The organism is Flavobacterium sp. K77, from assembly GCF_021608205.1.
Lineage (GTDB): Bacteria > Bacteroidota > Bacteroidia > Flavobacteriales > Flavobacteriaceae > Flavobacterium > Flavobacterium turcicum.
Genome location: NZ_JAKIHO010000005.1, coordinates 230,687 through 284,801, shown reverse-complemented (window position 1 = coordinate 284,801; position 54,115 = coordinate 230,687). Strand labels below are relative to the sequence as shown.

At 36.0% G+C, this 54,115-nt stretch carries 43 protein-coding genes and 1 tRNA gene (1 of these 44 only partly in view); 28 read left to right on the top strand and 16 right to left on the bottom strand.

The features are described from left to right. The 3 genes from L1S34_RS11295 to L1S34_RS11285 form a co-directional block, all read left to right on the top strand. A partial coding sequence (locus L1S34_RS11295) for a gliding motility-associated C-terminal domain-containing protein (protein ID WP_236364097.1) occupies window positions 1–1,427 on the top strand: 1,427 nt, incomplete at its 5' end. A gap of 35 nt (window positions 1,428–1,462) precedes the next feature. Next, window positions 1,463–2,380 carry a PorP/SprF family type IX secretion system membrane protein gene (locus L1S34_RS11290; RefSeq protein ID WP_166135558.1) on the top strand — a complete coding sequence of 306 codons (918 nt, stop codon included), beginning with the start codon at window positions 1,463–1,465 and terminating at the stop codon, window positions 2,378–2,380. A 12-nt stretch (window positions 2,381–2,392) separates the two neighbouring features. Beyond that, a complete protein-coding gene (locus L1S34_RS11285; RefSeq protein ID WP_236364096.1) occupies window positions 2,393–4,351 on the top strand; it encodes an OmpA family protein in 1,959 nt (652 codons plus the stop codon). Between the two features lie 93 nt (window positions 4,352–4,444). Here the strand turns inward: L1S34_RS11285 and L1S34_RS11280 are convergent, their stop codons facing one another. The 6 genes from L1S34_RS11280 to L1S34_RS11255 all read right to left on the bottom strand — a co-directional run bounded on the left by L1S34_RS11280 (window position 4,445) and on the right by L1S34_RS11255 (window position 12,320). Next, window positions 4,445–5,092 (bottom strand): hypothetical protein, encoded by a 648-nt coding sequence (locus tag L1S34_RS11280; RefSeq protein ID WP_236364095.1) that lies wholly within the window; start codon window positions 5,090–5,092, stop codon window positions 4,445–4,447. Between the two features lie 343 nt (window positions 5,093–5,435). Continuing rightward, the gene (locus tag L1S34_RS11275; RefSeq protein WP_236364094.1) at window positions 5,436–8,588 is read right to left on the bottom strand and encodes an efflux RND transporter permease subunit; all 3,153 of its coding nucleotides are present in this window, start codon (window positions 8,586–8,588) and stop codon (window positions 5,436–5,438) included. Between the two features lie 43 nt (window positions 8,589–8,631). Beyond that, window positions 8,632–9,699 (bottom strand): efflux RND transporter periplasmic adaptor subunit, encoded by a 1,068-nt coding sequence (locus tag L1S34_RS11270; RefSeq protein WP_166135567.1) that lies wholly within the window; start codon window positions 9,697–9,699, stop codon window positions 8,632–8,634. Between the two features lie 4 nt (window positions 9,700–9,703). Then, window positions 9,704–11,044 (bottom strand): TolC family protein, encoded by a 1,341-nt coding sequence (locus tag L1S34_RS11265; protein WP_236364093.1) that lies wholly within the window; start codon window positions 11,042–11,044, stop codon window positions 9,704–9,706. A gap of 2 nt (window positions 11,045–11,046) precedes the next feature. Next, window positions 11,047–11,643 (bottom strand): TetR/AcrR family transcriptional regulator, encoded by a 597-nt coding sequence (locus L1S34_RS11260; protein WP_236364092.1) that lies wholly within the window; start codon window positions 11,641–11,643, stop codon window positions 11,047–11,049. A 155-nt stretch (window positions 11,644–11,798) separates the two neighbouring features. Further along, a complete protein-coding gene (locus tag L1S34_RS11255; protein ID WP_236364091.1) occupies window positions 11,799–12,320 on the bottom strand; it encodes a YceI family protein in 522 nt (173 codons plus the stop codon). A gap of 260 nt (window positions 12,321–12,580) precedes the next feature. Between L1S34_RS11255 and L1S34_RS11250 the strand changes: the two genes are divergently transcribed. Together L1S34_RS11250 and L1S34_RS11245 are read left to right on the top strand one after the other, a co-directional pair. After that, window positions 12,581–13,555 carry a polyprenyl synthetase family protein gene (locus L1S34_RS11250; protein ID WP_236364090.1) on the top strand — a complete coding sequence of 325 codons (975 nt, stop codon included), beginning with the start codon at window positions 12,581–12,583 and terminating at the stop codon, window positions 13,553–13,555. Between the two features lie 121 nt (window positions 13,556–13,676). Then, a complete protein-coding gene (locus L1S34_RS11245) occupies window positions 13,677–14,030 on the top strand; it encodes a hypothetical protein (RefSeq protein WP_166135583.1) in 354 nt (117 codons plus the stop codon). Window positions 14,031–14,042: 12 nt separating this feature from the next. Here the strand turns inward: L1S34_RS11245 and L1S34_RS11240 are convergent, their stop codons facing one another. Then, on the bottom strand, window positions 14,043–14,585 hold the full coding sequence (locus L1S34_RS11240) for a hypothetical protein (protein ID WP_166135586.1): 543 nt from the start codon (window positions 14,583–14,585) through the stop codon (window positions 14,043–14,045). A gap of 120 nt (window positions 14,586–14,705) precedes the next feature. Here L1S34_RS11240 and L1S34_RS11235 point away from each other — a divergent pair, with 120 nt between their 5' ends. The 3 genes from L1S34_RS11235 to L1S34_RS11225 all read left to right on the top strand — a co-directional run bounded on the left by L1S34_RS11235 (window position 14,706) and on the right by L1S34_RS11225 (window position 20,222). Then, window positions 14,706–17,477: a 2-oxoglutarate dehydrogenase E1 component gene (locus L1S34_RS11235; protein WP_236364089.1), complete on the top strand. Its 2,772-nt coding sequence runs from the start codon at window positions 14,706–14,708 to the stop codon at window positions 17,475–17,477. A 158-nt stretch (window positions 17,478–17,635) separates the two neighbouring features. Next, window positions 17,636–18,886: a 2-oxoglutarate dehydrogenase complex dihydrolipoyllysine-residue succinyltransferase gene (gene odhB / locus L1S34_RS11230; protein ID WP_236364088.1), complete on the top strand. Its 1,251-nt coding sequence runs from the start codon at window positions 17,636–17,638 to the stop codon at window positions 18,884–18,886. Between the two features lie 88 nt (window positions 18,887–18,974). Then, window positions 18,975–20,222 (top strand): TCR/Tet family MFS transporter, encoded by a 1,248-nt coding sequence (locus L1S34_RS11225; protein ID WP_236364087.1) that lies wholly within the window; start codon window positions 18,975–18,977, stop codon window positions 20,220–20,222. On the opposite strand, the gene L1S34_RS11220 is transcribed toward L1S34_RS11225, so the two are convergent. Beyond that, window positions 20,119–20,622: a retropepsin-like aspartic protease gene (locus L1S34_RS11220; RefSeq protein WP_166135599.1), complete on the bottom strand. Its 504-nt coding sequence runs from the start codon at window positions 20,620–20,622 to the stop codon at window positions 20,119–20,121. The two genes, L1S34_RS11225 and L1S34_RS11220, sit on opposite strands and share 104 nt — an antisense overlap. 166 nt (window positions 20,623–20,788) lie before the next feature. Between L1S34_RS11220 and L1S34_RS11215 the strand changes: the two genes are divergently transcribed. The 4 genes from L1S34_RS11215 to L1S34_RS11200 all read left to right on the top strand — a co-directional run bounded on the left by L1S34_RS11215 (window position 20,789) and on the right by L1S34_RS11200 (window position 24,102). After that, window positions 20,789–21,556, top strand: a complete 768-nt coding sequence (locus tag L1S34_RS11215; RefSeq protein WP_236364102.1) for a TatD family hydrolase — start codon at window positions 20,789–20,791, stop codon at window positions 21,554–21,556. A gap of 245 nt (window positions 21,557–21,801) precedes the next feature. Next, a complete protein-coding gene (locus tag L1S34_RS11210; protein WP_236364086.1) occupies window positions 21,802–22,938 on the top strand; it encodes a 1-acyl-sn-glycerol-3-phosphate acyltransferase in 1,137 nt (378 codons plus the stop codon). Beyond that, entirely contained in the window at window positions 22,928–23,959 is a 1,032-nt protein-coding gene (locus tag L1S34_RS11205) for an asparaginase (RefSeq protein ID WP_236364085.1), read from the top strand. Before L1S34_RS11210 ends, L1S34_RS11205 begins: the two co-directional genes overlap by 11 nt. Window positions 23,960–24,015: 56 nt before the next feature. Next, window positions 24,016–24,102: transfer RNA gene (locus L1S34_RS11200), tRNA-Ser, on the top strand. Window positions 24,103–24,431: 329 nt separating this feature from the next. On the opposite strand, the gene L1S34_RS11195 is transcribed toward L1S34_RS11200, so the two are convergent. The 6 genes from L1S34_RS11195 to L1S34_RS11170 form a co-directional block, all read right to left on the bottom strand. Next, the gene (locus L1S34_RS11195) at window positions 24,432–25,019 is read right to left on the bottom strand and encodes a hypothetical protein (RefSeq protein ID WP_210790419.1); all 588 of its coding nucleotides are present in this window, start codon (window positions 25,017–25,019) and stop codon (window positions 24,432–24,434) included. A 7-nt stretch (window positions 25,020–25,026) separates the two neighbouring features. Then, window positions 25,027–25,614 carry a hypothetical protein gene (locus L1S34_RS11190; protein ID WP_210790422.1) on the bottom strand — a complete coding sequence of 196 codons (588 nt, stop codon included), beginning with the start codon at window positions 25,612–25,614 and terminating at the stop codon, window positions 25,027–25,029. A gap of 2 nt (window positions 25,615–25,616) precedes the next feature. Then, window positions 25,617–29,618, bottom strand: a complete 4,002-nt coding sequence (locus L1S34_RS11185; RefSeq protein WP_236364084.1) for a hypothetical protein — start codon at window positions 29,616–29,618, stop codon at window positions 25,617–25,619. Between the two features lie 38 nt (window positions 29,619–29,656). Then, window positions 29,657–30,439 carry a hypothetical protein gene (locus L1S34_RS11180; protein WP_236364083.1) on the bottom strand — a complete coding sequence of 261 codons (783 nt, stop codon included), beginning with the start codon at window positions 30,437–30,439 and terminating at the stop codon, window positions 29,657–29,659. Window positions 30,440–30,753: 314 nt separating this feature from the next. Next, window positions 30,754–31,398, bottom strand: coding sequence for a hypothetical protein (locus tag L1S34_RS11175; RefSeq protein WP_236364082.1), 645 nt, complete (start codon window positions 31,396–31,398; stop codon window positions 30,754–30,756). A gap of 274 nt (window positions 31,399–31,672) precedes the next feature. Next, complete coding sequence (locus L1S34_RS11170; RefSeq protein WP_236364081.1) at window positions 31,673–32,317, bottom strand: hypothetical protein; 645 nt, start codon at window positions 32,315–32,317, stop codon at window positions 31,673–31,675. Window positions 32,318–32,615: 298 nt separating this feature from the next. Here L1S34_RS11170 and L1S34_RS11165 point away from each other — a divergent pair, with 298 nt between their 5' ends. Then, the gene (locus L1S34_RS11165) at window positions 32,616–33,317 is read left to right on the top strand and encodes a porin family protein (protein ID WP_236364080.1); all 702 of its coding nucleotides are present in this window, start codon (window positions 32,616–32,618) and stop codon (window positions 33,315–33,317) included. Here L1S34_RS11165 and L1S34_RS11160 read toward each other — a convergent pair. Continuing rightward, window positions 33,312–33,923: a hypothetical protein gene (locus L1S34_RS11160; protein ID WP_236364079.1), complete on the bottom strand. Its 612-nt coding sequence runs from the start codon at window positions 33,921–33,923 to the stop codon at window positions 33,312–33,314. The genes L1S34_RS11165 and L1S34_RS11160 overlap by 6 nt on opposite strands. A 187-nt stretch (window positions 33,924–34,110) precedes the next feature. On the opposite strand from L1S34_RS11160, the gene L1S34_RS11155 reads away from it, so the two are divergent. The 8 genes from L1S34_RS11155 to L1S34_RS11120 all read left to right on the top strand — a co-directional run bounded on the left by L1S34_RS11155 (window position 34,111) and on the right by L1S34_RS11120 (window position 45,723). Continuing rightward, entirely contained in the window at window positions 34,111–36,555 is a 2,445-nt protein-coding gene (locus L1S34_RS11155) for a bifunctional UDP-N-acetylmuramoyl-tripeptide:D-alanyl-D-alanine ligase/alanine racemase (RefSeq protein WP_236364078.1), read from the top strand. An 86-nt stretch (window positions 36,556–36,641) separates the two neighbouring features. After that, window positions 36,642–37,019, top strand: a complete 378-nt coding sequence (mscL, locus tag L1S34_RS11150; RefSeq protein ID WP_166135638.1) for a large conductance mechanosensitive channel protein MscL — start codon at window positions 36,642–36,644, stop codon at window positions 37,017–37,019. A gap of 1,392 nt (window positions 37,020–38,411) precedes the next feature. Then, a complete protein-coding gene (locus L1S34_RS11145; RefSeq protein WP_166135641.1) occupies window positions 38,412–39,407 on the top strand; it encodes an aspartate-semialdehyde dehydrogenase in 996 nt (331 codons plus the stop codon). A gap of 143 nt (window positions 39,408–39,550) precedes the next feature. After that, the gene (locus L1S34_RS11140) at window positions 39,551–39,895 is read left to right on the top strand and encodes a hypothetical protein (protein ID WP_166135644.1); all 345 of its coding nucleotides are present in this window, start codon (window positions 39,551–39,553) and stop codon (window positions 39,893–39,895) included. Between the two features lie 73 nt (window positions 39,896–39,968). Continuing rightward, complete coding sequence (locus L1S34_RS11135; protein ID WP_236364077.1) at window positions 39,969–42,353, top strand: TonB-dependent receptor; 2,385 nt, start codon at window positions 39,969–39,971, stop codon at window positions 42,351–42,353. Window positions 42,354–42,370: 17 nt separating this feature from the next. Further along, entirely contained in the window at window positions 42,371–42,928 is a 558-nt protein-coding gene (locus tag L1S34_RS11130) for a type 1 periplasmic binding fold superfamily protein (RefSeq protein ID WP_236364076.1), read from the top strand. A 171-nt stretch (window positions 42,929–43,099) separates the two neighbouring features. Beyond that, window positions 43,100–45,202 (top strand): prolyl oligopeptidase family serine peptidase, encoded by a 2,103-nt coding sequence (locus L1S34_RS11125; RefSeq protein ID WP_236364101.1) that lies wholly within the window; start codon window positions 43,100–43,102, stop codon window positions 45,200–45,202. Window positions 45,203–45,408: 206 nt separating this feature from the next. Then, complete coding sequence (locus L1S34_RS11120) at window positions 45,409–45,723, top strand: HPF/RaiA family ribosome-associated protein (RefSeq protein ID WP_166135656.1); 315 nt, start codon at window positions 45,409–45,411, stop codon at window positions 45,721–45,723. 101 nt (window positions 45,724–45,824) lie between these two features. Here L1S34_RS11120 and L1S34_RS11115 read toward each other — a convergent pair whose 3' ends face one another. After that, complete coding sequence (locus L1S34_RS11115) at window positions 45,825–47,396, bottom strand: L,D-transpeptidase family protein (protein WP_236364075.1); 1,572 nt, start codon at window positions 47,394–47,396, stop codon at window positions 45,825–45,827. Between the two features lie 425 nt (window positions 47,397–47,821). On the opposite strand from L1S34_RS11115, the gene L1S34_RS11110 reads away from it, so the two are divergent. The 7 genes from L1S34_RS11110 to L1S34_RS11080 form a co-directional block, all read left to right on the top strand. Further along, window positions 47,822–50,278 carry an AsmA family protein gene (locus L1S34_RS11110; protein ID WP_236364074.1) on the top strand — a complete coding sequence of 819 codons (2,457 nt, stop codon included), beginning with the start codon at window positions 47,822–47,824 and terminating at the stop codon, window positions 50,276–50,278. 12 nt (window positions 50,279–50,290) lie between these two features. After that, window positions 50,291–50,809 carry a nuclear transport factor 2 family protein gene (locus L1S34_RS11105; protein WP_236364073.1) on the top strand — a complete coding sequence of 173 codons (519 nt, stop codon included), beginning with the start codon at window positions 50,291–50,293 and terminating at the stop codon, window positions 50,807–50,809. A gap of 76 nt (window positions 50,810–50,885) precedes the next feature. Beyond that, window positions 50,886–51,563, top strand: a complete 678-nt coding sequence (trmB, locus tag L1S34_RS11100) for a tRNA (guanosine(46)-N7)-methyltransferase TrmB (RefSeq protein ID WP_236364072.1) — start codon at window positions 50,886–50,888, stop codon at window positions 51,561–51,563. Between the two features lie 40 nt (window positions 51,564–51,603). Then, window positions 51,604–52,239, top strand: a complete 636-nt coding sequence (locus tag L1S34_RS11095; RefSeq protein WP_236364071.1) for a LysE family transporter — start codon at window positions 51,604–51,606, stop codon at window positions 52,237–52,239. Between the two features lie 24 nt (window positions 52,240–52,263). Next, entirely contained in the window at window positions 52,264–52,596 is a 333-nt protein-coding gene (locus L1S34_RS11090; protein ID WP_210790458.1) for an MGMT family protein, read from the top strand. Window positions 52,597–52,761: 165 nt separating this feature from the next. Continuing rightward, the gene (locus tag L1S34_RS11085; protein WP_236364070.1) at window positions 52,762–53,889 is read left to right on the top strand and encodes an Mrp/NBP35 family ATP-binding protein; all 1,128 of its coding nucleotides are present in this window, start codon (window positions 52,762–52,764) and stop codon (window positions 53,887–53,889) included. Between the two features lie 69 nt (window positions 53,890–53,958). Next, window positions 53,959–54,115, top strand: partial view of a NifU family protein gene (locus L1S34_RS11080; protein ID WP_166135681.1) — the 5' portion only. Its footprint extends 83 nt past the window's final position; 157 of the gene's 240 nt are visible here — the first part of the coding sequence; it begins with the start codon at window positions 53,959–53,961; its stop codon lies beyond the right edge, outside the window.

Here is a 54,115-nt window from a genome sequence, read left to right as displayed (position 1 = left end):
GTAATGATACAGTAAACGGACAAGTTGCAACGATAGCCAACACCAATGTAACACCGGCAACGAACGGACCATTGAGTATTGATGTAGACGGAAACGTAACAGTAGCTCCAAACACAGCAAGCGGAACATATACTTTAACGTATGAGATCTGTGAGGCAGGTGCTACCCCAGCGAATTGTACAACAGCTACTGTAACTGTTGTGATTAATAACCCAACAATTGTAGCAGGTAACGATACTCTTCCAAGAACAGGAGGTAATGTTTTAGGCAACGATACATTAAATGGTCAGCCAGTTCCTGCAGGAATGATAGCAGTTACACCGGCAACAAATGGTCCATTAAGTATCGATGCAGCAGGTAATGTTACTGTTGCTCCAAATACGCCAAGTGGTACTTATACAATTGTTTATCAAATTTGTGAAGTTGGCGCTGTTCCAGCAAATTGTACTACAGCAATGGTAACCATCGTGATTTTTAATCCAATAGTTGCAGATAACAATGTATTCCCAGCTACTGGAGGTAATGTTACTGATAATGATACTTTAAACGGTCAACGTGTAACAGCAGCTACCACTGATGTGACTCCTGTAACTGACGGTCCGTTGAGTATTGATGCTGAAGGTAATTTAACAGTTGCTCCAAATACAACTGCAGGTACATATACCATTAGATATCAAATTTGTGAGACTGGTGCTGTACCAGCAAACTGTACCACTGCAACGGCAACAGTTGTGGTTCCAGAATCTCCTAAAATATCAATCATTAAAACAGCAGTGTTTAATGATGAAAATGGAGATGGTTTTGCTCAAGCAGGAGAAACTATTACTTACAGATTTGAAGTGACAAATTCAGGAAATGTTGTGTTGAATAACGTGGTTGTAACAGATAATCTACCAGGATTAATATTGACTGGTGCTCCAATTGCTGTTCTAAACATTAATGAAACCAATACTACTGCATACCAAGGAGTATACGCTTTAAAACAAAGTGATATTAATCTTGGTAGTGTCTCTAATCAAGCTCAAGTACGTGGAACTACTCCATTGGGAGTTGTTGTAACGGATCTTTCTGATGATTCAAGTACGGTTGATGATCGTCCTACCGTATTAGGAGTTAATGGCTGTCAAATTGAAGTGTTCAATGCCGTTATTCCAAATGGCGCAGGTGATAACAAAATATTTAGAATCAGAGGATTAGAATGTTATCAAGACAATAGAGTAGAAATATACAACCGTTGGGGTGTACTAGTATTTGAAAGAAACAGTTACAATAATGATGATAGAGCCTTTAGAGGTGTTTCAGAAGGAAGAGTAACTGTAAAACAATCTGAAGAACTGCCAGAAGGAACTTATTACTACATCTTGAAATACAAGGATAGTGCTGGTAATAATTTTGAAAAAGCAGGATACTTATACATCAATAGATAATCAACACTAATTTGCTAAGTCTAAAACGATAGAACATGAAAACAAAACTAATAGCTATTTTACTGTTGTTTACTGCCACAATAAGCGCGCAACAGGATGCTCAGTTTACACAATATATGTATAACACTATTAACGTGAATCCTGCTTATGCAGGATCACGTCAATCGATGAGTATTTTTGCATTGTATAGAACGCAATGGGTCGGCCTTGACGGTGCACCAGTAACAAACACTGCATCCATTAATTTTCCCATTAATGAGTCTAAAGTAGGACTTGGAGTATCGGTAATTAATGATAAAATCGGTCCTTCTGATGAGAGTAATTTGGCTGTTGATTTTTCATACTATATCAACACTTCTGAAGATTTTAAGTTGGCTTTTGGTATGAAAGCATCAGCGAATTTATTATCGGTTAATTTCAGTAAACTCAAACAATATGAAAATGTTCTAGAAGGCAACATTGATAATCGATTTTCTCCTAATATTGGAGTTGGATTGTATTGGTACTCTGACAACACGTATGTTGGTCTTTCGGCGCCAAATTTGCTAGAAACAAAACATTTTGATCGTACGGCAAGCCAAGGATCTACTTCTTACATCGCTCGCGAAAGAGTTAATTATTATCTTACAGCGGGTCATGTTTTTGATTTGACTTATAATCTAAAGTTTAAGCCTGCTATGATGACTAAGTTGGTTCAAGGTGCGCCATTACAAGTTGATTTGTCAGCCAATTTTATGTTTAATGAAAAGTTTACTGCAGGTGTCGCGTACAGATGGAGTGCTGCTTTAAGTGCATTAGTAGGTTTTCAAGTTTCTGACTCTTGGTTTATTGGCTATGGTTATGACCTAGAAACAACTCGTTTAGCTAATTACAACTCTGGTTCGCATGAGATTTTTCTACGTTATGAGATCTTTAATAAATACAACAGAATTACCTCTCCAAGATTCTTCTAAAATAAGTTCATTATGAAAACAAATATGAAATCCTACAGTCTCGCTTTTCTACTTGTATTGGTGGCCTTAAGTTCTTGGGGTCAGAATAAGGAAGTGATTCAAGCCGACAAAAAGTTCGACAATTATTCTTTTGTAGATGCCATCGCGACCTACGAAAAAGTTGCAGAAAAAGGCTATAAAGATGAAAAGATGTTCCGAAAATTGGGGGACTCTTATTATTTCATTGCTAATTTAGTAGCTGCAGAAAAATGGTACACTGAACTTTTTAATATGAACCAAGTTCAACAACCAGAATATTATTACCGCTACGCACAAACTTTAAAAGCTGTTGGTCAGTACGACAAAGCCAATGTGATACTTGAAAAATTTACTGCTGTAGCCGCTAATGATCAAAGAGCTAAGCTTTTCTCAAATCAAAAGGATTATTTAGAGGATATTAAAGCAAATTCAGGACGTTTTGAAGTTGCAGATGCAGGAATTAATTCGCCTTATTCTGATTATGGAAGTTCATTCTTAGATAATTCATTATTGTTCGCTTCAGCAAGAGATACTGGCGGAGTTGCAAAAAAAGTTTTCAAATGGAATAACGAGGCTTTTACAAATTTGTATATTGCTCCAGTTGATACAGATGGTAAGGCTAGTAATCCAAAACTATTTAACACAACAATTAATACTAAGTTTCATGAGTCGACTCCTGTTTTTACTAAAGACGGATCTACCATGTATTTTACCAGAAACAACTATTTAAACGGTAAAAAACAAAAAGATAAAAGTAGAGTAACCTTGCTCAAATTGTACAAAGCAACTAAGCAAGATGGTAAATGGGTCAATGTACAAGAGTTGCCATTTAACAGCAATGAATACAGTGTGGCACATCCTACATTGAGTTTGGATGAAAAACTATTATATTTTACATCTGATATGCCGGGTACAAAAGGATTGTCAGATTTATGGTATGTTACTATTAACTCTGATGATAGTTATGGAACTCCTCAGAACTTAGGTATCTCAATTAACACTGAAGGGCGCGAAACTTTTCCGTTTATCGCTGCCGACAACACATTGTATTTTGCTAGTGACGGTCATCCTGGTTTAGGAGGTTTAGATGTATTTAGTTCTAAAGTAAATGCGTCAAATACTGTTGATGGAGTCCAAAACATTGGAGCGCCAATAAACAGTTCCAAAGATGATTTTGCTTTGTTGATGAATGCTAATAAAACAAAAGGTTTCTTTACTTCAAATAGAGAAGGTGGTTTAGGATCTGATGATATTTATACTTTTTCAGCTTTGCCCGTTCCCGTTTGTGAGCAATTACTAACCGGTATTATAACTGATCAAGAAAGTGGACAAGTTCTGGCCAATGCCAAAGTGAGTTTGTTTGATAGCTCTTTTAAACTGATTAAAGAAGTTACGGTTGGTAATGATGGTGCTTATTCATTTGCAATTGACTGTGGAAAATCGTATTATTTACGTGGAGAAAAAGCAGATTACGAAACTAAAGAACAAATGGTAGCTATTGCGAAAACGTCTGGCGAAACCAAACAGCCTTTAGCGCTTGAACCGCGTCAAAAACGTGTTGATGTAGGCACTGATTTGGCCAAAACATTAGATATTCCAATTTTGTACTTTGATTTAGATAAATCATTTATCAGAAAAGATGCAGCCTTTGAATTAGAGAAGGTATTAGCAGTTATGCAGCAATACCCAAAAATGAAAATTGATATTAGATCTCATACCGATTGTAGACAAACGGTTGCTTATAACCAAGCATTATCTGATAGAAGAGCAAAATCTACAAAGGCTTGGCTGATCAAAAACGGCATAGACGCAAATAGATTAACTGCAAAAGGATACGGCGAATCGCAGCTTGTTAATGATTGTGGATGTGAACCAACGAACAAATCAAACTGTACAGAGGAACAACATCAAGCCAATCGTAGAAGTGAATTTGTTATTATTTCTATGGATTAAAAATACAAGAAACGCTAAGCGTGTTAAAAGCAAAACCCCGTTGATACAATTCAACGGGGTTTTTTTAACTAATCAATTTTCAACCAAACCAAACTATTTATTTCTATTAAGAACTATTGCTGTATTTGCAGCTACTTTTGCTTCGATAGCGCTCGTATTGCGGTCGCTTCTGAAATAGTACGTGTCATCGTTTTTAGACTCGTAGCGGTCATCATAGTCGCCTTTACTGCCATAAACGGAACGACCTCCTTTTACAGAACCAATAAGATCAACAATTTGTCCACGTCTGTTGTAAATAATTTCTAAACCACCTACGCGCTCTAAGGCATAACGGTTGTAAGACATGAATACAGAGCCTATTCGCTTTACACGGTCAAAGGCATCATAGTTTATAAAAACATTGCCCACTTGGCGAACACGACCCAAATTATCGTGAGAAACGCGTACTCCATAATCTCCTTTTCGATTATTCACCGGAGCGCCATACGTTTTGTTAGTACCGCGACTTGGGGCTGTTCTGTAAGACATACCGCCTTTGGCATCTGGTCGTGTATTAAAATCTATTTGCCCATCAGGGAATACATAAAATTCGATACCGCGTTCTATAAACACAATTGGATCTTCATTATTGAAATCGATAATTGATTTTCCACCAATGCTAGAAGTTGTTGTTGCAGTGGCCGTAGCGATACCGCCTCCCAAAACAAAGCAACTTGCAACTAAAAGAGTAATTTTTTTCATGATATTTCATTTTTTGATTGGTACCTACTCGTTAGCTTTTCGGTTGCCGCTTTAAACTTATTTGATAAGAGATATTCAAGTAGCGTGCCAAAAAAAATATTGCTGTAGTGCTGATTTATTTTAGTTAAGGAAATAAGCTTTAAAGCGCTGTATTTTAGCTTTTAAAATCTTAACGCTGTCTGAATTTTTGATTTTAGTAAAAAGATATTTTTTAGTTGACCTATTGTTGAAAGGGATATCAGGTATATTTTTTCTACTTTGTTAATTATTTTCAAAACGAAAAAACCGACCTGCATCTATCAAGAGCAGGTCGGTTTTGTGTTAAATAAGAATGATCTATTATTTAGTGTTCGCTCACTTCTCTGTGGTCGTAATCAGCAACCATTTCAGCTTCATAATCTACCTTTTCTCCTTTAGAAACTCTGTTTATGATTTTCTCCATAATTTGGTAAATTACAGGAACCACAACAAGCGTTAAGAATAATGAAGATATTAATCCACCAATAATTACCCAAGCCAGACCGTTTTTCCATTCGGCTCCAGCTCCTGATGCTAATGCAATTGGGAACATACCAAAAACCATCGCAATTGTGGTCATCAAAATAGGACGTAGCCTTGCATGATTGGCTTGAATCAAGGCCGTTCTTACTGTTTCACCAGCTTTACGTCTTTGGTTGGTGTAATCTACCAACATGATCGCGTTTTTACAAACCAAACCAATAAGCATGATAATACCCAAAATGGTAAATATGTTCAATGTATTATTGGTCAAAGCCAAGGCCAACATGGCACCAATAAACGAAAGCGGAATGGCAAACAATACCACAAATGGATGCACAAAACTGTCATATAACGAAACCATTACCAAATAAACCAAAATAATAGCTGCTAATAATGCAATTCCTAGCGTTCCAAAACCTTCAGCTTGGTTTTCTTGATCACCACCCCAAATGTAATTTACCCCAACAGGTTTTTTGAGCTTATCAATTTTTTCTTGCCACATTCCTACAATGGTACCAGAGGCAACTCCTACGTTTTGACCCTTCACCGTTACCGATGCTGATTTGTCTCTACGCTCTAATTGACTTGGTCCAGAACCTTCGGTTACGGTCGCAAATTGATTCAATTTAATTTGCTGACCCATATCGTTTATGAAGATCAAGTTACTTACATCAGCAATACTTTTTCTGTCAAAAGCGTTGTATTTAATGTTGATGTCGTACTCGTATTCACCCGCTCTGAAACGTCCGTCAGTATTTCCGCTAAACGCCGTTTGCATGGTGATACCTACTGTTTGTAAGCTCAATCCAAGAGCAGCCATTTTATCACGATCTACTTTTACGTTTACTTCTGGATTACCGTCCTCTACAGACAATTCAATTTCGGTAGCTCCAGGAATTGTACGTAATTCTTTTTCGGCCGCTTTCGCAAAAAGCATAGCGCTAGCTACATCGGGTCCAGTTACAATTAAATTCAAAGTAGCATCTTCCGCAGTACCTAAAATACCAACAGGAACTGTTTTTACCTTGGCACCCACTAAAACTTTTTCTAGTTTACGTTTGGTCTTAGCTGCATATACATTTGCAGGTTCATCACGTTTGTCTAAACCTACCATTTTCACGTTGATTTCTGCTTTGTATGCCGTAGCTTGTGAAGCACCTAATCCAGTACTGTTTTGACCTACGGTTGTAATTTGACTAAAAACATAGGCTTCTTTAGACAAGAAATCTTCTGCTTTTTGAGTCATGAAATTGGTCTGTTCCAATGACGCGTCTTTTGGCATTTCTATTTGAACTAAGAACTCACCACTATCAGAAGCTGCAAAGAATTCTCCACCAATGAATCCACCACCTAATAAACTAATCATCGATCCAAAGAAGATCACAACTATAATCACTAAGGTTTTTACATAATGATCCAAACACCATTCTAATAATCTAGAGATCCAGTTTGTAAAACGAGTCAAGTAACTTTCAAACCCAAGAATGATTCTTCCAAAAAGGTTTTTACCAGTAATGTGCTCTAATCTACCGTATCTTGAAGACAACCAAGGAATAATAGTAAACGATGCTACCAATGATAACAAGGTTGAGATAATTACAGTTACACAAAATTGCGTGATAATGTTTGATACTAAACCTGTACTCATAGCGATAGGTAAAAATACTACCACAATTACCAAGGTAATCGATACTACGGTTCCACCAATTTCGGCAGTACCATCATAAGCCGCTCGCACTTTATTCTTGCCCATTTCCATGTGCCTATAAATATTTTCGAGTACCACAATGGCATCATCCACCAAGATACCTACCACAAGAGACAAACCTAATAAACTCATTAAGTTTAAGGTATAACCCATCAAATAAATCCCGATAAATGTTGCAATTAATGAAGCCGGAATAGATACCATTACGATCAATGAGTTTCTGATACTGTGCAAGAAAAACAACATTACAAGCGCCACAAGAAGTACGGCAATAAGTAAATCATGCACTACTGCGTCAGCCGCTTCAAGTGTAAAAACAGTACTGTCCTTAGCTACTGCAAGTTTTAGACCTACTGGTTTGTAATCCGTTTCAAGTTTAGCAATGGCTTTCACCAATTCCTCACTTACCGCAACCGCATTCGCATCAGATTGTTTGATAATCTGTAAGATGATGGCGCTTTTTCGGTTCACACGTGCAACTTTCTCAGTGATTTTTTGGGTATCCTGTACGTCAGCAATATCACCAAGGCGCACTTGAATGCCATTTCTAGAGGAAACAATTAGGTTTCTTAATTCGTCAACATTTTTGTATTTTCCAGCTAAACGAATTAATATTTTTTGCTCACGAGTTTGAATGTTTCCGGTAGGGAAATCTAAATTAGAGGAAAGAATATTTTGTTGTACTTGCGGAATAGAAAGTCCGTAGGCCTGCATTTTTACTGCATCCAGATTCACTTGAATTTCACGTTCTTGACCACCAATAATATTTACCTGAGCCACACCTTCAACACGTGAAATAACAGGAGCTAATTTTTTGTCAACAAGATCGTAAAAAGCTACCTCGTCCATGTTTCCATTGGCACCAAGAGTCATAATTGGTAAATCACTCAAGGAGAATTTGGTCAATGAGGGTGTTTCTACATCATCAGGAAGTTCCCCTAAAACGGCATTTATTTTTCGTTGCGCATCGTTCATCGAAATATTAACATCGGCTGTAGAAGTCAATGTGATCGATACGGTTGATAAACTTTCGTACGACTTAGAGTCTATTTTTTTAATGTTTTCAAGAGAGGCAATCGCGTCCTCAATTTTTTTAGTAACGGTATTTTCTACCTCACTAGGCGATGCTCCAGGGTAAATGGTAGCGATGGTAATTACATTAGTTTCAAATTTTGGAATCAATTCGTAACCCAAATTACTGTAACTGAACAGTCCACCAAGGGTCAGAATTGTAAACAATACAATTACCAACGAGGGACGTTTTATGGATATTTCTGCTAATTTCATAAGTTGTTTTTCTTTATGACTTTAAGACTTTCGACTTTAAGACTTATTTAATAACCTCCACTTTGGTTCCGTCTTGTAAATTGATTTGTCCGGTTACAATTACTTGGTCACCATCTTCAAGACCGTTTAAAATTTCGACTTTATCGCCTAGAATTTTACCCGCAGTTACCGTTTTTAATTTTGCAGCTCCATTTTCAATTACAAATATTTGATTACTGCTTACACTACCTACAAAGGCATTTCTAGGAACAATTTTCAAAGCTTGTTTTTGTTGGTTTGAGGCAAATGCAGCCGTACCATACATTCCAGCTTTTAAATCTTTAGTGGCATTATTTGTAATTTCAATTTCCACAGGAAAATTCAATGATTGATCTGCTTTTGCAGCGATAAAAGTAATTTTTCCTGAGAATGATTTATCTGGATAAACACTCGCAGTTACATTAACTGAATTACCAACTTTTAAAGTAGCAACTTGACTTTCGTTTACGCTTACATTTAATTTTAACTTGGAAACGTTTACAATGTCAAATAATTCAGTAGCAGGCATTCCTGTAATGATAGAACCTACTTCAATATATTTTTTATTGATGAATCCGCTTATTGGAGCTTTGATTCTAGTATCTCCTACGTTGATGTTTGCTTGTGTTAATTGCGATTTAGCATTTACCATTTGAAGTTTGGCTTGGTCTAACTGTTGTTTAGTCACACCACCTGTTTTGAATGCGTTTTCAAATCGGTTGTAATCAGCAACTGCATTTTGGTAAACGGCATTTGCATTTTGTGCGTTTACATTCACAACATCACTACGTACAATAGCAAGAGTTTGTCCTACGCTCACATAATCACCTTCTTTGGCTAGTATTTTGGTTATTTTACCTGATTTTTCAGCTGAGAATTTTAATTCTTGCACAGGTTCAAAATTTCCGTTTGAAACAAAGTCAAGAGAAACAACTTCTGTTTTTACAACCTCAGTTCGCACGGATACTGTTGCATTTTTTTCAGCAACGATAGCTGTTTTGGCTTCGTTTTCTTTTTTGTTATTGGTTAAAATATATCCAATTACACCTAAACTGCCTATGATGATAACAGCGGTAATTATAATTTTTTTCATGGTATTAGTTATTTATAAGTGATTTTAGTTCTCCTTTAGATTTGATTAATTGTATTTCGGCTAGTTTGTAATCTAACAAAGCCGATGTGTAATTGTTTTGAGCCACAACAAGTTCACTTTCTGCTTCAAGTAAATCAGTAAGTGATGCTAAGCCTTGAATGTAGTTGTTGTTGGTATTTGTTAAAACTTCTTGAGCAAGTTTTGCGTTCTCTTTTTGATTGTTGATCGATACAATACTATTTTCGATTTGCGTTTTTGCATTGCTGTATTCTAAATCCAATGCAAGTTTGGTTTCTTCCAAATCTACTTTTATCGAAGCAAGTTTGTTACTAGCTTGGCTTACTCTTGCTTTTGTTCCAAATCCTGAAAAGATTGGCACGCGTAAATTTAAACCTACTGAAGCAAAGTCTGACCAATAAACGCCATCTGATGGTTTTTTGAACCAAGGCATCTCTGGACCTTGACCGATGAAGTTATATCCACCCGTAAGCGATAAACTTGGATAATAAGCCGCTTCAATAGATTTTTTCTGGTACTCTAGTAATTGTTCGTTCTTTTTAAGTAACAAATATTCTGTTCTGGTTGTTGTATCCGGAGCTAGTGAAAGTGCGCTTGGAGTAACTTCAAATTCAGTTTCTGGAATAGAAATATTTGTATCAATAGCTAAGCCTATAAAAAATTTCAAAGCGTTTTCTTGTAGCGTAACAGCGTTCAGAGTTTGCTGGCGAAGTGTATTGATGTTAGAAATACGAACTAAGGTTCTATCCAAATCAATTTTTTTAGCTAGTCCGTTATTAAATTGTCCTTGAATGATGTCCTTAACTTTAAGAGTGTTTTTAAGGTTGTTATCCAATACAGTTAAGTTTTGACGTGTTATATAAACTTGGTAATAAGCATTGGCTACGCGCTCTATAACTTGCTCTTCAGTCAATTGTGCATTTATTTGGTAAAACTCACGTGTAGATTTTGCCGCCTTCAAACCTATGAAAACAGCTTGATCATATAAAGCCTGATTAAGAGAAATTCCTGCAGTTGAATTCCATTTTTGACCAAAAGCAGCTTGAATTGTAGTGCCAGGTTGACCAAAACCAGCTCCGTCAATTACAGTAGTTTGTAAAATTGGGTTGTAGTTTAAGCTACCATTTGCTGCAATTTGAGGCAAAGCTCTTGAACGTACTTCTTGAATTTCGTACTCTCCTCTTTCAACTTGTAATCTTGCCTTTTTTGCATCGGCTTTGTTTTCAAGTGCGTACGTAATAGCATCTTTTAGGGTGAGACTTTTTATTTCTTGTGCTTGTATGCCTAAGGAAAGCAGCACGGTCATTAATATTATCGTTTTTCTCATTTTTATGTAATTGGATTTAGTAAATTTCTATTTAGTTCAGTAATTCCTTTTTCTGTTGCCATTGCGCGAGTATGATATTCTAAGGCTTGCATTTCAAGAGCAAAGGCTTCTCGTTCTGATTTAATGTTTTCGTTGATAGAAAATATCAATGAATAATAAAAATCAACGTAGGCATCAATATTAATTTCTTTACGGTAATATCCTTGTTCAATACCTTTAACTATGTTTCTTTTAAAACAAGCTTGGCACATTTCTATTTGTACCTGATGTACTTTTTGATACACTTCCGGATAGTGCTTTTTTAATTGATATACTGGCGAAGTATCGGTGGATTTGAACATTTCGTCAAACATACGTCTGATTTCAAAGTTTTCTTGAATGGCATTAAAATCTTGTGAGGTAACGTTGTTTATCAAATTATTCACATCTGAATGCAGTACTTGAACACTTTCTTCTATTAACAATTCTTTATTTGCAAAGTACTTGTAAATAGTTTTTTTTGAGATGCACATTTCTCCTGCAATGTCATCCATGGTGATGCTTTTAAAACCTAGTTTTAAAAACAAATCCTTCGCTGTAGCTATAATTTTCTCTTTCATGATTTGGTTTCTTTGTTGCTATAGTCGTATTAATAAAATCTTCTCTAGTTTATATGTCTAGCTTGAAAATCGGTGCAAATGTAATCAGGAAACTATAAAAACTAAAATAGTTTCTTGTTTGTTGTTGATAATTTAACATTCATAACTACAGTTACTTAAATGCAAAATTCTAAGTTGGCAATCAATTTAATATCTTGTCCTAGTGCGATTCCGTTCGAATGATGGAATGCGTTGTAGGTAAGTCCAAAATCTTTTCTATTGATGTTGGCTGTAATTTCAAAAGCAGCTTTTTTACTTCCGTTGTGCGCATCAACACCGATAAAAGCAGCATCTAACTCTACTGGTTTTGTTATGTTCTTGATGGTTAAATTACCTTTAAGAAAGTTAATGTTTGGAGTAACTTTTTCAAATGAAGTCGACTGAAAACTAATCAGTGGATATTCTGTTACATCAAACAAATCATTCATTTTTAAGTGGGTATCTATTTGCTCAAGCTTACTGTGCTTGTTAGCAACATCTAGCGAAAAAGCGATTGAGGCATCTTCTAATTGGTCATCGTTCAGGTCAATATGCCCGTCAAAATTATTTACTGTTCCCGCTAAATAAGCAATTATCGAATGCCTCATTTTAATCTGTACATCAGATTGTGCTGCATCTATTTTCCAAGTAGTTTTCATAATGAGGGGTTGGTTTAGGTGAAAAAATGTGCGCAATACTTTTTAAAATTCAGTTTCACGAAGCACTTTTTTTTCGATGCAAATGTATATCGGAAACTTTGAATACCAAAATAGTTTCCTGTGTTTTTTGATTTATTTAACATTTGAGTAACTTTAACATTTTAGCTAGTTTAAAGATTTTTGAGTTTCTTTGTGCAAGCAAAAGCTTCGGTTGCACCAAACCGCTTATTTTGCAGTTGTAACCGATAAACAAAATACGAATGCACACCATTTCTCAATATCAGGAGTTTTTAGCCGACTATTTGCAATCGCAATACGAGACCAAAGAGCCAAGAAATTTATATGAACCTATTCATTATATTCTTGATTTGGGAGGTAAACGCATGCGCCCAGTGTTGACCTTAATGAGCGCTGAGATTTTTGGTGCCGATTATAAAAATGCACTTCCAGCAGCATTGGCAGTTGAGGTTTTTCATAATTTTTCGTTAGTACATGACGATATTATGGATGACGCACCTTTGCGAAGAGGAAATGAAACGGTACATGAAAAATGGAACATCAACACCGGAATTTTATCTGGTGATGCGATGCTTATTTTGGCCTATCAATATTTTGAGCAGTACGAGCCTGTCATTTTTAGAGACTTAGCCAAGTTGTTCAGTAAAACAGCTCTTGAGGTTTGCGAAGGACAGCAATGGGATGTTGATTTCGAAGAGCGCACTGATGTTACCCTTGAGGAATACTTGAAAATGATTCAATATAAAACAGCGGTTTTAGTAGCTGCTGCCATGAAAATGGGCGCCATTATAGCTGAAACATCTGCTGAAAATGCCAATTTAATCTACGATTTTGGTTTAAATTTAGGTTTGGCTTTTCAATTGCAAGATGATTATTTAGATGCCTTTGGGAATCCGGAAACTTTCGGGAAACAAGTGGGAGGTGACATCATCGAAAATAAGAAAACCTATTTGTATCTGAAAGCGGTTGCTTTTTCTGCAGAAAAAGAAGCGCAAGAACTACGTGATTTATTCGCTATTCAATTAGAAGATAATACCGATAAAATTGAGCGTGTAAAAGAATTATTCAATGCTTCAGGAGCATCAAAAGCTACTCAAGATGCCATACAAGACTACACTTTTAAAGCATTTCAAATGTTAGATCAATTGAATGTTAGTGCCGATAAAAAAGCGATGCTTAAAGCATTTGGTGAAAACCTAATGGGAAGAAAAGTTTAATTTAATTTCAATAATCGATAGCAATGTTGGTTTTGGAAATTGCTATTTGAAATTGAATAATAAGTAAATTGTGCCTAAAACCAATATTGAAAATTACTACGGCTATTGAAATTTTAAAAATATGTTTATAGTTCCAAAAAATACAGATTTACTTCTTGCCGAGGCCTCGGCAGATAACTTGTATTTGCAATTGGTTGAACAGCTCAATAAAGATTTTAATCTTGCCAATGAAGCGGTTGATTTTCCCAAAAGCATCACTCCAGAAGAGCTGAAAATTCAGTTGCATGAAAAAATTTACCGACTCATCCAGTATAAATTTGCCGAATATTTAAACCTGCTTTATATTATTGATGTAGCCGAAGATGAAGTTAAAAAACTAGACGGATCTGATTTGGTGCAGCTTGCAGAGCAAATTTCATTCTTAGTTTTAAAAAGAGAATGGCAAAAAGTTTGGTTCAGAAATAAGTACCGATAATTGTTTTTAAACTTAAAAGTAAAAACGTACGAAAGGCATAAACGCACTGCCGTATAAGTTGTTTTTATCCTCAATAACATTGTATCGAACACCTACAGTAGCATTACCAGAACGATATCCCGCACCCACAAACAAAGCTGTGTTCCAAAAATTTTCTGATGGAGTAGTATTGCCATCAAAACGAAGGTTTACACGCAGTTGCTCAACCTCTGCTGATAATTGAATTTCAGGAATTGGATTTAAAAGTCCAATAGCACTTGCGCCATAAAGATGTGAAGTGTAGAAATCTTTTTGTCTCAAAAATTTGTATTGAAGTCCCGCACCCAAAGCGACATACTCATTTACATTATAAATGGCGCTCGGTGCAAGGACAATATCGGTAAAGCCAGTTCCAAATCCCAAACCAACAGCACCACCAAATTGTACATGATCCCAAAATTTAGGTTCATTTTGCACGGAGGTAGTATTTTGTTGTCCAAAAACTGCGTTGCAAGAAAAAACTAAAAAAAGTAAAAAGATAGTATTGAATGTATTCAAAATGCAAGATTTAGTCATGAGTTTCTGGTTTTTTAACAATTATCAATGTAAAAGTATCTTAAAATAAATTATAAATTTATTGTATTATCGTACTTTTGCAAAACTATTTTAACAAAAAAAGTATATTCACTAAATATTATGGATAGGTTTTCATTTTTAAACGCAGCACACACAGAATTTTTCGCCCAGTTATACGATCAATATTTAGAGAATCCAGATAGCGTAGAGCCAAGTTGGAGGAGTTTTTTTCAAGGTTTTGACTTTGGAATGACCACCTATAACGAAGAAAATCCTGCATCACAAATAGCAAACTTTGCCGCAAATAATGCTGATGTAAGTTTAGTTTCAGATAAAATACATAAAGAATTTAATGTTCTTAAATTAATTGACGGCTACCGTACTCGCGGACATTTGTTTACCAAAACAAACCCAGTGCGTGAAAGACGTGTTTCCTCTCCTAATTTAGATTATACTAATTTTGGATTGTCAGCATCAGACTTAAATACGATTTTTGATGCGGCAAAAGTCATCCACATCCAGCCATGTACTTTACAGGAAATCATCAACCATTTGGATGCGATTTACTGCCAGCATATTGGAATCGAGTACATGTATATTCGTAATCCAGAAGTGGTTTCTTGGATCCAGAATAAATTGGGTGTTAATGACAATCAACCAAAATTTTCATTAGACGAAAAGAAAAAAATCCTCAATAAATTAAATCAAGCAGTTTCTTTCGAAAACTTTTTGCATACCAAATATGTAGGTCAAAAACGATTTTCATTAGAAGGAGGAGAGTCTATCATTCCAGCCCTTGATGCTTTAATCGAAAAAGCAGCCGAAAAAGGAGTGGAGCAGTTCGTTATGGGTATGGCGCACCGCGGGCGTTTGAACGTTTTAGCAAACATCTTCGGTAAATCTACTCAAGATATTTTCAGCGAGTTCGATGGTAAAGATTACGACCAAGAGTATTTTGATGGTGACGTAAAATACCACTTAGGCTTAACAGCTGATAAAGAAACAAGCTCAGGTAAAAAAATCAACATTAATTTGGCTCCAAACCCTTCGCATCTTGAAACAGTAGGTGCGGTTATTGAGGGAATCACAAGAGCCAAACAAGATAAATATTTCGCAGATGATTTCTCAAAAGTATTGCCAATTGCAGTACACGGAGATGCGGCTATCGCTGGTCAAGGTATTTTGTACGAAATTGTTCAAATGGCTCAACTTGATGGTTACAAAACCGGAGGGACCATTCATATTGTAATTAACAATCAAGTAGGTTTTACAACCAACTACCAAGATGCAAGATCATCAACGTATTGTACGGATGTGGCAAAAGTTACCCTTTCGCCAGTATTGCACGTAAATGCAGATGATGCAGAGGCAGTGGTGCACGCCATGTCATTTGCTTTAGATTTCAGAATGGAATTTGGTCGCGACGTATTTATTGATTTATTAGGATATAGAAAATACGGTCACAACGAAGGTGATGAACCTCGATTCACGCAGCCTGTGTTGTACAAAATCATTGCTAAACACAAAAATCCAAGAGACCTTTACATGGATAAATTACTTGCTGATGGAGTAATTGATGCTAGTTATGTAAAAGGGTTGGAGCAAGAATACAAATCGGATTTAGATCAAAATTTAGAAGCTTCGCGCAAAAAAGATTTGACCATCATCACACCATTCATGCAAAACGAATGGAGCGGTTTTGAGCAAGTATCCAATGATGTGATGCTTCAAAAATTTGATACAAAAGTCGAGAAAGCTACATTGGATTCTATTATTGAAACCGTATCGAGCTTACCAAAAGATAAAAAGTTCATCAACAAGATCAATAAAATTGTAACCGACAGAAAAACAGGTTACGATAACAATACCATCGATTGGGGTACTGCAGAAACATTAGCTTACGGTTCTTTATTAACCGAAGGTTTTGATGTTCGTATTTCTGGTCAAGATGTAGAGCGTGGTACTTTTTCTCACCGTCATGCAGTGGTAAAAGTCGAAGATTCTGAGGAAGAAGTAGTGCTTTTAGATCATATTGCAAACAAAAAAGGAAATTTCCGCATATTCAATTCTTTCCTTTCTGAGTACGGAGTTTTAGGTTTTGATTACGGATACGCATTGGCTAACCCGAACGCATTAACTATTTGGGAAGCACAGTTTGGAGATTTCTCTAACGGTGCGCAAATTATGATTGACCAATACATTTCTTGTGGGGAAGACAAATGGAACAACCAAAACGGAATTGTATTGCTATTGCCTCACGGTTACGAAGGGCAAGGAGCAGAGCACTCTTCAGCAAGAATGGAGCGTTACCTTCAATTGTGCGCGCGTCACAACATGTACGTGGCTGATTGTACAACGCCAGCCAACTTTTTTCACTTGTTAAGACGTCAAATGAAAACCAAATTTCGCAAACCGCTTGTGGTGTTTTCACCAAAAAGTTTGTTGCGTGACCCAAGATGTGTTTCTACCGTTGAGGACCTTGCAAACGGAGAATTCCAAGAAACTATTGATGATAATACAGTTGACAAAGCGGCTGTAAAAACTTTGGTGTTTTGTACCGGTAAATTCTATTATGATATCACCGCCGAGCGCGAAAACAACCAGCGTACTGATGTTGCAGTAGTGCGTATAGAGCAATTGTTTCCGCTACCAGTAGAGCAATTAAAAGCAATTATCGCTCAATATCCTAATGCTGACGATTATGTTTGGGCACAAGAAGAGCCTAAAAACATGGGGGCTTACAGCTATATGTTGATGAATTTTGATTTGGTAAAATGGAGATTGGCTTCGTTAAAAGCGTATGCGGCACCAGCTGCGGGTAGTTATACCAGAGCAAAACGTCGTCACGCAGATGCCATCAGAATGGTTTTTGATAAAGATTTATTTAGATAATAAGGAGCTATTTCCTGCTCTGCGCTAAATCTTTTCCTAGCTAAAGAAGCTAGAAAAAGGATATCGCTTCGATCAGGGCTAGAAAAAATCCAAGCACGATTCACAAAAGGTGCAATAACAAGAAAAAAATTAAAATTCATAATTTAAAATAATAGAACATGATTTTAGAAATGAAAGTCCCATCGCCAGGGGAATCAATAAAAGAAGTTGAAATTGCAACTTGGTTAGTTAAAGACGGAGATTATGTAGAAAAAGACCAAGCGATTGCTGAGGTTGATTCAGACAAAGCTACATTAGAATTGCCTGCTGAAGCGAGCGGAATCATTACTTTAAAAGCAGAAGTAGGCGATGCAGTAGCAGTTGGCGCTGTTGTGTGCCATATCGATACTGCTGCAGCAAAACCAGACGGTGCTGCACCAGCTCCAGTAGCAGCAGCTCCTGTTGAAGAGACCCGAGGCGCAGCCGAATCGAGCGCAGCTAAAAAAGTGGAGGCTGCGCCTGCACCAGTTGCAGCTCCAGCAGCAACATACGCTTCAGGTACGCCATCTCCAGCAGCAAGAAAAATATTAGACGAAAAAAATATAGCTCCAGAATCCATAACAGGAACAGGTAAAGCAGGAAGAATCACTAAGGAAGATGCTGTAAATGCAGTGCCTTCTATGGGAACGCCTACAGGTGGATCTCGTGGTACAGAACGTACTAAATTATCAATGTTACGTCGTAAAGTAGCAGAGCGATTGGTAGCTGCTAAAAACGAAACGGCCATGTTGACTACTTTTAACGAAGTAAACATGACGCCAATAAACTTGATTCGTAACGAGTACAAAGATGATTTTAAAGCAAAACATGGTGGTGTAAGTTTAGGGTACATGTCGTTTTTTACAAAAGCGGTAACTAGAGCATTGCAGTTGTATCCAGATGTAAACTCTATGATGGATGGCGATTACAAAGTAGCTTACGATTTTTGCGATATTTCTATTGCTGTATCTGGACCAAAAGGTTTAATGGTACCAGTTGTTCGTAACGCGGAGAATTTAACTTTCCGTGGTGTTGAAGCTGAGATTAAGCGTTTGGCTTTAAGAGCACGTGACGGGCAAATCACAGTAGATGATATGACTGGAGGAACATTTACAATCACGAATGGTGGTGTATTTGGTTCTATGTTGTCAACTCCAATCATCAACCCACCACAATCAGGAATTTTAGGAATGCACAACATTATTGAGCGTCCAATTGCTGTAAATGGTAAAGTTGAAATTCACCCAATGATGTATGTAGCACTTTCATATGACCACAGAATTATTGATGGCCGTGAGTCTGTAGGTTTCTTAGTGGCTGTTAAAGAAGCACTAGAAAACCCAATGGAATTATTGATGGATAACAATCCTAAAAAAGCTTTAGAACTATAGTTTTAAAGTTTTATAATAAATAAAAAATCCTGTTTAGTGTTTCTAAACAGGATTTTTTATTTATTTGTAATACTAACTACTACTATTTATGGCATCAAATAAAAAACAGGCCGCTATCAGCTTTATTTTCATTACAATGTTAATTGATATAACTGGTTGGGGAATTATAATTCCAGTTATTCCAAAATTGATTAAAGAATTAATTAATGGTGATGTTAGTGATGCAGCAAAACATGGTGGTTGGTTAACATTTGCTTACGCGATAACTCAATTTATGTTTGCACCTTTAATTGGTAATTTGAGTGATAAATTTGGTAGAAGACCCATAATTTTAATTTCGCTTTTTGCCTTTTCACTAGATTATATATTGTTGGCGTTTGCCCCAACGATTACATGGTTATTCGTAGGAAGAGTAATTGCAGGATTAACAGGAGCGAGTATTTCAACCGCTTCAGCATACATAGCCGATGTGAGTACGCCAGAAAACAGAGCTAAAAACTTCGGAATGATTGGTGTGGCTTTTGGTCTCGGATTTATAATTGGACCTGTTGTTGGAGGAGTTTTGGGGCAATTCGGATCTAGAATTCCGTTTTATGCGGCAGCCGTCTTATGTATGTTAAATTTCTTGTATGGTTATTTTATTTTGCCCGAGTCATTATCAAAAGAAAATAGGAGACCCGTTAATTTAAAAAGAGCCAATCCAATTGGTGCTTTTTTGAATTTAAAGAAATACCCATCGTTATATGGATTATTGATTGCTTTGTTTTTGATTTATGTTGGATCACACGCTGTAGAAAGCAATTGGAGTTATTTCACGATGTACAAATTTAGTTGGGACGAAAAAATGGTAGGCATTTCGCTCGGCGTTGTTGGGGTTTTAGTTAGTCTTGTTCAAGGTGGATTGATACGATGGACTAGCCGAAAATTAGGAAATGAAAAAAGTATTTATGTTGGTATGATATTATATACGATTGGAATGCTTTTGTTTGCTTTTGCTTCAGCGGGTTGGATGATGTTTCTCTTCTTGGTTCCATATTGTCTTGCTGGTATTGCTGGTCCAGCATTGCGAGCTATAATTTCAAACCATGTTTTACCATCAGAGCAAGGGGAAATTCAAGGTACAATTGCAAGTTTAATGAGCGCTGCAACAATTATTGGTCCGCCAGTAATGTCAGGTCTATTTTATTATTTTACACATAAAGGCGCGCCCTTTGAATTTGCGGGAATGCCATTTATTCTTGGGGGTTTATTGATGATGATAAGTGGTGTTGTTGCTTATTTTTCGTTGAAAAAGTATAATGTTTCAAATACAAGCAGTGGTTGTAGTAATCAATAATTGCTTTTCCTTTTTGTAACACATCGGCGCCAATGATGCCGTGTACTGGTTTGGCCTTGTGTTGGGTTAAAGCTTCGTTTACATGCGACAAATCAAAAATAACAAGGCTGAACGCATCGTCTTTCCATCGACCTAATTGCAAGTGATTGTGCATCGCTTGTTGTGTGTACATGCCGGTAGCGCCTGCGCCAGCTGCTTTTGTTTTAGAGTTTTTAGCTTGTAGTAAAAACAATTCAATACTTTCAAAACCCACGCAACTGTTTGAGGCGCCTGTATCAAGAATAAAACTTCCTACAATGCCATTTATCTTAGCTTTTATAAGTAAATGTTGCGTTTTGGTAATCGTAAATTTTACTTTTTGGTAGTTTTCTTTTTTCAGAATTTCGTGCAGGTTCTTCATTAACGATAAGCTTGGATTACAAAAGCATTGAAATACAAATATAGGCGAACCATTAATTAGTTGTTCGACTTTTCGAATGCCAAAAGAATCTTTTTAAAAGCATTTCCTAGCCCGGTTTTATTCATGTAATTTTGCAACCTTAAAATTACAACTTTTGGAAACCAATATCACTATTACGGATACTCACACGCACTTGTACTCAGAAGAATTTGAGCAAGACCAACACGAGATGATGCAACGCGCTATAAATGTAGGAGTAAGCCGTTTTTTTATTCCCGCAATCGATTCTACTTGTACAGAAGCAATGTATGAATTGGAGAAAAACTATCCAGAAAATGTTTTCTTGATGATGGGTTTGCATCCTACTTATGTAAAAGATAATTACGAAGACGAATTGCAACATGTGGCCCAAGAATTAGCCAAGCGAAAGTTTTATGCGGTTGGCGAAATAGGAATCGATTTGTATTGGGACAAAACCCATTTGCCACAGCAACAAGATGCTTTTAGAAGGCAAATTAAGTTAGCCAAAGAATACAAATTGCCAATAGTGATTCATTGTAGAGAGGCTTTTGATGAAATTTTTGAAATATTAGAAGAAGAAAAATCAGCTGATTTGTTTGGTATTTTTCATTGCTTTTCGGGTACTTATGAGCAAGCTTTACAGGCCATTTCGTATAATATGAAACTGGGTATTGGCGGTGTGGTTACTTTTAAAAACGGAAAAATTGATCAGTTTTTAAATCAAATCGATTTAGAGCATATTGTCTTGGAGACGGATGCGCCGTATTTAGCGCCCGTTCCTTACCGAGGAAAAAGAAACGAAAGCAGTTACATTGTTAGTGTCGCAGAAAAATTAGCACAAATTTACGGCCGGACTGTAGCTGAAATTGCAACCCAAACTACCGCAAATTCTATAGCTGTATTTGGAGTATAACCTCATGAATAATTCATCTCAACAGCAGTTTTGATGTGAGTAAGTGGTTTGGTAGCTGAAAGTAATCCATCAATTGAGGAAACAAGCTTTCATTGGTCTTTGATTAAAATTAGAAATAAAACAAAAAAGCAGGCCTTTTATGTTAATTATGCAAAAATCAGGGGCTGACTTTAGGATTTAAACTAGAATTGACCTTAATTTCATATTTTTTTTGTTCATTTGCCCACACAAAAATTGAGAACCAAATGCAGAAATTTGACGCTATTCGTCCTTTTTATGACTCCGAAATAAACGAAGCACTTCATAATGTGGCTAATCATCCGATGATGAAAGCCTTGATGAATTTTACCTTTCCTGATGTTGAGGATTCCGTTTGGAAAGAGCAACTTCGTAAAACGCACTCTATTCGTGATTTTCAATGTAATTTTATTTACCAATCGGTACAAAAGGTTCTTGAGAAAAGTTCAGAGGGAATTACCACTTCGGGCTTTGAAAATTTAGAACCCAACACTTCCTATTTGTTCGTTTCGAATCACCGTGATATTTTATTGGATACTACTTTACTCAACACAGCATTGTTTGAGCACGGTTTAGTGATGACCGCATCGGCAATTGGAGATAATTTAGTAAAAAAAGCATTTTTAAACACACTCGCTAAACTCAACAGAAATTTTTTGGTACAACGCGGTTTAACGCCTCGTGAGATGCTACAAAGTTCTAAATTGCTATCAGAGTACATCGGTAATTTATTGGTTCATGAAAATCGTTCGGTGTGGATTGCGCAACGCGAAGGACGCACCAAAGACGGTAATGACGAGACTAATCCTGGTGTTTTAAAAATGCTTGGTATGGCATCTGATGAAAAAGAACCGATGGATTATTTTAAGAAATTAAAAATAGTTCCAGTTGCTATTTCGTATGAATACGATCCTACCGATGCGCTAAAAATGCCGCAGCTTATGGCTGAAGCCAATAATGAAGTATACGTAAAGGATAAAAACGAAGATTTCATGACTATTTTGAGTGGTGCTTTGGGACAGAAAAAAAGAATTCACATTCATGTAGGAACGGTTATCGATACTGAAATTGATACTATCAAAGCAGCTAATGATAGTGCTAACAAGCAAGTTGTAGCGCTAGCTCAAGTGATAGATGATGCTATTTTGAGTAATTACAAGTTGTGGCCAACTAATTTTATTGCTCATGATTTGGTGCATAAAAGCAATGAATATGCACACAAGTATACTGAAAACGAAAAATCATTATTCGAACGTCGATTAGAGATGCGTATTGATCATGACAATCAAGTGGCCCTTGATGGATTTTTGGCCATGTACGCTAATCCGGTTACCAATCAATTAAAATACCACGATGTCGTATAAAGCTAAAATATTATTACTCTACACGGGCGGTACCATTGGTATGAGTAAGGATTTTGAAACGGGTGCGCTCAAGGCTTTTAACTTTAATAAATTATTGCAGCGCATACCAGAATTGAAGCAATTAGATTGTGAAATTGAAACTATTTCGTTCGAAAATCCAATCGATTCTAGTAATATGAACCCACAAGAATGGGCCAAAATTGCTACTGTTATTGCAGATAATTACGAGTTGTTTGACGGCTTTGTAGTTTTACACGGATCGGATACTATGTCGTACTCCGCCTCGGCATTGAGTTTTATGCTCGAAAATTTGGCTAAGCCTGTAATTTTCACTGGTTCGCAATTGCCAATAGGTGATTTGCGTACCGATGCGAAAGAAAATTTAATTACTGCCATACAAATTGCCTCCTTACGTACCGAAAATGGTCCCGTGATTAGTGAAGTAGGCTTGTATTTTGAATATAAACTTTATCGTGGCAACCGCACAACCAAGATTAACGCAGAGCATTTTCGTGCTTTTACTTCGCCAAATTATCCGCAGTTGGTAGAGTCAGGAGTGCATTTAAAGTGGAATGAAGAGTTGTTTTGGACAAGTCCGCAACCTGCTGCGCCACTTTTGGTTCATAAAAACCTTGATAACAACGTAGCAATAGTAAAGATGTTTCCGGGCATGAGTGAAGCTGTGCTCAAAGCAATATTGAATATTCCCGATTTAAAAGGAATTGTACTTGAAACCTACGGAGCAGGAAATGCTTCTACCGAAGATTGGTTTTTAGCCTTATTGCAAAAAGCTATTAGCAGCGGTTTGCATATTGTGAATGTAACCCAATGCTCAGGCGGAAGTGTGAATATGGGGCAGTACGAAACCAGTACCAACATGAAAGAAATAGGCGTGATTTCAGGAAAAGACATCACTACTGAGGCTGCCATTACTAAGTTGATGTACCTTTTGGGACAAAGCATTCCGGCTAAGGATTTTAAAGAAATTTTTGAAACTTCTTTGCGCGGAGAGATGATATAATCTGTGGTTTTGCTTTTGTAAGTCATATTTTTTTATGTTATTTGCAAACCAATTTTAGAGAGGTGTCCGAGTGGTTGAAGGAGCTAGCCTGGAAAGCTAGTATATGGGTAACTGTATCGAGGGTTCGAATCCCTTCCTCTCTGCAAAAAAAAATAATGCTTTCCGCAAGGAGAGCATTTTTTGTTTTAAAGCGTGGCAAACTTTTTAGTTTGTCTAAGCTTTAAAACAAAAAAGGATCAGGCATGCCATGCCGAGCATTAATTTTTTTGTGAGACACCCTTTCTGGGATCAACGGAGTTAATCTCTAGCTATGTTGTGGCAAACTCTTTAGTATGGGTAAGCTATAAACCAAAAAAGGATCAGGCATGCCATGCCGAGCATTAATTTTTTTGTGAGACACCCTTTTCGGGATCGACGGATTTAATTCTTTCCGCTCTTCAGAAATAGAAATACTTCCTCAAATGGAGTTTTTTTATAATGTTAAACTTGCTACTACAGTATATTTGATTTCGATATTATAGGTGCCTGCAGGACATAAAGAGCTTGGTTTAATCCTAAATTGAATCGGTATATCTTTTCTACAGCCTATGAATTCCATAATTTTTACAGCTTGGGTAGCGTTGTTAGGGACTACAATGTAATTACCACCATTAGATGGCATTAAGTTTCTTTGACCTAAAGGTTTGATTAATAAAGTATCATAAATACTCACTGTTGGGAAACGTTGTCCGCTGTTTACAGTTGTTTTTGCTTCAATAGTTATGTTTGCTGGTGCATTAACTGAATTGATATAGACTTTATATCGATATACATTCTGTTCACAGAGAAGAGACGACGAGAGTAATAATATTGGATCTAGTACAAAACCAATTTTAGTGGCGTCAAAATTACTTTCGAATCCTACTGAAGCGTCATCAACACCTGCCTCTACCACAACTGCATTAACTGATTGCGTAAAACTCGGCATTCCTGTAACATTCAAAGTTCCTGCCAAAATTTGGGCTTGTGAATAGCTAAACGATAGCAAGAACGATACTGTTATGATAAATAAATTTTTCATTTTGGTTTTATTTAATTTCATAAATAATTTCAAATCCACTTGGTAATGATAGTCCACTTTGATTCTCTACAGTAATACGAAGATTGTAACCAGTGCCTAATCCATTTCCGGTGTAGCCGCTTGCAAAACTGTTAATCAAGATTTGTTCTGCAGAGCTTAAGGTAATTGGGCTGCTATTTTGATTAGGGATATATGACCCACCAATACTTGTTGCAGCAATGACTTGAATTTTTATCACAATCCCAGCAGGAACTATTTGGTTTGTGCGCACATAAATTTTAGCATTAGCAAAATTCACACCTCGATAGGTATAATTTAACCAAATGTTTTCATTTGTTGCAATTCCGCCAACACCAGTTGCGGGTAAACCTGCTTCTAAGGTAGTGCTGTTAAGACCAAAGCTAATAGTGTTGCTAGGGTCTGGCTCTGCATCAAGAATAGCAATGGGTTGAAGGCTCAAAGTCGCAAAGTTAGATTGTTGTCCACCTCCAAAAATGAAATTACTACTAATTGTAACATTCAATATTTCCTGAGCCCCGCAAACTGCGAAGCATAAGGTAAAAAGAGCCGCTAGTATATAGTCTGTATTTTTCATAATTACCCTCCTATTGTAAAGTTTTTACTTTTAAATTGTACTTTGCGTTCTTTGCCTTTTACAGGTACATTTATTGTAGTTTTTTCTCCTTCTTTTACAGTGATTTGAGTTTCTTTTTCAATTTCAAAAAACTCTTTTCCTTTGTAGCGCATAAGTTTTAATTTGTATGTTCCTGGAACGATATTTTGAAATTTGAAAACTCCTTGCGCATTCGACTCTACGTTGTACGTGAAGTTCTCATTTTCAATTCTTAAATATCCTTCTAGATTATTACCGTTGGGTCTTGACAATTCCGGAAAAACAAGAGTTCCTATTATTGTTGATGCACGTACAATTGTTATGTTTAATTCTGCTTTTTTATCCTTTTCTATAGTAACCTGAAATGGCGTTTTTGTGGCGGGAATTATTCCAAATGGAAGGGTAGACTCATCCATCAAAATGTAATTCTTTCCAAGAGGTAAGTTGTTTAACTCAAAAACTCCTTTAGCATTGGTTACAATACTTTTTCCAGCAGCTATGATTTTTATTCCTTTTACATCTATGCTTTTATCATTTACTTGAATTAAGCCATTTACTCCACCTTGCTCTAAAATTCTTTTTATTGGAACTCCAAACGAATAGGTGTAGGTTCCAAAAGCTAATAGTTCCTTTCTATTGGTTACTCCGGGATTTTCAAAATAATTAGCACGGATTTCAAATAAATGATTTTTAGCTAGATTAATCATTAACATTGCATTTATGAAATCACGTCTTAAGTAGAAGTCTTCTGGGCTGAAACCACTATTGTATGTAGCATTGAATCTAAAGTTTCTGTTGAAATTATAGTCAATCCCAACATTGTAAGTATAGAAGTTTTCATTTGCATTAATCTCATTATATCGATTGCTGTAATTGTGATTAAGACCGCTTCGAAGTGAAAAATGACTTGAAAACCGATAAGATGCATCTACAGTATGAGCATAAGTAGTTCTGTATTGCAGATCGTTACTTAATAAATTTTGTGTTTCGGCTATTCTTCCAGTAAAGCCAAAAGCAAATGCTTTACCAGTGAAAATATATCTGTAATCGATTCCAGATTCATTATAAAAATAACTTTTGGGCTCAAGTTGATCCTCTCTTGTTCTCTTATCTACACGAATATCAAAATAGCTTTTAGGACTAAAACGGTATCCTATTCTTCCGTAATAGTTTTCAAAATAGGGTTCAGCAGCAAAAAACAACGGGTTTAAACGCTTATTTACTTTAGATACGGTTTGTCCGATAACAAAATCGAATTTTCTAAATTTATAGAATAAGCTATTGTTGTACTCAATACTATTTCTAATGATTCCAAAGTAATTTTTACCTGAAAATGTAAAGCTCCCACTATAAGTCAAACCGTTCATTTTTTGGACGAGGTTAAAGAAATGAGCCTGATCAACATGTTTGTTAGTAACGCTTAGTGAAGACTCTGCGTTGATAAACGTGTTTTTTGATCTTAGCTCAAAATTAGCAGTACCAATTTGACCTTTTTCATCCAAGTTAGCTTCTATGTTTCTGTTGGCTCCCATAACAGTTCCTTTAGAGCTTTCTACTGCCAATCCTAATAAGGTATTCTTATTAAAACGATAAACAGATTTAAAACCAAATAGTGCTTCTGAATTAAAGCTGTACAATCTCGGCTTCGTAAAGAAAGCAGATAGTGTCCAATCATTTATATTTTGATCCACTCTAAATCCCATTCCAAAGCGACTATCAAAACCTAATCGATTGATATAATAGGCGTGATCGCCTAAATAAACAGTCGTGTTATTATTGTATTTATAGATTAAACTATATTGATCTGTAATACCAAAATTGATTAGATTTTTTTGTTGAGGTGCTCTGATGATTAAACTTAAGTAATGTTTTCTTTTTAAATCCAAAAATCCATCACCTAAAAATTCCCCCGCAATTGCTGAAAAATTCTTGTCTTGAAATGTATTGCTAAAATAATTCACACTTAAGCGCACAGGATATCTAAAAAATGGATCTGCTTGTTTAAGTTTTGTAGGGAACACTTTTGTATTACCGTATGCTTTGTATGACTTGCCAGAGGTTACACTCAGCGCATTCAAAGAGGTTGTGATCGTAGTAAAATCATAATATTTTGCATCAGTTTTTTGTGTTATTTCAACTGTTGCCGTCATATTTGGGCCTAGTTTAATCAATTTCTCTCCTTTAATGGTGTTTGTTGAGGATATTGAGATTTCTTGTTCTACATTACCTCTATTTTTAATTTCATATTTGGCCTCTATTATTTCTCCCGCTTGTACTTTGCCAGAAGTAAACAGGTTGTACACCTCTAGGTCTAAGTTTGGTTCAATGTTAAAAACAACTTCTTTGGAGCCAATTTTACTTCCATTTAAATTTTTAACGATAAAGGTCGCAGCAGTATTTCCTGATGGATTGTCTACCGGTATATTGAAACTGATTAACACCATTTTCTTTTGATTAGCTTCCAAGACGCCAATATCACTTATAGAAATCAAGCTCCAATTGCGAGGTAATTCTGCTACAAGTTTTAAATTAGATGTACTGTTTTCGCCGTTTTCAATTTCGATGATTAACGTATGACTTTTATTTGTTGAATAACTTTCTTTTAGGTTTAAGACACGAATTTTAATTTGTTCGGCTCCTGAAGCATTTTGTTTTTTTTCATTTTTTTCAATAATTGTGGCAGTAGAAATTTTGATATTTTCGGCTGAGGCAACACTTTTTTTATCACTTTCAGAAGTTCTTTTAGTTAAATCCTCCTTTGAATTAGTTGCTGGTACAACTTTTTGTTTGTCTACAGTTTTAGGGTTAGAAGTGTTTCCTTTTTCAGGAACTATATTGTTTGTAGTATTTTGTTTTGCACTTGATTTTGCACTCCCGTTATTGTTGTTTTTTACAGTATTTGGTTTTGATAAGCTTGTTTTCAACACCTTTATAGCAGCAAGTTTTGCATTAGCCTCTTTTGTTGGTGCTTTTGCTAATGAAGTTGTAGCGGTATTTTTTACGCTATTTATTGCTAGTTTTTTATCGTCTTGTTTTGACTGCGCCTCTTTTAATGTTACAACTCCACTAGCATTAGTATTCGTTTTTGTCACAGCAACAGAGGTTGTTTCATTTGAATCAGCGTTTGTTTTGGTTATATCTTTTGCGAAAGCACGTTGCATTGCTTGCATCTCATTTTTGGTAAACGATTTTACATCGTTTGTTTTTTTGTTATCTGCTGTAACATTTTTAGTAGTGTTTGTTTCAGTAGCAGCACTATTCGTTTTTGCCACAGCCGATGGAGCAGTTTCATTTGAATCAGAGTTTGTTTGGGTTTTATCTTTTGCGAAAGCACGTTGCATTGCTTGTATCTCATTTTTGGTAAAGGATTTTACCTCGACTGTTTTTTTGTTATCTGCTGGAGCATTTTTAGTCGTGTTTGTTTCAGTAGCAGCACTATTCGTTTTTGCCACAGCCGATGGAGCAGTTTCATTTGAATCAGAGTTTGCTTGAGTTTTATCTTTTGAGAAAGCACGTTGCATTACTTGCATCTCATTTTTGGTAAACGATTTTACATCGTTTGTTTTTTTGTTATCAGCAATTGCATTTTTAGTAGTGTTTGTTTCAATAGCATTAGTGTTCGTTTTTGCTAATGCCACAGAGGTTGTTTCATCAGTACCAGAGTTTGCTTGAGTTTTATCTTTTGAGAAAGCACGTTGCATTGCTTTTATTTCTTCTTCTGTAAATTTTTTTACATCGTTTTGGTTAGAAGCACCAGTATAAGGTTCTTTTTCTATAATTTTTGAGGTTTGTTCTGCATTTAATCTTTCGTTTGCTTGTTTCTTATAGTGATTCGATGAGTCATTATCCTCATATTGAATTGGTGTAGTAGTAGCTGTTGAAGTAGAACTCACACTTACTGTATCCAAATCGTCAGACTGCACTCCCATCCCACATCCTATGTAGAGAGGTAGAAGTAGATAGATGAGTTTATATACAGTTTTCATAGTAGTGGATTATAATTAATGTATTGAGACCCTAAACTTTAGTCTATAGCAAGACTAACGTTAGTACCTACAAATTTTTCTCTTGAGTCAGCGACCAAAAGACAGGTGTAATTTCCTTTAGGTAGTTCGGAAATGTTGATGATGTAATCTTTGCAAAAACCAGGGAATACTAAGCCTCTAATTGTTGTTTTTTGAAAGATGTTTTTGCCTTCTGAATCATAGACCTCTAAAGACAATTTTACGCCTTCGATAAATGAATTTTGATTGGCAATTTTAACTACTAAGTTTTTGTTATCTGTAGTTTTGTCAATGTCAACTTTTTGGAAATCTAAGTTTACTTCATCAAGGCTATTTACGTTTGTGATTAATGCTATAGCATATCTCATTTTTGTATTCAGACCTATGTTGTGAGCAAGTTTTTCTTTTTTAATAGGTTTGTCTATGTCAATCATTAACATGTGCCAGAAGGTGCCTCTTAATGCTTGGTCTTTTGGGATGTTGATTGTGAATCGATAGCTATATTGTTCTTTTGGATTCAGTACCTTGTCCATTAAACTTCCATCAAACCAGTTTAAAGACGATTTTAAGTGGGATTGTGTAGTTGAAAAAGTACGGTCTCCTGTGCAAGAAAAAATAGCTTCGTGTAAACTAAAGGAGACTGTTTGCTGATCGTTTGAACTGTTGAGTAGAATAACTTCGCCCTGGATTTGAGTGCCAGAGATTCCAGAATAAATATGTGTTAAACCGTTTGTTACAACAACACTTGAGTAGGTCAAATTCACGAACAAAAATAACGCGATGATTAATTGTATTTTTTTCATTTGTACGTTTATTAAGAAAATGATGGGATAGGGTTTTTTTACTCTATACTAAAGTTACTATTTAAGTTGGGGCACTGCTCGTGATTTTCGATAGTTAGCTAGTAACTACGGTTAAACGGTATTATTTAATCTGTGAACTATTTTCATAACTCAGCATGATATTGATGTGGTCTATTTTTGATGGACAATGTTGTATAAATAAGACTGCGGAGTTGCTGTTAAGCGTATTTTTAGAATTAATCCTTTAAAAAGAAAGGTTCTATACACAGTGTAAAGAACCTCTCTTGGTAAATTGTAAAAAGAAATGTAGTGCATTAAATATCTGTTAATGTATATTTGATAGTTGCACTATAATCTCCAGCACGGTACAATGCGAAGTTTCCGTTTTGTTCTAATGTGTAGGTTAATCTTACACCTCTAGCCAAATCGCCAGTGTATACACTTTCAATACTTGTTACTAATAGTGCATCAACACCAATTGCATTGGTCACTCCTAAACGTACTCCTGCAGCAGTTACCGTTCCAGCAGAATCTGTTGTACCGCCATTAGCAATAATTGATGGAGCTACAGGTGTAATTTTTAAATCTAAACTCGACGGAAATGTACTACCTGCCTCTAACTGAACATTGATCTGACGGGTTAAGTCGTATCCGTTAGAGTTTGTTGCTGTAGCTACAACACTAGTGTAATTCAAATATAAATTTGTGTAACTCAAGGCTGAAAAAGCATATAAACCTGCTTCACGGTTGACACCAGATTGTGTAGCATTCGCCATGTTAAATACAACGGTTGCAGCTTCTGTTCCGGTATTACTGTCATAAATATCTATCAGGGCAATTTCTGGTACACTCACATTTAAAAGGTGTGTAGCTGTGTTTACATCAGTGTTGTCTTGAGCATTTGCGTTGCTAGCTAATAGGGCGGCAACGGCTACGAATAGTAGGTTAACATTTTTCATAATATGGGTTTTTTGATTATTAATATATTTCAAAATTACAACCTAAGATTGTTACTAGGTTTGGTTTTTCGTTATACTGCATTGAAGTATAGATGAATAAGATCTTTTAAAAGCCTTGCTGTAAATAATGTGGGCTTATTTTACTGGTAAAAATTAAGATTTCTTATTAACCATTTGTGATTACCTAATCAGCATCCTGATTACCAAAAAATAAAGGTTCTTTACATGATGTAAAGAACCTTTAACTGTAGGTTGTAAATAGAAGTGTAGTGCATTAAATATCAGTCAAAGTATATTTGATAGTTGCACTATAATCGCCAGCACGGTAAGCCGCAAAGTTTCCATTTTGTTCTAAAGTATAGGTTAATCTTACACCTCTAGCCAAATCGCCAGTGTATACACTTTCAATACTTGTTACTAGTAGTGCATCTACACCAATTGCATTGGTTACTCCTAGAGCTACTCCTGCGGCAGTTACCGTTCCAGCAGAATCTGTTGTACCTCCATTAGCAATAATTGACGGAGCTACAGGTGTAATTCTTAAATCTAAACTCGCTGGAAATGTACTACCTGCTTCTAACTGAACATTGATCTGACGGGTTAAGTCGTATCCGTTAGAGTTTGTTGCTGTAGCCACAACACTAGTGTAATTCAAATATAAATTTGTGTAACTCAAGGCAGAAAACGCATACAAACCTGCTTCACGATTGACACCAGATTGTGTAGCATTCGCCATGTTGAATACAACGGTTGCGGCTTCTGTTCCGGTGTTACTGTCATAAATGTCTATCAGGGCAATTTCTGGTACGCTCACATTTAAAAGGTGTGTCGCAGTGTTTACATCAGTGTTGTCTTGCGCATTTACTTGTGCTGCAAATAATCCAGCAACAATTAACAATAGTAGATTAAAATTTTTCATAGTAATAGGTTTTATGGGTTTATTGAGTCAAAGTTAATTTGATGTTCCATAAAATAATTTGTTATTCGTTGAATAACAGTTTAGTATAGTTGAGTTTGTTAAATGTAGTGTTGAGTAGATTGGGCGATCAAGATTTTTAGTTACTAACAAATGTCTGGCTACTCGTTAAGGAGTTTGATTTTTATTTGTATGTCTTGAAAGATATTTTTAGGAATCTAGTGCTATCTTTGTTCTGTACTAGTTTTAAACGGAATTAATCCAAGCCATTATTCTGTTTTCACATCAAATTCATTTCAATATGCGTTTCACTATTCTTGGTTTTTTGCTTTTGTCGTTTTGTAAACTCTACTCACAGGCCGAAGGTGTGGCTCAAGATAGCCTTGTGGTCAAGGTGGATTCTTTATACCGTGAAGATCAATTTTATTTTAGCCTGACTTACAATACGCTTTCTAAAAAACCAAATGGGGTGAGTCAAAGTAAATTTTCATCTGGAATTTCTTTTGGTTTTTTGCGTGATATGCCTATTTCAAAAAACAGACAAGTTGCTGTTGCTACAGGTTTAGGTTTTACGTACAATAATTATAATCAAAATCTAGCCGTATCAGGCAGTGCACAAAATCCATCTTATGAAGTAATCGGTGCAAACACAGCTTTTGATAAAAATAAAATTTCAACTTTAACGATTGATGTGCCTTTGGAGTTCAGATGGCGAACTTCAACGTACGAAAGTCATAAGTTTTGGCGTATTTACTGCGGATTAAAATTTAGTTATTTACTAGTGGATAACGCTATTTTTGATGGAGCCGCAGGTAAAACTAAAATTTCTGGGAATAAAGATTTTAACAAACTACAGTACGGAGCGTACTTAAGCGCGGGTTACAATACGATCAACTTGTATGTTTATTATGGATTGAATCCTTTATTGGAGGCGCGAACCACCACGGCAGAGTCTTTTGCATTACAGGCTCTCAATTTTGGAGTCATTTTTTATATTTTATAACCAGAGATTCAGTAGTAATAACTGCGGAATTGATCCTATAAAAAACCCAATCAACAACTCTTTGTACGTATGCGCGTTCATCTCTAAGCGAGAAGATGCTACCAAGCCATTCGTAACAATAAGTAGGGCAATCAAAAAAATGTACGGTATTTGAAAATGCATACTGCATCCAATTACAAAAACAGTCAATGAACTGATTCCTATCAGGTGTAAACTGGCTTTTACGCGTATAAAAAGTAACAAAAGCGCGATCAAACTACTCAAAAGTCCGCCCAATAAAAAAAAGTGGAATTCAGGATAATCAACAATGGTAATGTTTTTTTTGATCAGTAACAGCAATAAAAAACAATGTAATACAAGTGGAATTTTCCTTTCTCCAATGTTTTTTGCCATAATGGTTTTTATCTGTCCAGTAGCGCGCAGTAAATAGTAGGCAACTATTGGCAGTAAAACTGTGGTTACAAGCACTTGTCCAAAAACAAATAGTCTTTGAGTTGTAGAAAAATCAATGTCAGTCCCGAAAAAATAGAACAACGCAGCCATTGCCGGTATAAATATCGGATGAAAAATATAGGAAAATAGTGGAAGTATTTTTTTTAAAGTCATTTTGGTCAAAAAACAAATATAACAAAAGTCAAATGATTGGCAGCTCACCTCGAATCAGTTTAACAATAAGTAAACTTTTTTTTTAAAGGTGCTGATTCATTTAATCCTAAAAAGAATGGTATTTTTGACTATATTTTGATTGGCTTTTTCGCCCGTTAACTTAGATTTTTATAATCCGTGCTTACTCATGAATTCAAATTCTTTACCCATTGCTTTTGAAATAACCAAAAAAGGTATTGTTACTGCTGATGGTTCGTTGTTAGATCACATTTCAATTGATAGTAGATCACTTCAAAATGGCAAGCAAACGCTTTTCTTTGCATTGGCAGGGAGTAATAATGATGCGCATCAATACATTCCAGATTTGATTCAGCAAGGGGTACAGCATTTTGTAGTTCAGCATATATCGCCTGAGTATCAAAATTCAGCTCACTTTTATGTCGTGCAGGACACGCGAAAGGCTTTGCAAGAAGTGGCAGCGCAGTATCGCGAGCTTTTTCATTTTCCTATTATTGGTATTACGGGAAGCAACGGAAAAACAATCGTTAAGGAATGGCTGAATTTTCTATTGAGCCCTGATTTTAATGTTATTCGAAGCCCAAAGAGTTATAACTCGCAAATTGGAGTCCCACTTTCGGTATTAGGGATTAACGAAAAACATAATCTGGGAATTTTTGAAGCCGGGATTTCTACCATAAATGAAATGCAACAATTGCAGCAAATTGTGCAACCTACCATTGGCGTTCTCACGAATATTGGCTCGGCTCATGATGAAGGATTTACGAGTCGTGAACAAAAAATTATTGAAAAACTACAACTTTTTAAAAATGCTGAGGTACTTATTTACAACAAAAATTCAGTTGTTGATTTGTATCTTCCAAAAAATATAAAAGCACTTTCGTGGAGTTTGACGGATGTTACTGCAAATGTATTTTTGTCAAAAAAGGCGATTGGCAACGGTACGCAACTCAGTGTGACTTATGAAGCAATTCAGTTTGAAGTGGAGATCCCTTTTCAAGACGAAGCTTCTATCGAAAATGCAGTTTCAGCCTTGATGGTTTTATTGCATTTAAAGTATGATGCAGCAACTATACAACAACGAATGGCCTTGCTGTACCCGGTTGAAATGCGTTTGAAAGTAAAAAACGGAATCAACAGCTGCAGTTTGATTGATGATAGTTACAGCTCTGATTACCAATCGTTGAAAATTGCTTTGGATTTTTTAGAAAGTCAAAAGCAATACCAAAATAAAACCATCATTTTATCAGATATTTTCCAAAGCGGATTGCCTCAAGAGGAGCTGTATGAAAAAGTGGCAAGGTTAATTGTGGCGCATAAAATAGAACGTGTAATTGGTATTGGAACAACCATTTCACAGTTTCAAAATCAGTTTAGCCAAGCCACTGTTTATCCCGATACAGCTTCGTTTATTGCCGATTTTGAGCAACTTGATTTTTCGAACGAAACCATTTTGATAAAAGGAGCACGCTCTTTTGCCTTTGAACAAATTGTACAATTGCTCGAAGAGAAAACCCATGAAACCGTACTCGAAATTAATTTGAATGCCATCACACACAATTTGAACTTTTTTAAATCAAAGTTGCAAGCTGATGTTAAAGTAATGGTGATGGTCAAAGCTTTTGGTTACGGAAACGGAGGTCTTGAAATTGCCAAATTATTAGAATTCAATAAGGTGAATTACCTAGGTGTGGCTTTCGCCGATGAAGGAATAGCGCTTAAAAATGGCGGAATTAAAGTACCAATTATGGTTTTAAATCCTGAGAGTACTAGCTTTTCAGCGATTATTCAGCATGGTATTGAGCCCGAGATTTATTCTTTAAAAGGACTACAGGCATTTTTAAAATTAGCCAAACAAAAAGACTTAAGCCGTTTTCCAATTCACATCAAGATCGATACCGGAATGCATCGCTTGGGTTTTGAGAAAGACACAATACCTGATTTAATAGCTGCTTTGCACGACAACGAGCACGTGACTGTTAAAAGCATTTTATCCCATTTAGCCACGAGTGATGATGCCAAACACTTTGATTTTGTGCAGCAACAAATTTCACTTTTTGACGAATTGTCAACTCAAATTTGCAATGAGTTAAAAATAAAACCATTTCGGCATATTTTGAATACTTCGGGAATTAGTAATTTTCCGAATGCGCAGTTTGATATGGTTCGCTTGGGTATTGGTTTGTACGGCGTTTCAAATGATCCCGAAGAACAAAAACAACTAGAAAATGTAGGGACTTTAAAATCGATTATTTCACAAATTAGAACGATTTCAGCGGGCGAAAGCGTAGGTTATGGCAGACGATTCATGGCTGAAGTGCCTACAAAGATTGCCACCATACCAATAGGATATGCCGACGGAATTTCCAGAGCATGGGGTAATGAAGTAGGCCATGTTTTGATTAAAAACAAAAAAGCACCAATCATTGGCAGTGTTTGTATGGATATGCTGATGGTGAACGTTACTGATATTGACTGCTCAGAAGGCGATGTTGTAATTGTTTTTGGCGAAAATTTATCAGTGACTTACATTGCAAATCGTTTACATACGATTGCTTACGAAGTGCTTACGGCCATTTCACAGCGCGTAAAAAGAGTATTTTATCGTGTTTAGTTATTTTTTTGTTAAAATTTTTAGGCTTATGTTAAAATTTTAACTAAGTTCGTCTCACAAATAAACTTAACCTAAAACAGAAACGTATGGGAATGATTTCAGAATTTAAAGAATTTATTGCAAAAGGTAATGTAATGGATTTAGCAGTCGGAGTGATCATAGGAGCTGCTTTCAGCGCCATTGTAAACTCATTAGTAGCTGACGTAATTACGCCTGCATTATTAAATCCAGCATTAAAAGCTGCACAAGTTGAAAATTTAGCTGAACTAAAAACAGATGGCGGAATTTTATACGGTAAATTCCTTGCAGCTGTTATTAGTTTTCTAGTAATTGCATTTGTAATTTTTCTAATTGTAAAAGCAATAAACAGCATGAAGAAAAAAGAGGTGCCAGCTCCTGCTGCTCCTGCTGGACCAACGCAAGAAGAATTGTTAATGCAAATTAGAGACTTGTTAAAAAAGTAATTTCCGCTACATTATATATTCTAACTAAACCGCCACGTAATTGTGGCGGTTTTTCTTTGCGCTATATTGACTAGAAAAACCAACTAAATTTTTCTCCAGTCATATGTACCAAAAAGTCAATAGTTTTTCTTTTTATGACGTTTCCCGCCGCGGCGGGTCGGGCTTTTCGCTGCAATCTTTTTTCGGCTAAAAAGCCTCAAAAAGGATTTCCACTTCAATCCCTAACGCAACACTCGGTCAAAAAGTCGCATTTTAAATAAGTAATTATTCTTCTTTACCACAGATTTCACTGATTACCACAGATTAGCTTGTTGTGTAATTTTAGAAATCTTTTTCATCCTTTTAATCAGTGGCAAAACTCTTTTTAATAATTTTAGGTAAATGGCTACCGGCTCAAATAAAAGCAAAAAATTTAATGTCAAATTTTCTCCGCCACAGATTTCACTGATTAACACAGATTAGCTTGTTGTGTAATTTTAGAAATCTTTTTCATCCTTTTAATCAGTGGCAAAACTCTTTATAATAATTTAGGTAAATGTCTACCGGATCAAATAAAAGCAAAAAATTTAATGTCAAATTTTCTCCGCCACAGATTTCACTGATTAACACAGATTAGCTTGTTGTGTAATTTTAGAAATCTTTTTCATCCTTTTAATCAGTGGCAAAACTCTTTTTAATAATTTAGGTAAATGTCTACCGGCTCAAATAAAAGCAAAAAATTTAATGTCAAATTTTCTCCGCCACAGATTTCACTGATTAACACAGATTAGCTTGTTGTGTAATTTTAGAAATCTTTTTCATCCTTTTAATCAGTGGCAAAACTCTTTATAATAATTTAGGTAAATGTCTACCGGATCAAATAAAAGCAAAAAATTTAATGTCAAATTTTCTCCGCCACAGATTTCACTGATTAACACAGATTAGCTTGTTGTGTAATTTTAGAAATCTTTTTCATCCTTTTAATCAGTGGCAAAACTCTTTTTAATAATTTAGGTAAATGTCTACCGGCTCAAATAAAAACAAAAAATTTAATGTCAAATTTTCTCCGCCACAGATTTCACAGATTAGTTGGTTATGTAATTTTAGAAATCTTTTTAATCCTTTTAATCTGTGGCAAAATTCGATTGATTGCGATCATATATCTTTCTCGCTATTTAAATTCCTTGATATATTTAATTTTCTTAATGTTTCAAGAAATTTTAAATGTATTGTTTGTTGCTCCATTATTAAAGATTGTTTTTCAATAACTTTAGTTTTGTTGATTGACAAATAGTGATTAAGTCTGAATTGTTACAAATTAAACATTTTGTTATTTTTTGTGAATGCAATTGTGGTACAGTCAATAATGTTTACTTTTGTCCTTTAAATGTAATACTCAATCAAAAATATACTATGAAAATAGCAGTTGTTGGTGCCACCGGAATGGTTGGTGAAGTGATGTTAAAAGTGCTTGCAGAGCGCAATTTTATTGGAGCAACAGACGAATTAATTCTTGTGGCTTCTGAACGTTCTGTAGGGAAAGAAATTGCTTTTAACGGAAAAAATTATTCAGTAGTTGGTTTGCAAACTGCAGTCGATTTGAAAGCGGATATTGCTTTGTTTTCGGCTGGAGGAGAAACTTCTTTAGAGTGGGCTCCAAAATTTGCAGCAGCAGGAACTACCGTAATTGATAACTCTTCTGCTTGGAGAATGGATCCAACTAAAAAACTAATTGTTCCTGAAATCAACGCTGACCAACTTACGGCTGATGATAAAATCATCGCGAATCCAAATTGCTCTACTATTCAAATGGTGTTGGTATTAGCTCCATTACACCGCAAATACAATATCAAACGTGTCATTGTTTCTACTTACCAATCGATCACCGGAACAGGAGTAAAAGCGGTGCAACAATTAGAGAACGAGTACGCAGGAGTGCAAGGCGATATGGCTTATAAATATCCAATTCATAGAAATGCTATCCCACAATGCGACTCTTTCGAAGAGAACGGTTACACTAAAGAAGAAATGAAATTGGTGCGCGAAACCAAAAAGATTTTAAGTGATAATACGATTGCTGTAACGGCTACCGCCGTGCGTGTTCCTGTTGTAGGTGGACACAGTGAGGCGGTAAATGTAGAGTTTTCAAATGATTTTGATTTGAGCGAAGTACGTTCTATTTTGCACCACACAGATGGTGTGGTACTTCAAGATAATATCGATGCGTTTACTTATCCAATGCCGTTGTATGCCGAAGGTAAAGATGCTGTTTTTGTAGGTAGAATTCGTCGTGACGAAAGCCAAGAAAACACCTTAAACATGTGGATAGTTGCTGATAACTTGCGTAAAGGTGCTGCTACAAATACCATTCAAATTGCTGAATATTTAGTTGCCAATAAATTAGTATAAAACACAAATTGATCACATTTGATTAGCAAAATTGTTAAATGTGTCTCTTTTTTTTGCGATTTTAGAATCCATTTGTTGAAACAAAGTTTATATTTTGTGAAAACAAATGGATTTCTGTTTTAGGATTGTTATATTTGCCCACCATGAAAAACAAGTTTTCTATCGTAAGTCTCGTGCTCACCGTGACAGTATTGTGCTCAATGCTGTTTCAATCTGTGCACAAATACGAGCATATAGCTACACAACTTGCGGAAGTTCATTGTACACATGAAAAAAAATCAGCTACTGAAATCACACACCAACATGATGGTTATGACTTTTGCGGTATTTGCGCTTTTAAAGTAAGTACTTTTACTTTTTTATTTCCATCTAAAATTTCAATTGAAAACTTTGATTTAGTAACACAAAAAACCGTTGTTATTTCCACTGAAATCAACAGTTTCTATAAAGGGAGCCTTTTTGCGCTTCGAGCACCACCTTTGTCCTAGAACGAATATTTATTATCATACATTTTCGAATTTAGAAAATGTATTAATCGTTTCTATCTCTTGAACAAAGAACATGCATAAAAAAAGCCATCTTTTTTTCTGTATCAGTCTTTTTTGCACTATCTCATTTGCACAAAGTACTGTACGCGGAAAAATAACCTCTCAGGCCGGAACTCCGCTTGTGGGAAGTCACATTCATATTGGTAAAAAAACAGTTTCAGCTGATGCTGATGGGAATTATTTGCTTAAAAAACTCCCTTCAGGAAGCCAAAAAATACACGTTTCGTACATTGGTTTTCAGTCGGTAGATACTTTGGTAAACCTATCAGAGGATCTTGTTTTTGATTTTGTTTTAAAAGAAAAAGCAGATAAGCTTCAAGAAGTGGTCGTGCGTCAAAAAAACAATACGCTCAACAAATCTTTGCTGGAGCAAAAAATCAAAACAGAGACTATTGAAAGGTTCAGTAATCAAACCTTGGGCGAAGTGCTAAGGGAGGTGAATGGTGTTTCTAGTTTAAAGACAGGTAGCACCGTGGTAAAACCAATTATCAACGGACTGTTTGGTAGTAGAGTGCCGATAATCAATAATAATGTGCGACTCGAAGACCAGCAATGGGGAACGGAACACGCTCCTAATTTTGATTTGAATGCCGCAGGAAAAATAACGGTAATCAAGGGTGCATCCGGATTGCAATACGGCGGAGATGCCGTTGGTGGATTGGTTGTCATTGAGCCGCTAACCGTAAAAAAAGACACACTTTTTGGAAAAACTATTTTAAATATGGTATCCAACGGTCGCGGTGGTTCAATTAGTTCGAGTTTGCACAAAGGCAATGACAAAAGATGGAGTTGGAATGCGTTAGGTACATTTAAGTATATGGGCGATCGCGAAACACCAACCTATGTTCTTTCAAATACCGGAAATCGCGAGGCCAATTTTTCAGGTGATGTGAAGTATACTGCGAAAAAATACGACATTGGTGCGTATTACAGCTATTACAACACTACAATCGGAATTTTGAGTGCGTCGCATATTGGTAATGTTAATGATTTGTACAATTCGATAACCAACAAAAGGCCATCGGTTGTTAATGATTTTACCTATGCCATTCGAAACCCAAAGCAAGAGGTGCAACATCATTTAGCTAAGGTGAATTTTAATTACTTTCTAGACGAAACGGCATCAATCGCGGCGCAATATTCTTTTCAATTCAACAAAAGATTAGAGTTTGATGTTCGTAGAGGTGATTTCAATTCGCGCGCTGCTTTAGATTTGGAGTTGGCCACACACGCCATGCAAGTTGATTATAAAAAAACACTTCATGATTGGACTTTCAAATCAGGTGTTAGTAGTTCATTGCAAAGCAATTTTGCCAATCCAGCAACGGGTATAAAACCTTTGATACCAACCTTCGATCGTTTTGAATTGGCTACTTACGGCATTTTTAATTACGATTTTTCAGATCATTTTTCGGTAGATGCTGGAGTACGTTATGATTTTTCGCAAACCAATGCTACCAAGTTTTATTTGAAATCAAGATGGGATGAGCGTGGTTACGATCCTGAATTTTCAAACTTTATTGTTGGCGAACAAGGCAACCAATGGCTTACAAAACCATCGTTTAACTTTCATAACGTATCGGCAAGTTTGGGCTTTCACCGCGAGTTTGAAAACGATTTGCACTGGTATGGCAATGTAAGTTTAGCTGCTAGAAATCCGAATCCGTCTGAATTTTTTAGTGATGGTTTGCATCATTCTACAGGAGTTATTGAGTTGGGAGATTTGGCCTTAGATCAAGAGCAAGCCGTTAAATTGTCGACTACATTACAAAAAAAATGGAATCGTTTTTCGGTAGAATTCAATCCGTACTTAAACAGCATTCGCAATTTTATGTTTTTACGACCAGTAGGTTTTGAAACCACGATTCGCGGTGCTTTCCCAGTGTATGATTACCAACAAACGCAAGCCAGATTGTTTGGGGTTGACTTGCAAACACAATGGAAAATTAACGAAGAATGGCAACACGGACTAATGGTCTCTTATGTAAACGGTAGGGATGTTAGCAACCGCACGGCTCTTATTGATATGCCTCCATTGGGTGTGAGCAATAAAATTCAGTTCACAAAAGCGGCTTGGCACGATTTGAAACTCGAATTAAAAAGTGAGTTGATGTTGCGTCAAAATCAATTTCCAAACTATAACTTCACCACCAATATCATCGAAAATAATGAGTTGGTTCCCGTTGTGGTAGATATTAGTACGCCGCCAGCAGGTTATCATTTGTTGCATTTTTATTCTCAAATGACATTCAAAACATTCGGTAAAACAAGCACTACGGTAGCATTTTCTGTTCAAAATATAGCAAACACTTCGTATCGTGATTACCTCAATAGACAGCGGCTTTTTGCTGACGAAATGGGTAGAAACATACAACTACAAATCAAATTTAATTATTAAAAGTAAACACAAAAAAAATGAAAAATTTTAAAATTTTAGCCTTTGCATTAATCACATTAGTAAGCTTTTCATCTTGTAATAACGACGATCCAATTGCAGTTAATGAAGAAGAATTGATTACTACAGTAACAACCACATTAACTGCAGGAAACCAAACAATCACATTAACGTCAAAAGATCTTGATGGTGATGGTCCTAATATGCCTGTGATTACTGTTTCAGGTGAACTAGCATTAAATACTACTTATACAGGAGCAGTTAGTTTTTTAAATGAATCAGTAACTCCTGCTGATAATATTACAGCAGAAATTTTAGAAGAAGGAGTTGAGCACCAGTTATTTTTTCAGGCACCAGCGGTAGTAGGTGCTTTTACTTATGCAGATGCAGATGCTAATGGAAAGCCAATTGGTTTAAAATTTACTTTAAAAACAGGAGCGATTGCTACAACAGGCTCAATCACGGTAACTTTAAGACATGAACCAGTAAAAACAGCTGATGGTGTTGCTACAGGTTCAATTACGAATGCTGGTGGAGCAACTGATGCGTTGATTACATATCCGGTAACGTTAAAATAAGTCTCAAACGTTAAAATAAGTCTCAATCGATTATTTTATCAAAGACAAAACGCTATCCTATTGATAGCGTTTTTTTGTTTAATTTAAGAACTATTCGCAAGGCTTAGACAAACTTATTGCTATTTTTGTAACAACCTTAAAATTTAACTAATGAAAAAAACTTTTTTAATAATGGCTATATCATCAGCGGTAGCATCTTTTGGGCAAAATAATACGCCTAAAAAAGTGCAGTATCCAAAGACTAACAAAGGCGAAACAGTAGATGTATATTTTGATACTAAATTGGCCGATCCGTACCGTTGGTTAGAGGATGACAAATCAGCTGAAACGGGAGCTTGGGTAAAAGCTCAAAACGAGGTAACTTATGATTATTTGGGGCAAATTCCATTTCGTAACGTGATTAAAGCACGTATGGAAAAACTTTGGAACTATGAAAAAATAGGAGCTCCGTTCAAAGAAGGTGCCTATACCTATTACTATAAAAACAACGGATTACAAAATCAATCGGTTTTATATCGCAAAGATGCTCAAGGAAAGGAATCGGTTTTTTTAGATCCAAATACTTTTTCTAAAGATGGTACAAGTTCTTTAGGTGGATTAAATTTTTCTAAAGACGGGTCTAAAGTAGCTTATGCCATTTCAGAAGGTGGAAGTGATTGGCGTAAAGTTGTAGTGATGGACGCCGAGACGCAAAAAATTATTGGCGATACAATTGTCGATGTAAAGTTTAGTGGCGTTTCGTGGTTAGGAAACGAAGGGTTTTATTATTCTAGTTATGACAAACCAACAGGAAGCGAGTTATCTGCCAAAACAGATCAGCACAAATTGTATTTCCATAAATTAGGTACCGCTCAAAAAAGCGATTTAGTGATTTTTGGTGCTAATACAAAACGCCGTTATGTAGGAGGGTACGTTACCGAGGACGATCGTTATTTGGTAATAACTGCGGCAAATTCGACCTACGGAAATGAATTGTATATCAAAGATTTAAGCAAGCCTAAAAGTGCTATTGTAACTATCGTTGATAATTTTAAAACCGATAACAATATCATCGAGAATGAAGGTTCGAAGTTGTTTATTGAAACCGATTTAAATGCACCAAACAAACGTATCGTAACTGTTGATGTAAGCAATCCGGTTCCTGCAAATTGGAAAAACTTTATTGCCGAAACTGAAAACGTTTTGTCTCCGTCAACTGGCGGTGGTTACTTTTTTGCCAATTACATGCAAGATGCAGTTTCTGTAGTAAAACAATACGATTACAATGGTAAGCTTGTTCGTCAAATAGAATTGCCAGGCGTGGGAACAGCAGGTGGTTTTGGTGGTAAAAAATCAGAACAAAAACTGTATTATTCTTTCACCAATTACATCACACCAGGTTCAACTTTTTCTTATGATGTAGCAACAGGTGTATCGCAAGTATATGAAAAACCAAAAGTAGATTTCAACAGTGATTTGTACGAGTCAAAACAAGTATTTTATACCTCAAAAGATGGCACAAAAATCCCGATGATCATTACGCATAAAAAAGGTTTAAAGCTAGATGGAACCAATCCAACTATGTTGTACGGTTATGGTGGTTTTAATGTGAGCTTAACGCCAAGTTTTAGCATTGCAAATGCGGTTTGGATGGAAAACGGCGGTGTTTACGCAGTACCTAATTTACGTGGTGGTGGCGAATACGGCAAAAAATGGCACGATGCAGGAACCAAAATGCAAAAACAAAATGTATTTGACGATTTTATTGCAGCAGCCGAATATTTAATTGCTCAAAAGTATACTTCTCCGAATTATTTAGCCATTCGCGGAGGATCAAACGGAGGATTATTAGTTGGCGCAACTATGACACAGCGCCCAGAGTTAATGAAAGTAGCTTTGCCAGCGGTAGGTGTAATGGATATGTTGCGTTACCATACTTTTACAGCAGGTGCAGGTTGGGCGTATGATTACGGTACGTCACAAGACAGCAAAGAAATGTTCAATTATATTAAAGGGTATTCTCCTGTTCACAACGTAAAAAAAGGTATTCAGTATCCTGCAACTATGGTAACAACTGGTGATCATGATGATCGCGTAGTGCCTGCTCATAGTTTTAAATTTGCGGCCGAATTACAAGAGAAACAAACCGGTAATAACCCAACTTTAATCCGAATTGACATTAATGCAGGGCATGGAGCTGGAAAATCAGTGGCAGCTACCATTCAAGAAAATGTAGACATACAAGCGTTTACTTTGTTTAATATGGGAGTTGTTTTATTGCCAGAGTTAAATTAATAATCTTTTGATTTGGTGTACAAATCGTTAAATAATTGAAACGCTATTTGAAAGAATAGCGTTTTTTTTATTTCAAAAAAATTAAAATAAAACCAAGTATGGCGGTGAATTTAGGTGGTTTTATTATCATAATGTTTTATTAATGCACTCGTATTTATGAAAGGGCTTTCGTAAATTTGAGAAACAACCTTAAAATTTAAAACATCATGACAGTACAAATCAACACAGACAATAATGTAGAAGGACATGCACGCCTAAAATTGTATATTCAGGATGAGGTAGCTACAGCTTTGGCCCGTTTTGAGGATAAAGTAACCCGTCTAGAAGTCCATCTTGGTGACGAAAACAGCGATAAATCAGGAGTTAACGATAAAAGATGTCTCATTGAAGCCCGACCAGTAAACAGCCAACCACTAGCGGTAACGCATCATGCAGAAACCACTGAAAAAGCATTTCACGGGGCTTTAGATAAAATAAAAAAAGTACTGGGGACTACTTTTGATAAAATGAAAACACACTAATTTTATTTGCGTAGGATAAAAAAAAGACACTTTGAGAAAAGTGTCTTTTTTTGTCTTATCAACTAGTGTGTCATTTTTTAGAAAACTACAATTCAAAGGATTTATTTAAAAAGCAAAGCCGCCAAAGCAGGATCTCTCTCGTATACATCTTCATAAAAAGACAAGTTGCCATCAGCATCAACCCAAGAGGTGAAATAACCAATATAAACAGGGATTTTTTCAGGCAAAGTGTACCAATATTCATCACCAGCGGCCATTTTTTGCTCAATTTTCTCCATATTCCATTTTGGGTCGTTTTTCATCAAGGCTTCGGCTAGTTGTTTGGGCTTTGCTACTCTAATACAACCATGACTGAATGCTCTTGATTCGCGAGTAAACAATCCTTTCGAGGGCGTATCATGCAAATAAATAGCATTCGAATTTGGAAATAAAAACTTTACCAATCCCAAAGAGTTTGATGCTCCCGGTTTTTGCCTGACGGAGCCATTGTTCCATTCCATGTTGTGTTTTGCTAAATAGTTCGGGTCTTTTTCTATGGCGGGCAAAATTTCGTTTTTAAGTATACTTGTTGGTACATTCCAGTACGGGCGAAAAACAATATAACGCATGGGTGCACTAAAAATAACTGTCTTGTTCAATGCTTTTCCTACCACAACTTTCGACTTTAGTTCCGCTAGCCCGTTTCTAAAAAAGGTGAGTTCATAGGCTGGAATATTCACCACTACCAATTCTTTTGATTTGGTAATGTCGTTTGACACCCATCTGCAACGTTCCATGTTGAGCATAATGGTTTTGATGCGTTCTTGCACGGGAACATTCATGCTCTTTATGTGTTCAGGCAGGATGCTTTTATTCCATGCATTTCCGTGTCTTTTTTTGTAATTTAAAACGCCTTTTTCTAGCTCCTCATCATAAATAGCGCTTTTAGAATCTTGCTCTAAATCGTTGGTCGTAAAAAGTCGGGTTCTAATTTGGGCGATCACTTGTGCGCTATCACCCGGTTGGTATTTTTTTACAAGAGAATCAACCGTGATTTTTGACCAACCGCCTTTTGTTTCGATTGCTCTATAATTGGCCAATGCTTTCTTGAGTAAAAAATATTGTTTCAATAAGCCTTTTTCTTCCTTGTGAATTAAGGATGGATTGATTAAAAGCGAATCCAAATACGCATCATACGATTGTTTTTTTCGGGGCAAAAACCATTCTAAATCTCTGGTTTTTTCGGGTGCTATTCCATCATAAACTTTGTCAACATAAAAGAAAAATAGTGCTGAGTTGAGCAATTCAGTTTCAACACTCGCTTTTTTGTATTTTTTGGGATCTTTAAAAATAGCATCAAATTTTTCTTGATAAGGTATTTTAGCTTCTACACCTTCTTGATTGATGGTGTTCACTTTATTGTATAAAACGCCAGCAAACTCATTTATACCATCTTTGTCAAACCAAATATAATGGAATTGGCGCTTGCGATACAATTCCTCCACTTTTGTTTGATAGGCTTTTAGGTCGGGATACGATTCAAAAAATGGAGCAATCTGAGTACTATCAAAGGACACTTCTAAATAGTTAGTGGGAGTATTTTTGACTTGGGAAATGGCTTTGTTTTTATCTTTTTTACAAGAAACAATTGTTAACGAGATGAGAATCAAAAAAGCAGCGTATAATTTTCTCATTGTATTTGGTTTTGAAATTCTAGTGGTTTATGTCAACACAAAAATACATCAAAAAGATGCTTTCAAGTCTTCCACTTTAAGCGTTCGGTATTTGTCGAGCGCTCAAGTGTTAAAAAATCATAAGCTCATAAAGGCGTAATAAAAATAATAAATTATTGATAATAAGAGATTTGTATTCGTTTTATTTTTTAAAAACAAATTTAAGAGTATATTTAACAAGCTTAAATCTGTGAATTATACAACAATTGTTGTATTCACATGTAAAGTTGATCCGGCTTAGCTAGCGTAATTTTACAAAAAATATAAACCAGGTTTTTTATTAAAAATAGGGTTTAAAAATTAGGAATTGTTCAAGATGTGTTGGTATAATATCTCTTAAGTAATCCACTCCAAAGTCGCCTTTTTTAAATCAGAATAAAATGCCTATGCCTACTATTTTGTCACCTATTCGTAATTTTTTAGACCGGTTGACCCCTGCAAAAATTCTCAAAAGTTTGGGCATTTTGGCATTGGCTTTTGTAGCTCTTGTGTTGCTGCTTTGTGTCGGTTTTTCGGTTTATTTTGACAGTAATAAAGCCCAAATAGTACAGCAAATTAATGAACAAATCAACGAAAATTGTTCGGGTTCAGTCGTGATAAAGGATGTTAACTATGCGTTTTTTCAAGGTTTTCCCAACATGACTTTGGCTTTAAGTCAAGTACAGGTCAAAGATAGTTTATGGCCATTACACAAGCGTACCTTGCTTCAAGCAGAGCGTATTAAGTTGCGCGTAAATGTTTTAAAGTTGTTGGGTAACGAGTTGTTTATTGATAAAATAGAGGTTCAAAATGCGAATTTGCATGTTTTTAAATCAAAAAATGGTGTGGTAAATACTTCTATTTTTAAAAGTAAGAAGAACAAAAGCCAATCTAAAAGTACGACTGATACCGCGGTTAAAGAAATTATTTTTAAAAATGTCCGCTTGATTTCTGAAAACCAAAAAGGAAAAAAATTATTCGATTTTGATGTAGAATACCTAAAAGGCAATTTTACTTTTGACGGTTACAATTGGCAGTCAAAGGTTGCCATAAAAACAAAGGCTAATAGTATGGCTTTTAATACACAAAGAGGAAGTTTTGTTCAGAACAAAGTAATTCAGGCGGTATTGGAAGCGAATTATGACGCACTAAGTAAAAAGATTTCTGTAAAGGCTGATGAGCTTTTCATTGGTGCCGATGTGTTTGCCGTTCAAGCGCATTTCGGAATTCAAGAAGACCAAGCTCCGTTTGATATTAGCATTCAAACCAATATTTTATGGCGCAATGCAGCCGCTATTTTGAGTGGAAATATCAAAAAACGTTTGGATCAGTTCGATCTCCAAAAGCGATTACAAGTGCGTTGTTCGATTATTGGCGACTTGAATACGATGGGCGATCCTGAAATTGTGGTGCTGGCGCGCGTGAAAAATGATAGGCTAACTATTCCTGATGGAATTATAACAAATTGTTCCTTTACGGGTCAATTTACCAATAATTTCAAAAAAGGTTTGGGTTGTAACGATGTTAATTCAGCAATACGCCTCACCAATTTTGCAGGCCAATACAAAACCATTCCTTTCCGAATTCCTCAAGGTGTAATTGCTAATTTTGAAAAAACTATTGCTACCGGAAATTTTCGCGCTAATTTTAAAATGCAACGCCTCAATAAATTAATCGACAAAGAAATATTGTATTTTACGGGCGGAGATGCTACCGTCAAATTAGAGTTTAAGTTTGATGTGGCGAGTCTAAAAATTAAGAAACCCCAATTCAAAGGCCGTGTTTTTGTAAAAGAGGCACTGCTGAACTACGGTCCAAAGAATTTTGCTTTCCTAAAAACCAATATAGAGCTCGATTTTACAGACAAAGCACTTTTACTTAAAAATATTAGTTTTAGAAATGCAAAAAGTGCTGTTTTTATGGAGGGTAAAATAGATAATTTCATGACTTTGTATTACGATAGTCCCCAAAAAATGATTGTCAATTGGCAAGTATACGCTCCGTATTTGGATGTGAAACAATTTGTAGGCGCCATAACAACTGATAATCCAAAGCAAGCAAAGGCGGTTGCTGTAGCAGATCCTTTTTCAGCAAAATTATACGATGCCATCCATAAATCGCAAGTAATAATGGATGTTAAGGCCGATAAAATTAACTATGGCAAATGGAATGCATCGCGAGTACTGGCTTCGGTGGCACTAATTAATGATTCGTTTATTGTGCAAAAAGCCAAGCTCGAAACTTGCGGTGGTCGTATTGAGGTAGTCGGAAAGTTGAGTCGCGAAAACAAGAATTTTAAAGTAGCTTCTAATGTAAAATTAAGTAGCATCAACGTAACTCAGTTTTTAACGGCTATGGATAATTTCGGAATCAAATCTTTTCAACCTGCTAATATCGAGGGAACACTAAATGCCACTGCTGACGTCAAAGGATTGATGATTGCCGGAGGCGCATTACAAACGGAAACGCTCGCTGGTAATGTTAATTTCAAATTGTTTGATGGGGCTTTGATCAATTTTAAACCTATAACTGCGGTAGCAAAATTTGCTTTTCCGTTTCGAAACGTCAGCAATATTGTGTTGAGTGATTTGGTTGGCGATTTTAAAATTAATGAAGGTCGGGTGGGAATCAAAAAATTAAAAGTGAGTTCTAGCATTTTAAATTTTGATGTAAATGGCGTATATTCGTTTCAACGCGGCACCAATTTGGCCATGACCATTCCGCTTCGAAATCCTAGAAAAGATACGCTAATTTCCGATGAGGAAAAACGCTTGGCTAAACGTTACAAAGGTTTGGTTTTACACCTTTTGGCACAAGATGTGGATGGAAAAATTAAAATTAAATGGAATAAAAATCACGAATAAAAATACAATCAGATGCGCTTTAAATTACTATTACCTGTACTGTTATTGATGGTTTTGGGATGTAAAACCAATATTTCATCTTCAAAAAATGCAACGACTGAGGTCAACCAAGTTTTAGACAATTGGCATCAAGCAGCCGCAAAGGCTAGCTTTACGGATTATTTTGAAGCTCTAGCTGAAGATGCCGTATTTATTGGCACTGATGCAACTGAAAATTGGAACAAAAAAGATTTTCAAGCCTATGCCAAACCACATTTTGACAAAGGAAAGGCGTGGAGTTTTACCGCTGTGGAGCGTCATGTTTTTTTTGATGCCAGCGGAAATCTAGCTTGGTTTGACGAATTATTAAACACTCAAATGAAAATTTGCAGAGGTTCAGGAGTTTTGGTCAAAGTGGATGGGCAATGGAAAATAAAACAATACGTTTTGTCAATGACGGTACCAAATGAACATTCGAACACGGTAATTCAAGCCAAATCAGCTACCGAAGATGCTCTTTTGAAAACACTTCAATCCAAAAAAGGCAAATAGTTCATATATATTTCCTTAATTTTGCCAGCTGAAACCGTCAAATCGAACGGTACGAAGCATAAATATTTTAAGAAAAGTGGGAAGCAAAAATAAATTAAAGAGATTTAAGGAAAACGAAACATTCAACAATGTTTTTCAACCAACTAGAGAAGAAGTAGTAGGCGATTTATTTCCGTTGAAAGGAAAATGGAATACCGACTTTTTCAAAAACGATAATCCTTTGGTACTCGAATTAGGGTGCGGAAAAGGAGAGTACTCTGTTGGCTTGGCTGAACGTTACCCAAACAAAAATTTCATCGGAATTGATATCAAAGGCGCGCGTTTTTGGCGTGGTGCCAAAACAGCTGTTGAAACAGGTTTGTATAATGTAGCCTTCATCCGAACTCAAATTGAGTTGATCAATCATATTTTTGCCGAAAACGAAGTTGATGAAATTTGGATTACTTTTCCAGACCCACAAATCAAATACAAGCGTACAAAACACAGAATGACAAATTCAGAGTTCTTACAATTGTATAAAAAAATTCTCAAAAAAGATGGAGTTGTAAACTTAAAAACCGATAGTGAATTCATGCACGGATACACTTTAGGATTGTTGCACGGCGAAGGTCACGAGGTTTTATATGCAAATCACAATGTGTACAGAAATGAAGGTAGTCCGGAAGAAGTTACTGCTTTTCAGACCTTTTACGAGAAACAATACTTAGAAATTAATAAAGCAATTACCTATATTCGATTCAGAATCAAAGAATAGTCTTATATTTGACTGCGATTTTGAATCTCTTTTTGTGCCTATGAATTTAATCACTTCCTTAATTTTGGGTTTTATAACCGCTTTCGTAGGTATTACTCCTCCCGGTTTAATCAACATGACGGCGGCAAAAGTGAACCTGAAAGAAGGAAAAAGTAGTGCTTACTGGTTTGTTCTAGGTGCGGTGATCATCATTTTTTTTCAGGCATCTTTAGCTATTTTTTTTGCACGATTTATCAAAGAACGCCCAGATGTGGTCGTGCTATTGCGTGAGGTAGGTTTCGGGATTTTTGCTGTGCTTACGGTTTATTTTTTGTTCATTGCCAAAAAGCCAGTCAAAAAAAAGGGAAGCATCAAAAAACGAAGTACCTCCACTCGCTTTTTTCTCGGTATGCTACTTTCGGCGCTCAATTTTTTTCCTATTCCGTATTACGTTTTTGTTAGTATTACGCTGGCTTCTTACAATCTTTTTTACTTTGAGGCTACCCATGTTTTTACTTTTGTGGCGGGTGTTGTTTCTGGTTCTTTTTTGGTGTTTTATTTTTACATTACTTTTTTTCAAAAAATCCAAAACAAGACAGACTTCTTGATGCGCAACATGAACGGAATCATCGGTACAATCACTGGTTTAATAGCGCTTTTTACACTCGTAAATATTGTTCGATATTACTTTGGGTAAACTGTTTTTTTAGCAATCAAAAGCATGGCAAACGAAAATTTTTTTGAAAGAGTTTACGACGTAGTTCGACAAATTCCATACGGAAAAGTGACTTCCTACGGCGCCATTGCTAGAGCGTTGGGTTCGGCACAATCATCCCGAATGGTAGGTTGGGCCATGAATGCTTCGCATACGCTTGAAGATGTGCCTGCGCATCGTGTAGTGAACAGAAACGGTTTGCTTACTGGCAAAATGCATTTTGACGGATCCAACTTAATGCAACAATTGTTAGAAAACGAAGGTATTGAAGTACGCGACAACCAAATTGTTGATTTTGAGGCTCATTTCTGGACGCCAACAATCCCAACAGAAGAATAATTTCTAGCATAACTCCCTCATAGCACGCACTAATGTACGCATCAATAAATGCGATACAAATCCTTTAAAATAAGAACTTTTCATGCTATATTTGCAATCTGAAATCAGTTTAAATAAAGATAATGTTCTGGTATGCAAATGCCAATAGAAAACAGCGAATTAGAAATGAAATTAGATAGAAAAGAAATTCTTAAAGCGTTAGAGACCATTACCATTGCCGGCGAAGGTAAAAATATGGTTGAAAGTGGTGCTATTACCAATGTTATCACTTTTGGAGATGAAGTTGTTGTTGATTTAGTATTGCACACGCCTGCAATGCACATCAAAAAAAGAGCCGAAGACGATATTAAAAAAACAATCCTAGAAAAAGTTTCGCCCGAAGCTAAAGTTAAAATCAACACCAAAGTTGAGGTTGCTGATAAGCCTGAAATTAAGGGAAAATCGATTCCTGGAATCAAAAATATTATTGCAGTAGCCTCAGGAAAAGGTGGAGTAGGAAAATCTACTGTAACTGCAAACTTGGCTGTAACGCTTGCAAAAATGGGCTTTTCGGTAGGTGTTCTTGATGCTGATATCTACGGACCATCGATGCCAATTATGTTTGATGTCGAGAGTGAAAAACCAGTTTCAGTAACGGTTGATGGCAAGTCAAAAATGAAACCAATCGAAAGTTATGAAGTAAAAATACTTTCCATCGGGTTCTTTACTTCTCCAAGTCAAGCCGTAATCTGGAGAGGTCCAATGGCTTCAAAAGCATTAAACCAAATGATTTTTGATGCTGATTGGGGAGAATTAGACTTTATGTTACTTGATTTACCTCCAGGAACAGGTGATATTCACCTTTCTATCGTACAATCATTGCCAATTACAGGAGCAGTAGTCGTGAGTACTCCGCAAGCAGTAGCTTTGGCCGATGCTAAAAAAGGAGTTTCGATGTTCTTGTCAGAAGCGATCAATGTACCAGTTTTAGGAATTATCGAAAACATGGCGTATTTCACACCAGCTGAATTGCCTGATAACAAATATTATATTTTTGGTCAAGAAGGTGCTAAAAACCTGGCAGACGATTTAGGAGTTCCATTTTTAGGTGAAATTCCAATCGTACAATCTATTCGTGAAGCTGGTGATTACGGACGTCCAGCGGCTATGCAAATTGCTTCACCTGTCGAAAACATTTTTGACGAAGTGACTCGTAACGTAGTGCGCGAAGTAGTGGCAAGAAACGAAAGTTTACCAGCTACCGAAGCAGTAAAAATTACAACAATGGCAGGTTGTTCTGCTGTAAAAAAATAAAATTAGAAACTTTTGAAAATGATTTTCAATCTTTCAATTTTCTAATCTTACAATCTTTAAACAAAGAAAATGACAACAGAAGAATTAACAATTGAAGTTCAAAAAGCGCTCGAGGAAATTAGACCTTTTTTAAATTCCGATGGTGGCGATATTACACTTATTTCTATCGAAGATGACAAGCACGTAAAAGTCCGTCTTGAAGGTGCTTGTACCGCATGTAGCGTCA

Bases quoted from the DNA above. Each gene is read 5' to 3' on its own strand.
- L1S34_RS11290 (WP_166135558.1), top strand. From the start codon at position 1,463: ATGAAAACAAAACTAATAGCTATTTTACTGTTGTTTACTGCCACAATA.
- L1S34_RS11285 (WP_236364096.1), top strand. From the start codon at position 2,393: ATGAAAACAAATATGAAATCCTACAGTCTCGCTTTTCTACTTGTATTG.
- L1S34_RS11280 (WP_236364095.1), bottom strand. From the start codon at position 5,092: ATGAAAAAAATTACTCTTTTAGTTGCAAGTTGCTTTGTTTTGGGAGGC.
- L1S34_RS11275 (WP_236364094.1), bottom strand. From the start codon at position 8,588: ATGAAATTAGCAGAAATATCCATAAAACGTCCCTCGTTGGTAATTGTA.
- L1S34_RS11270 (WP_166135567.1), bottom strand. From the start codon at position 9,699: ATGAAAAAAATTATAATTACCGCTGTTATCATCATAGGCAGTTTAGGT.
- L1S34_RS11265 (WP_236364093.1), bottom strand. From the start codon at position 11,044: ATGAGAAAAACGATAATATTAATGACCGTGCTGCTTTCCTTAGGCATA.
- L1S34_RS11260 (WP_236364092.1), bottom strand. From the start codon at position 11,643: ATGAAAGAGAAAATTATAGCTACAGCGAAGGATTTGTTTTTAAAACTA.
- L1S34_RS11255 (WP_236364091.1), bottom strand. From the start codon at position 12,320: ATGAAAACTACTTGGAAAATAGATGCAGCACAATCTGATGTACAGATT.
- L1S34_RS11250 (WP_236364090.1), top strand. From the start codon at position 12,581: ATGCACACCATTTCTCAATATCAGGAGTTTTTAGCCGACTATTTGCAA.
- L1S34_RS11245 (WP_166135583.1), top strand. From the start codon at position 13,677: ATGTTTATAGTTCCAAAAAATACAGATTTACTTCTTGCCGAGGCCTCG.
- L1S34_RS11240 (WP_166135586.1), bottom strand. From the start codon at position 14,585: ATGACTAAATCTTGCATTTTGAATACATTCAATACTATCTTTTTACTT.
- L1S34_RS11235 (WP_236364089.1), top strand. From the start codon at position 14,706: ATGGATAGGTTTTCATTTTTAAACGCAGCACACACAGAATTTTTCGCC.
- odhB (WP_236364088.1), top strand. From the start codon at position 17,636: ATGATTTTAGAAATGAAAGTCCCATCGCCAGGGGAATCAATAAAAGAA.
- L1S34_RS11225 (WP_236364087.1), top strand. From the start codon at position 18,975: ATGGCATCAAATAAAAAACAGGCCGCTATCAGCTTTATTTTCATTACA.
- L1S34_RS11220 (WP_166135599.1), bottom strand. From the start codon at position 20,622: ATGAAGAACCTGCACGAAATTCTGAAAAAAGAAAACTACCAAAAAGTA.
- L1S34_RS11210 (WP_236364086.1), top strand. From the start codon at position 21,802: ATGCAGAAATTTGACGCTATTCGTCCTTTTTATGACTCCGAAATAAAC.
- L1S34_RS11205 (WP_236364085.1), top strand. From the start codon at position 22,928: ATGTCGTATAAAGCTAAAATATTATTACTCTACACGGGCGGTACCATT.
- L1S34_RS11195 (WP_210790419.1), bottom strand. From the start codon at position 25,019: ATGAAAAATTTATTTATCATAACAGTATCGTTCTTGCTATCGTTTAGC.
- L1S34_RS11190 (WP_210790422.1), bottom strand. From the start codon at position 25,614: ATGAAAAATACAGACTATATACTAGCGGCTCTTTTTACCTTATGCTTC.
- L1S34_RS11185 (WP_236364084.1), bottom strand. From the start codon at position 29,618: ATGAAAACTGTATATAAACTCATCTATCTACTTCTACCTCTCTACATA.
- L1S34_RS11180 (WP_236364083.1), bottom strand. From the start codon at position 30,439: ATGAAAAAAATACAATTAATCATCGCGTTATTTTTGTTCGTGAATTTG.
- L1S34_RS11175 (WP_236364082.1), bottom strand. From the start codon at position 31,398: ATGAAAAATGTTAACCTACTATTCGTAGCCGTTGCCGCCCTATTAGCT.
- L1S34_RS11170 (WP_236364081.1), bottom strand. From the start codon at position 32,317: ATGAAAAATTTTAATCTACTATTGTTAATTGTTGCTGGATTATTTGCA.
- L1S34_RS11165 (WP_236364080.1), top strand. From the start codon at position 32,616: ATGCGTTTCACTATTCTTGGTTTTTTGCTTTTGTCGTTTTGTAAACTC.
- L1S34_RS11160 (WP_236364079.1), bottom strand. From the start codon at position 33,923: ATGACTTTAAAAAAAATACTTCCACTATTTTCCTATATTTTTCATCCG.
- L1S34_RS11155 (WP_236364078.1), top strand. From the start codon at position 34,111: ATGAATTCAAATTCTTTACCCATTGCTTTTGAAATAACCAAAAAAGGT.
- mscL (WP_166135638.1), top strand. From the start codon at position 36,642: ATGGGAATGATTTCAGAATTTAAAGAATTTATTGCAAAAGGTAATGTA.
- L1S34_RS11145 (WP_166135641.1), top strand. From the start codon at position 38,412: ATGAAAATAGCAGTTGTTGGTGCCACCGGAATGGTTGGTGAAGTGATG.
- L1S34_RS11140 (WP_166135644.1), top strand. From the start codon at position 39,551: ATGAAAAACAAGTTTTCTATCGTAAGTCTCGTGCTCACCGTGACAGTA.
- L1S34_RS11135 (WP_236364077.1), top strand. From the start codon at position 39,969: ATGCATAAAAAAAGCCATCTTTTTTTCTGTATCAGTCTTTTTTGCACT.
- L1S34_RS11130 (WP_236364076.1), top strand. From the start codon at position 42,371: ATGAAAAATTTTAAAATTTTAGCCTTTGCATTAATCACATTAGTAAGC.
- L1S34_RS11125 (WP_236364101.1), top strand. From the start codon at position 43,100: ATGGCTATATCATCAGCGGTAGCATCTTTTGGGCAAAATAATACGCCT.
- L1S34_RS11120 (WP_166135656.1), top strand. From the start codon at position 45,409: ATGACAGTACAAATCAACACAGACAATAATGTAGAAGGACATGCACGC.
- L1S34_RS11115 (WP_236364075.1), bottom strand. From the start codon at position 47,396: ATGAGAAAATTATACGCTGCTTTTTTGATTCTCATCTCGTTAACAATT.
- L1S34_RS11110 (WP_236364074.1), top strand. From the start codon at position 47,822: ATGCCTACTATTTTGTCACCTATTCGTAATTTTTTAGACCGGTTGACC.
- L1S34_RS11105 (WP_236364073.1), top strand. From the start codon at position 50,291: ATGCGCTTTAAATTACTATTACCTGTACTGTTATTGATGGTTTTGGGA.
- L1S34_RS11095 (WP_236364071.1), top strand. From the start codon at position 51,604: ATGAATTTAATCACTTCCTTAATTTTGGGTTTTATAACCGCTTTCGTA.
- L1S34_RS11090 (WP_210790458.1), top strand. From the start codon at position 52,264: ATGGCAAACGAAAATTTTTTTGAAAGAGTTTACGACGTAGTTCGACAA.
- L1S34_RS11085 (WP_236364070.1), top strand. From the start codon at position 52,762: ATGAAATTAGATAGAAAAGAAATTCTTAAAGCGTTAGAGACCATTACC.